Below are 57,671 nucleotides of genomic sequence, written 5' to 3'. Positions count from 1 at the left end.
TACTGGAAAACATCAAAGAAGCGATGGATGCCAACCATATCGACTTGCCCTATCCGCAGATGGATATCCGTGTTCAGAACGTCCCATCACAATCACAGCCGCACCTGCAGATTGTCGATTAAAATACGCTTACAGAGGGAATTTTATTCCCTCTGTTGGGCAGCATTAGCGTTGATTAATAGCTTAAACACCCGCCCTTAAATAAAACTGAAAAGTTAAATGCTAAAAAAGCAACCGCAAATATCATCATCGTTACATGTTTCCATGTCCCACATTGCAGACTAAGAAAAACAACCGCCCCCCGCCCAAACATATCTGTACAATACTCTCTATCGTTTTCTATGCTGTATTCATGATGAAGGAATCCATAAAAATGGAACAACCGGTCAAGTGTGACCCACATATCCTGTCTTTACTGAAAAATACCTCCCTCAATCACATTGACTATCTGGTCGACGTTCTGACAGACAACGGCAAGGGCCGGGTAGCATTATCATCGTCCGTTAAGGACTTACTACTCGAAGAGAAGGCTGAACGGGACTACAGCGAGCGTGGGTTACGGCATCTGCTTCATGAATTGCAGGAATATGGCGGACACTCGCTCGTCAATATTTTCCGCAGCGAGCCGCTGCCTTATTCTGAGTTATTAACCGATGTTCATAAAAAGCTCAATGGTAAAGACAGCAAGAAAAAAAATAAAGCCACAAAAGAGCGGGAAATCGTCCTGAGTTTGTTTGGTGATGACTGGCAGTCATTAGCCGATCATGAACGCTGGGAGCGCTGCACGGAAACGAAAGTTGTCTCCGGTTTTTTCAAGATGCAGGATAATCTGCGCATGAACGATAAAGGGGTTGTTATCGGCCTGTCAGCTGCGGCAAGCGTAGCGGCATTTGCCGCACTCCGGTTACATCCCGTCACCGCTATCGTCAGTACGATCGGCCTTGCTAACCAAACATTAGGGGAGGCATACCGGGTGACAATTCCGTTCATTGCCCATATCTCGATGCTAAACATGCTTTACTCGCCAAAAATAGCGCAGTAAAAATACCGTAACTAACCCAGCAGAATTCACCCTATGTCAACTTTAGCGAACAACAATCAGATACCTGAGCAAGAAGCTGCCTTCGAGGTGGACATCGTCGACGCGCAAAACAATGCCCTGGTGAAAATACACAGCCAGCCTGGATACTGGCAAGATATCGCGCAACAGGACTCGCAGATGGAACTTGAGCCCAGCAGCATTTCACTCTTTAACCACTGGCTCAGTAGCGTACCCACCGTCGCCACTGCCGTTGCGGGTAACTCTGCACAATTAATGACCTGCTCTTTTGAATACAGCCAACTGGTGCAAGCCAAAGATGGCAGCGGAGCAATCGGCGCGGTACTTAAGCCTGACAGCCATAAAATTGGCGCACAAGCCCGATTTCACGAAGCTGAAAACCTGAAGTCGCTGGTCAATGCCAGCCTGGTTTTTAATATCGCGTCACAACTTCTGGCCCAAAAACATCTTGCCGATATTAATGAGAGACTGCGGATCATCGAACAAAAGATCGATTCGATTAAAGGCCATCTTGAACAATCGCGCCTCGCGAAGATCCAGGCTTTCCATGAACATCTCAATATTATCGGTTTATTACTGAGTCGGGATGAAATTATCACCAAAGAGTCACTACTCAACTTGGCCAAAAGCGCGCAGGAAGTGCGCTCGCAGGTTAAGCATCTTGAAAAGGATATCACTCAGGCATATCGAGAAATTGAACAATTTGAGCCAACCAGTTGGTTTGGATCTGACGATCTCCGGGAAGCGCTCAAACTGAAAATCAGCAATGTTGAACGGTTGCAGCGTGAGTATCTGACGGGTATGCAATGTTTGCTGGTTGCTAATCTTATCCTGTTCATCAAGCATGATGGCAACCAGGAATTTGTCCTGACAAGCGAAGTATATTTAAAAGAACTTAATGCCAGCAACGGCATATTTCAGCAATGGGAAAAAATAAAACGTAAAGTCGCCCATCATCTCAGCAAGATGAAGCCAATATTTGAACGAACAAGCAGCACGCAGGCAAATGCCTTACAGGTTGAACGTAAACTAAATCAAACGGATAATCTGCTGAGCACTGATAACGTTTTACTTGCACAACTCGGTGAACGCATTCAGGCCGCCCAATCACCACAGGTATTGTTAGAGATTGTCGATAATAAGGTGCTGAGAGGACGCTTTCTGCGTTAGCACACCACCGTTAAATAACTGTCTAAAATTGGTTGCATAGATATAAAACCACCTGCATCGCAGGTGGAATACATATTTAGAAAGCTATCAGGCCATTATCAGACGCCTTACGATACCACTTCAGCGCTTCTTGTTTATCAAGAGGAAAATTTTTACCGTAATTGTAATGATAGCCAATGACGAAATAGGAAAAATTAGTTCCTTGCTTACCGGCTTTTTCCAGCCATTTTATTGCTAGTTTATAATCAGGCATGGCAACATATTCACCATCCGCATACATATCACCCAGACTAAACTGAGACAGCTCATCCCCTTGCTTCGCTTTGCGCCCGGTCTCCTGGACGTACTGGCATTCCTCAGAGTTGGGAGGATATCGTTCCTGGCAGACTGCGGCATAACCCTTACTGGGGGGAAATAGATTAAATACGCCGATCAGCATTGCCATCTTGAAACTTAATGAAATTTACAATAACAATTCTTGTTATTATAAATAATCTTATCCCTTGTTTTTTAAAGAGTTATATCATATTGCCGTTCAGATAAAGATTTTATTATACGTAAAAGACACCCTTCACTACTGTTAGTGATTTACACTTTGTCCGTAAAAAAACCCGCGATTGCGCGGGTTTAAGTCTTATCTATTTTTCAGCCATGCCTAACATAATCAGGTGGTGTATCATTCCCACTCAATCGTCGCTGGCGGCTTACCGCTGATGTCATACACCACGCGGGAAATACCGTTCACTTCGTTGATGATGCGATTGGATACGCGGCCCAGGAAGTCATACGGCAGGTGCGCCCAGTGAGCGGTCATGAAGTCGATAGTCTCAACAGCACGCAGGGAAACTACCCAGTCGTATTTACGGCCATCACCCATCACGCCAACGGAACGAACCGGCAAGAACACGGTGAACGCCTGGCTCACTTTATTGTACAGGTCAGCTTTGTGCAGCTCTTCAATGAAGATAGCGTCCGCACGACGCAGCAGGTCGCAGTACTCTTTCTTCACTTCGCCCAGCACGCGCACGCCTAAGCCTGGACCCGGGAACGGGTGACGGTACAGCATGTCATACGGCAGGCCCAGCTCCAGACCAATTTTACGCACTTCATCTTTGAACAGCTCACGCAGCGGCTCAACGAGACCCATCTTCATCTCTTTCGGCAGACCGCCGACATTGTGGTGAGATTTGATGACGTGTGCTTTACCGGTTGCAGACGCGGCAGATTCAATCACGTCTGGGTAGATGGTGCCTTGCGCCAGCCACTTCACGTCCTGCAGTTTCAACGCTTCTTCGTCAAACACTTCAACGAACACGCGACCGATAATTTTACGTTTCGCTTCTGGGTCGTTCTCGCCTTTCAGCGCGTCGAGGAAACGCTGTTCGCCTTTAACGTGAATGATGTTCAGACCGAAGTGGTCGCCGAACATATCCATAACCTGCTCTGCTTCGTTCAGGCGCAGTAGCCCGTTATCAACAAAGACGCAGGTCAGATTTTTACCGATAGCACGGTGCAGCAACATGGCAGTTACGGAAGAGTCAACGCCGCCGGACAGGCCGAGGATCACTTTATCGTCACCAACCTGCTCGCGAATACGGGCAACGGCGTCATCGATGATTTTTGCCGGTGTCCACAGCGCTTCACACTGGCAGATGTCACGCACAAAGCGCTCCAGCATACGCAGGCCCTGACGGGTGTGGGTTACTTCCGGGTGGAACTGCACGCCGTAGAAACGTTTTTCTTCGTGCGCCATAATGGCAAACGGGCAGCTTTCGGTGCTGGCAACGGTGACAAAGCCTTCCGGGATAGCGGTAACTTTGTCGCCATGGCTCATCCACACATCCAGCAACGGTTTGCCATCTGCGGTCAGTGAATCTTCGATGCCACGGATCAGTGCGCTGTCGGTCTGAACTTCAACCTGTGCGTAGCCGAATTCACGCTCGTGAGACCCTTCAACATGGCCACCCAACTGCATCGCCATGGTCTGCATACCATAGCAGACGCCGAATACTGGTACGCCTGCATTGAAGACGTACTCTGGTGCACGCGGGCTGTTCGCTTCGGTGGTGCTTTCCGGGCCACCGGAAAGAATAATACCGCTTGGGTTGAATTCGCGAATTTGTGCTTCCGTAACATCCCATGCCCACAGCTCACAGTAGACGCCCAGCTCACGTACGCGACGTGCCACCAGTTGCGTGTACTGCGATCCGAAATCGAGGATGAGAATGCGATGTTTATGAATATTGTCTGTCATTGACGCTAATTCCGAGGCAAGTGAAACAAATTCGCCCGGCATAGAAGCCGGGCGCGGAAACTGATCAGGAGCCCATACGGTAGTTAGGGGACTCTTTGGTAATGGTCACGTCGTGAACGTGACTTTCCTGAATACCCGCACCGCTGATGCGTACAAACTCTGCTTTCGTTCGCAGCGCGTCGATAGTACCACAGCCGGTCAGACCCATACAGGAGCGCAGGCCGCCCATCTGCTGGTGAATGATCTCTTTCAGGCGACCCTTATAGGCCACGCGGCCTTCGATACCTTCCGGTACCAATTTGTCAGCGGCGTTATCGCTCTGGAAGTAACGGTCAGAAGAGCCTTTGGACATCGCGCCCAGAGAACCCATACCACGGTAGGATTTATAAGAACGCCCCTGGTACAGTTCAATTTCACCCGGAGATTCTTCGGTACCGGCCAGCATAGAGCCCACCATTACCGCTGCCGCACCTGCCGCGATCGCTTTCGCGATGTCGCCAGAGAAACGAATACCGCCGTCAGCGATAACCGGAATACCCGTACCTTCCAGCGCTTCAACCGCGTCAGAAACGGCAGTGATCTGTGGAACACCCACACCGGTAACGATACGGGTCGTACAGATGGAACCAGGGCCGATACCCACTTTCACCGCACTGCAACCGGCTTCAGCCAGCGCACGAGCACCAGCGCCCGTTGCAACGTTACCACCGATGATTTGCAGATCCGGGTATTTCGCACGGGTATCACGGATACGCTGCAATACGCCTTCAGAATGGCCGTGAGAGGAGTCAATCAGCAGCACGTCAACACCGGCAGCAACCAGCGCGTCAACGCGCTCTTCATTACCCGCACCCGCACCGACTGCAGCGCCAACGCGCAGACGACCATGCTCGTCTTTACAAGCGTTAGGTTTACGCTCAGCTTTCTGGAAGTCTTTTACGGTGATCATGCCGCGCAGATGGAAGCCGTCATCAACGACCAGCGCTTTCTCAACGCGTTTTTCGTGCATTTTTGCCAGCACAACTTCACGCGCTTCGCCTTCACGTACGGTCACCAGACGCTCTTTCGGCGTCATGTATACGCTAACCGGCTGGCTGAGGTCGGTCACAAAACGCACGTCACGACCGGTGATGATACCCACCAGCTCGTTATCTTCTGTCACTACCGGGTAGCCCGCAAAACCGTTACGCTCGGTCAGTTCTTTTACTTCACGAAGGGTGGTAGTCGGCAGCACGGTCTGTGGGTCAGTAACCACGCCAGATTCGTGTTTCTTCACGCGGCGAACTTCTTCCGCCTGACGTTCAATAGACATGTTTTTGTGGATAAAACCGATGCCACCTTCCTGTGCCAGAGCAATGGCAAGGCGCGCTTCAGTCACAGTATCCATGGCTGCGGAGAGCATAGGAATGTTCAGACGAATCGTTTTCGTCAACTGCGTGCTGAGGTCAGCAGTATTCGGCAGAACGGTAGAATGAGCGGGAACGAGGAGGACGTCGTCAAACGTCAGGGCTTCTTTGGCAATACGTAGCATGGGCAATATCTCGACCAGATTGGTTAATAAATATTGCCGTGGCATTATACAGAGCGTAACCGATTGCATCCACACTTTTTTGCAAAAAAACCTTGCGATCCCCGGTAGGCGGGTTACTATCGATTGAATAACCTGCTGATTTAGAATTTGATCCCGCTCACATGTTATCCTCTCAAACCTCTTCAATTTTTACCGTAAGTCGCCTTAACCAGACGGTGCGCCTGCTGCTCGAGCAAGAGATGGGGCAAGTGTGGATCAGCGGCGAGATTTCTAACTTTACCCAGCCCTCTTCCGGTCATTGGTACTTCACCTTAAAAGACGATACCGCCCAGGTACGCTGCGCGATGTTTCGCAACAGCAACCGCCGCGTCACGTTCCGTCCGCAGCACGGACAACAAGTGCTGGTACGTGCCAATATTACGCTGTACGAACCGCGCGGTGATTATCAAATCATCGTCGAAAGCATGCAGCCAGCGGGTGAAGGTTTATTGCAGCAGAAGTATGAACAGCTCAAAGCCAAACTGCAGGCCGAGGGATTGTTCGATCAGCAGTGTAAACAATCGCTCCCAACGCCGGCTCATTGTGTCGGGGTGATCACCTCAAAAACCGGGGCGGCGCTGCACGATATTCTCCACGTACTCAAACGTCGCGACCCTTCCCTGCCGGTGATTATCTACCCGACAGCGGTACAGGGTGACGATGCACCGGGGCAAATCGTTCGCGCCATCGAACTGGCGAACGCCCGCAACGAGTGCGATGTGTTAATCGTTGGTCGTGGCGGCGGTTCGCTGGAAGATCTGTGGAGCTTTAACGACGAACGCGTGGCACGCGCCATTTTTGCCAGCCGCATTCCGGTTGTCAGCGCCGTCGGCCATGAAACCGATGTCACCATCGCCGATTTTGTCGGCGACCTGCGGGCCCCTACGCCGTCTGCGGCAGCAGAGATTGTTAGCCGCAATCAGCAGGAATTATTACGCCAGATTCAGTCCGTTCAGCAACGTCTGGGCATGGCAATGGACTACTACCTCGCCAACCGCAGTCGTCGCTTCACGCAGACCTTCCACCGTCTGCAACAGCAACACCCTCAGCTACGTCTGGCGCGTCAGCAAACTACGCTGGAACGACTGCGTCAGCGGATGAGCTTTGCGCTGGAAAACCAAATCAAACAGGCCAACCAGCACCAGCAGCGCATACTGCATCGTCTGAACCAGCAAAACCCGCAGCCACGTATTCATCGTGCACAAACGCGCATTCAGCAACTGGAATATCGGCTGGCGGAAAATATTCGTACACGGCTTAGCGAGCAACGAGAACGTTTCGGGAATACCGTTACCCATCTGGAAGCCGTCAGCCCGCTGGCAACATTGGCACGCGGATATAGCGTTTCTACCGCCACCGGCGGCGGCGTGTTGAAAAAGGTCAAGCAGGTGAAAGCCGGCGATCTCATCACCACGCGGCTGGAAGACGGCTGGGTGGAGAGCGAGGTCACCACCGTGACCCCGCAGAAAAAAACGCCTTCGCGTAAAGCGCAGTAGCGGAGAGCTACTGCGCGCAGGTCGCGAACCCTGCCGTTTTACCCGCATCGATAGTGCAGTTTTCACTGCCGCTTGACTGGTTTACCGCACAGTAGTTCTTCGTCCCTTTCGTTTGCGAAAGATAGCTGTAGCTCGATGTTGTCGGCCACCCGATAGTGCTGAATACCGAATGCAGCGCCAGTAAATCATCCGCCGTGGACGCTTTCTGCAAGCTGCCACACTGGGCTGCCAGATCCCAGGTGCTGGAATCAATGGTATGTGCCATCGCCCAATCCTCTTTATTCATGGTGATATGAAGCGGCGGCGTGACACCGGAAGGCAATTCAGCAAGCAACAATGGGCGTTGTAACGTTTTACCGTTCGTGCTGACGGTATCAGGCATATTCCCCCAGAATTTCGCTTTATCTGTATCCGGGCTAGTCAGCACATTAAAGATGCCATCCAGTGACGCATGGATATTCGTGTCATTGACCAGAGCTGCTGTCAGCGACGTTTTCAACCCCAGGCTCTTATCCTGACTCAGAGTAAAGGTCGCTATACCATCAGCCCCCGTGGTTCCGGTAAAGATGCTGGCGGTATTGCTCATGTCTATGGTCGAGCTGGATGGCGTGACCTCACGAAGAACTAAATCATCCGCCCCCATCTCCGCCTCAACGTCACCATCGGTTATTACCACGCCCGCCCGGTTTGTCGAATCGCCTCGTGAGAGAGTAAAGCTGGCATTAGCGACTGGATTACCGCTGGTATCTTTTACCGTGACGGTCAGCGGGATAGTCTTGCCTTTCTCCGCTACCGCCGACGCCTTCGCCGTATCCATCGCTGTCGAGGTCAGCGTAATAGCTGCCGCAGTAATTCGAGGTTCAACCAGACAAACCTGCGCACCTTTGGTACTTGATGAACTGGTAGATCCACCACCGCCAGTGCTCAGCATAATATATTGGTAGTTTCCGGTATTTGCCTGTTTATCTCCGGCCCACCAGGGTTCATTGGAGCCACTAGGCCAGCCGTAAACGGTACCGACACCACCTGAAACGCTAAGGTTATCGATAAATAACGTTTCCATGTCACTCTTCAGCGGTTGATACGCCTTATCGCAGCCTGTCGCACCTGCGATATCCGTATTTCCGGCGGTGACCAGAGGCCAGACTTCGTTGTTATAAGTATACGTGCTGCTGTACGATGCCATTTCAGCGGCGAGCAGCGGGCGTCGGAAGGCAACACCTGCACTGTTGGTCGCGGTTTCTGGCATATGGCCCCAGTACGCGGCTTTATCGGTATCCGGGCTGGTCACGACAGTAAATATCGCATCCAGCGCGGAGGTTGGCGTTGGATAAGTCCCTAATTTCGCCGTAATCGTGGTCTTAAGCCCCATAGCATCATCCTGGCTCAAACTAAATGTGGCGGTGCCGTCGGCCCCCGTCACGCCGCTATAGGTGCTGGCCTTAGTGCCCAGCACCGTGGTCGCAGGTGTTGGCGTCAGTTCCTCTAGCGCAAGATCGTCCGTCGCCCCTTTGTTATCGGTGGTCTTCACCAGGCCACTGCGCGATATGCCGTCGCTACGCGAAATGGTAAAGGCGGCATTCGCGGCTGGGCTGCCATTCACATCTTTCACCGTGACGGTCAGCGGGATGATTTCGCCTTTTTTCACCTTAACGTACTGACCCGCTTCATCGAAAACACTGGATGTCAGTTCAATCGTTGCCGGTTGCGGCGCATGAGGCGTCGTTCGGCAGGCTTGCATCTGCATCGTGGTCGACGACGTCGTGGCATTACTCGTACCCGTGCTTAAATTAAGGCTTTGATATTGGCCTGTACTGGATAAGTCTACTGCCCACCAGTTTCTGCCCGACGACAGTGGCCAGCCATAGGTAGTTTCCAGTTCAGCGTTCGGGTATTTATTATACAGCGCCTGCAAATCGCTCAGCAGCGGTTGGTAGGTAGGATCACAGCCCGTTGCCCCTGCCGTTTGAGCTTGAACAGCCGTTGGATGCGCCCAATATTCATTGTTTTTATTATAGAAGCCTACGCCTGATGGAACTTCTGACTGTAATTTTGGACGCGTATAGGTGACGCCGTCCGGCCCTTCAACCGTCTCCGGCATATGGCCCCAGCGGAAAGCCGTATCGACGTCCGGGCTGGTCAAGACGGTAAAGATACCGCCAACACCCTCGGTCGAGACATTGTTGTCCACAATCACTGCATAGAATTCGGTTTTCAACCCCGTCGTACTATCCTGGCTCACATTGAGCTGAACTTTACCGTTACTGTCAGTCGTGCCATACCAGTATGTCGGTGACAAATTGTATTTTTGCGTCACAGCATCCGACGCTGGCGAAACCGGTTCTAAAAGTGTGTAGGATTCCGCAAGCGTATCGTTTGTGGAGGAACCTGGTGCATTTCGAAAATTTGAAAGCCCACGGTAAAATTTAATACTCACACCCACCTGAGGCTGCCCAGCATTATCGGTGATGCTAATTGTCAGTGGGATTTTCTCACCTTTTTTCGCCAGGTATCCCGCTTTGTTCGCATCCCATGGCAAACTGGAGGTTAGCGTAATATTCAGCGTTCTTGGCTCCACACGGCACAGTTGCAAGGTCGCCTGAGAACTCGCTTGTGTATTTTCACCCGAGAACAAATTAACGCTTTGCGAGATTACGCCGGTATGGGCAGCATTAACGATCAAATTGCCAGCCATCCACGGCAGCGAAGTGCTGCTTACCGGTAAACCAAACTGTGTCATTAAACCACCGTTCGGGTGGTCGCTTTGCAGCGTCGCCAGATCGCTCGCTGAGGCGGTGCTCATCTGATCGCACTGTACTAAATACGCCATGTTCGTTGTTGAGTACCAGACTTCTCCGTCCCCGGTCAGCGAGTATGCTGTCGTGTTGCTTGTCGACGAGAGCTCTGCTCGCAGCAGCGGACGTTTAAATTCAACGTTTTTACTGTTGGTAAACGTCTCGGGCATATGACCCCAATATTTCGCGATGCTGGTATCCGGGCTAGTAATTACCGTGAAAATGGCATTTTTACTGTCCGTTACCTTACTGTCATCCGCCAGCGTCGCACTAATGGTTGTTTGCAGACCAGTAGTGCTATCCTGCGTAATGTTAAACGTCATGAGTCCTTGGGCATCTGTCTGTACGTAAAGGTATTTTTCTTTAGTATCCAGCAGAGTGCTGACCTGGCCTGAAGAAATATCACTCAGTGTGATATCGTCTGCGTTGTTAGTGGTATAAATCACGTTCGCACGGGTTTTGGCATCACTACGGGTAATCTTCACCAACGCATTGCTCACCGGTAGTCCGGTTGTATCGGTAACCATAACAGTCGCGGCAATCTTCTCGCCTTTTTTCGCTTTCGCGATGCCTGTCGTTTCATCTTCATTGGCAAGCGTCAGCGTTAGCTTGCTGGCAAGCTGGCGCGGTGAGGCAAGACAGGTTTGCATGTAATAGGTTGATGTACTGGTTGTGGATTTAATATCCGCAGCACTCAATAGATTGACTGCCGCATACTGTAACTGGCTAGCGTCCTCAGACAACACAGAATCACCAGACCACCAGTACTGACTATCGCTGACGGCGCCGTTATTGCTCATCGGCCAACCGTTGATAGTACGCATTGCTCCGTCAGGATAGCGGGTGTACAGCGTCTGCAAATTCGCCGTTATTGGCAAATTGCTACGTCCGCAACCGTTAGTACCTTTCCAAGCCTCAGTGGCGGTGAGCATTCCCCACGTTTCGCCTTTATCATAACTGCCATTGACGATAGTCACCGTTTTACCCGGTGTAGCGCTAAACTCGCTCGACAACAGTGGGCGTTTATACACCACCCCTGCACTGTCAGTCACCGTTTCGGCCATATGCCCCCAATAGTTGGCTTTTGCCGTATCCGGGCTGGTCACTACGGTAAAAATCGCTGATAAAGACTGACTGGTGTTGGTGATATTCTCAATCGATGCCTGTAATGGCGTACTGAATCCCGCGCCATCGTCTTGGTTAATACTCAGCGTCACCGTCCCATCGTCACCGGTGGCCGTGTAGTACTCAACGCCGCTATCAATGCCAGTGCCCTGGTTAATCTGAATAGCTGCGGCTTCAGTCGCGTTAACGTCCTGATTACTGCGCCCCACGCTGTCACCGCGTGTAAAGATAACCGGCGTATTGCCCACCGGATTACCGCTGTCGTCGAGGGTGCTAATAACAATCGGGATGGTTTCACCTACTTTCACTTTGGCGAAGCCGTCGCTCTCTTTATAGAGCGTTGAGGTCAACGTCAGATGCGTTGCCGTAGAATGCGCACTCTGCAAACAGGAGAAATAGAGCTTTTCGCTCCACAATTGCGACGTGATGCCGTTATCGCGCAGGTTGAGCGATTTAACATAGCGATTATCCGTTACGCGGCTGAGATCGGCGGTGCTGTTTTGGTAGTTTTTTCCATCCAGCGGCCAGCCCTGCTGTGTATTCATCGCTCCGCTCGGCCACCCCGAATACAGCGACTGCAGGTCTGCCAGTGTCGGAACATAAGCCGCACCACAAGCAGTAGAAATCGAGTGGAAATCTACGGTTCCCCAGGCTTCATTATTTTCAGTTACGCTACCTGCGGTAACGCCGCTGGCAATTTCAGCCAACAACAGTGGACGCTTAAATACTGCACCGTTCGCCGCCGTGACGGTTTCCGGCATATGCCCCCACATAGCGGCTTTATCGCTATCCGGGCTGGATACCACGGTGAAGATGGTGTCCAGACTGTCGCTCACACTGGCGTTGTCATACAACGTGGCGGTTATCGCGACTTTGGTGCCATGGGTATCCGGACGGGTAACGCTAACCGTTTTGCTACCATCATCGCCAGTAATGCCGCCAATTTTTGTCACCGTATCATTCAGTGATTCACCATCAATCACCACGGGTGACACAATACCATCACCGCTACCGGCAATATGTTTGCTACCCTGGCGCGTATATCCATCGCCGCGACTCAACACAAACGGCACGCCAGGCAACGGATTACCGCTGGCATCTTTTACCGTCACCTTAAGCGCCAGCGTATCGCCCTTTTTCACCTTAGCCGCCTGCACAACATCGCTCCACTGCGCAGGGGTTACCGCCTCAATGGTAATAGTGGAGGCAACGGGGTTATCACTGGCAAGACAGCTGGTATAGACAGAGGCGTTACCGCCGGTACTTTCTGCGCCACTGGCTAGCGACATCATTTTCCACGTGGTCTCACTGGCAAACGTCGCCGACCAGTATGATTGAGCCACCGGCCAGCCTTGGACATTGTGCATAGATCCACTGCTGTTGGCATTATACAGCGCACTGAGTTGATCGGCACGAGGCAAGCGGTTTGCCGCACATCCACCAGCCCCGGTACTGCCCGCCGCATCGGTATGCGTGATGCGCGCCCACGTTTCGTTATCTTCCTCCTGAGTTCGCGTTGCAGTGACCTCTGTTGCCAGCTTAGGCCGCTCAAATGTCAGGCCATCTGCGGTCACCGTATCCGCCATGTGGCCCCACATTTCCGCATTTGCCGTGTCCGGACTGGTCGGTACCGTAAACTTCACACTACGCGCTATCGGCGTTGTGATAAGCGAATTGACGGGGACAATGCTCAGTTGAGTCAGTAACCCAACTCCCTGCGGTTGCTCGATGATAAGCGTCGCGTTACCGCTGTCATCAGTCATTCCCTGATACGTCATAGAGGCCTGAGATGAGCCAAAAGACTCGCCGCCCATCACCAACGTACCATCAGTTGCATCGATATAACCTGCAGTCAGTCCGCTACGGTTTTTACCGTGTGCCATCGTGACGGTAAACGCCGCATTAGGGACAACCAGCCCGTTCAGCGCATTGACCGAGTTCACCGTCATGGTTATCTGCTCACCCACCTTCGCCACCGCCTGACGTAGATTGGCATCACCATTCATTGACACGTCTAGCTGTGTAACCAGTTCGTTGCCAGAGCAGCTGAGATAGTTGGGTTCTGTACCGCTAAACATCGCATCGGTGCCGTTCGCAAGATTGACGTGCGCAGTCTGAGTACCGTCGGTATCAGCGGAAATATAGCTATGGCTGGCAGTTGGCCAACCATAATTGGTCAGCATGGTGTTGCCAGAGTGGGCCGAATAGAGCGCATCCAGAATCACCTGCCCCGGCACTTGCCCTACACCACACTGCGCGGTCGCCGCAGTGACGGAATTAAAAGTCGCCCAGTCCTCATGATTCTCAACGGTTGAACTGGTATTTGCCGTTGCCTCACCCGCTAGCAGTGGTCGTTTGTAGATATTACCCGCCTCAACAACGCCCTGCATATGACCCCACATGCGTGCCTGCGTAACATCCGGACTCGTTACTACAGTAAAGATGACGTTAGCCGTGGATTCGGTGCCATCCGCCAGTACCACACGCAGCGGTGTCAGAACGCCTGCACCGTTGTTCTGCGTTAACTCCAACGACAACTGGCCGTTGGCGTCGGTAATACCATGGTAATGATTCGGCGTACCGGAACCTTCAATGCCCACCAGCACCGGATTGTCATCCCAACCGTATTTAGCCCCTTCAGCCTGAGCCTCGGTATTGGTTTGCCCCTTACGGTTCTGCTCATCACCGACAAACAGATCAAAATAGCGATAAGGCAGTGCTGAACCGGTCTCTTTATCGGTAATGGTGATCCTCATACTGATAGAGTCCCCCACCGGCACCTTTGCAGCATTCAGACTGCTATCCATATTATCCAGCGTCAACGTCAACGCAGGCGTCACGTCCGGCGAGGCTTTATCGACACAGCTCACCACCGATGTTGTCGTATCGGGTTCTTCAACAACACGACGGCTGAACATATTGACACCTAAGTGATTCGTCGCCAGCGTCCCTGCCGACGATGACCAATACTCATTGGTACCCGCCACCGGCCAACCCAACTGGTTCGCCAGATCGCCGCGAGCAATTTTCAACCCCATTAACTGACGCGCATCGGGTAAAATGTCACAGTGTTCATCGGCACCACTCCAGTTAAATAGCGCCCAAGTTTCGTTATTTGCACTCACGGTCCCGCTTGTACCTTCTGCTTCTGCCGCGAGCTTCGGTCGAGTGAAGGTATAGGTTTCACCTTCCACATCCGCGCTGGAGGTTTCCGCCATATGCCCCCACATATTGGCATTGGTGCTATCCGGGCTGGTTAGTGTGGTGAAAATCACATCAACGCTAGCTTTCAACGTGGTGGCATTGGTCGGAGAAACCGTCAGCGGAGTTTTGACACCAGGGCCATTCGCCTGCGTGATTACAACGCTGGCGTTACCATTAGCATCAGTGGTGCCGTGATATTCCGTTGTCGTGGTGGTCAGTTCGGTGTCGCCAACATGCACGGGTGCAGTATTATTCACGGTATTCTGGCGGTTCAGTGCATCGCCACGGGTGATTACAAATGCCGTATTACCTACAGCATTACCCTGACAGTCATGCGTGGTGACCGCCAGCGTAATGCTCCCGCCCACATTCACCTTTGCAGCTTTCAGCGTTTCGTTGTAATTATCCGCCGTTACCTTCACTGGATCGCCAGCCGCGGCGGTAATCGTTACCGGAATCTTCTGCTCTAGCAGGGTGGTGGCATTGCTGAAGGGGGTACCCGTGATCGTTTGCAGATATAAAACAGCCGGCGTGGATGAATCATCGTTCTCAATTTTCGGCCAGATTACATAGTTTTTCCCGGCCATATTCTGCGCACAGAATGTTTGATTGGCGACAGGCTGCGGATTGAGTGGCTCATCCGGAGTCGCAGCATCGGCCCAGGTTAGGGCAACGTTCGGCGTTTTCTCTTCCCAACGAACGGGCGGTACCGCAAAAATATCGCCTTCGGTATCCAGAGGATTAACGAGCTGCAGCGCGCTAGCCGTATCGTCGGTGTTGAAGTCACGCGGCATAGCACTAAAATTAATGGTGTTGGTTTCATCTGACTTGAGCTGAATACTGCCCTGATAGACAGGGATCGTGACACCGTCGGCCAGCGGCACAGTACCGTTGATTGCATCGGTTGAGGTGTTCACTTCCTGCCAGGTACCGCTTTTCAACGCACCGGACACTGGCGCAGAAAAACTGCTGAACATTAACAGCATGATCAATAAAAAGTGGGAAATCCCTTCCCTGCGCAGACTGCCATCCATAAGCTATATCCACCTGTATTTGCTCTGTATTCAACATCTTTTGCTTAACCGTTAGCTAAGCAAAAGACGCGGAAAAGACCATCCCTTTGCAGGGATGGTCGGGTAAGTATTATTTGCGTTGATAATCGATGGACAGTCCGTAACCCTGCACGCCATCGTTGCCAAGGGTAACACCACCGCTTTCGCCGTTGTCGAAGGCACTCTTCGCTTCGGCATTGGTAACCGGAACCACCAGATCGGTGTTGTTATAGGTACTGCTGACAAGACCGCCCGCCGCGCCCAGTTGCTTACTGTTGCCGGTAAATTTCCAGCGGTAGTTGTAATCGCTGGTAACGTCTTCACCGGTATCGTAGGTGCCGTTACTGTTTTTATCTTTCCACAGCAGAACTTTATAGGTGGTATTGGTTTTAAGCGTAGTCGCCGTACCCAACAGGTTAGTCGTCGAACCTGCCTCGTAAACCACCACTTTCACGTTTTCATCAACCACTGGACCTTCCGGAATATCATCATCGTCCGCACCGCCACCCGCATTGGTAGAAAGGTCACCGAGCAGCAGTACGGTGGCAGCGTTGGGATCCCCGGTGGTGGTGGTTGGTGTCATTTTGATACCGAGATAATAGTCGGCATCATCAGCCTGAATGGTATAGCTATCCTGCCCGGTTGTTCCGCTAATCTCTGCCGCATCCGAACCATCCTGGTTCTTAGAACGCACCCAAACCATTGTCGCTTTGGTGGCGGTATTGTTGGCGTCAAGGTCACCTTCCGTATCGCCAATCGCCCAGTTGAGCGTCACCTTATCGCCCACGTGGAACTGCTTGTCACCTTCGCTGATGACCGTACGACTAGCGCGTTCGACAGTGACCGTCACATGATCTTTGTCGGTATCTGTAGTTTTATCTGCCGCGCGAGTGATCCACGGTACAGTCCCCTGAATCGTCCCCGTGCTGTCGGAAACAATCTGCCATTGTCCACTCTTAAGATTGCCATTTGCCGCCATAGCCGGAACGGAACAATATCCTGCGACTACCAGTGCCAGAGCGACCTTAGTTAGTCGACGTTTTACGATTTGCTGCATTAAGACTCTCCTTTTCTTTATGTTTCAGCGATTGGCCGCTCAGCCACTACGCTGTGCTATTTCTGGCTATACGAAACCCGTATGCCGTATCCCTGAACGCCATCCTGGACATTCGCGCCAAATTTCTGCGCGGCCTCTTTGTTGGTTGCAGGAAGAACTAGATCTTCATTGGTGGTATTTGACTCGGCGCCGGTATGCCCATGCGTGCTCTGCCCAGTGAACTCCCACTGGTAGTCATACTGCGCCATTTCTTCTTCCGTCAGCTGCTCTGACATCTGGAATACGCTATCGCTGTTGGCATCACGCCAAAGCGCGAAGCGGTAGGTATTATTGAGCGTGGGGTGTTGTTGTTCTTTGCCCATCAAATTGACCGGCTGTGCGGCTTTTACTTGATAGATGATACCGCTGACACCACCGGAGTCACTTCCCAGAAAGGTAACGTCAACATAGTTACTGTCGCCATAAACATCCGTATTTGCTTTCCAGCGGTAGGTTCCCGGCAACGTACTCGACAACGTAACCGTACCCGCCGTTTTGTCTCGATTAGCGATAAATACACAGGGGTTTTCTACAGTACACGCCGTCGTCGACAGCGCGACTTTTTTATCATTGCTGTCGTACAGCTCAGGGGTCATTACGTCATCAACCAGCTCGTTGCCATTACGGTCGGTGGTATCACCATTCGAATCGGTTAACAGCACGTCCAGCACCACGCCATCAGCACCATCAGCCTGTGCACTGGCAGCGTGGCTGTGATCGGTACGATCGGCATCAGCGATATTATCGACAACCAGCTCAATCCGGCGGTCCTGCTGCACGGTAATTTCCGCAATGCCCGAGTTCTGTTTGTTCCCCTTATCATCTTCCAGGGTGATGCGGACTTTCCAGGTATTCAACGTCGTACGTTCTTCTTCTGTGCTGGCATTGATCCACGCTGGTAGCACCAAATTCCAGCGGTTATTGTTACCTTCTGTGAGCATGTTCGCTTTTACCACCGGCATCACCAGCGTGCGGTTGGCGTTGTTTTTCGCCTGCCATGAGGCTGTAATAATTTTATAGCGATGGTTAATGAGCGCGTTGATCGTCCATTTACATTTCTCCAGGCCAATACCGGCTTCCGGTTTGTCCTGAATGACACATTCTGGGTTTTCGTTGGTTTCATCGGCTTTCAGCCACAGAGTGACATCCAGCGGATCCTTTTCGCGGTATTCCAGAACGATAAAGTTATTACGATCGACAAAATCGGTGCGGCTTCCAGCCAACGAGTGTTGGGTTTTCACATTTTCGGGATCAAGCTGTGCTGCCAGCGGGGTACCAAACTGGTAGGTCATTGATGCCGTTACGCTTAAGTCAGTATTGTCTCCCGTACCAGCCTTATAATCTGCCGCCAGCGTAAGTAAAGGAACCGGTGTGTAACTCATTCCAACGGTCACAGCGTGCGGATTTTTTTGCAGGTTATCTGTCCCGAACAGCGCGACCTCATCACCATAATACTGCTCATAAATCAGTTTGCCGCCAAGCTGCGGATAGAATGGTAGCCACGCCTCTGTCCGCACGTCCCAGCCTTGAGCCGGACGTTCTTCGTAAAACTCAAAATCTTCGGAATCTTTCCAGTCCGACAGAGGATGGTAATAGTTTCCGGAAAAACGCAGAAAATCGGTCCACGCCTCGCCACCTAAACCCAGACGGCGGTGACCACGCGTAAAATCGTAGTCATAAAACACGTTGCTCCCCAGCAACCACGCCCCTACATTCTGACGCACGCCGAACCCCACGTTACCAATGGTACGATCTTCTTTTCGCTGGGCTGAAAACTGACTAAAAAACAATGTGCTTTGGGTATCGTACCAGGGAACAAAATAATCCAGCGAACTACCTTCCAGATCCCCCCCTTCACCAATTGCCAGGTTGGTACGCACTTTGCCATAGGGCGACATTAATGATTCAATTCCAGATTGTGCAGACGAAGTCATTTGCCCCTGAAAATAGCTACGGGCCTGAGATTCAAGCGCTTCTGGTGTTAGATTATCAAACCCTTGCGTGGCAGAATTAATAAAATAGTCAGCGCTTTTTTCTGTATATGATTTTCCGAGATTCTCTTGTTCTTTTTTTTGCGCTGAGTCACTGGCTAAATCAGGTAATGAGGTTTCACTCACTTTTTCAGCTACTGGAGATACACTGGTGCCTGAGGCTGAAACAACGCCACCATAAAGTAACACGAGTATGAGAATGCGCATCCATTGCGCCATACGACAACCATCCTTGAGTTTATCGCAATAACTAAAATATAATATTGTTTTATATCGAGAAATTCACTCCGGCTTACAATGTAAATATCAATTCATTACGCGAATGAATATATAAACATTCTAAATATTGCCTACTATCGATAATATCAGACATAAAAATAAGTAGGCAAATTAGAAACTCTAAATTTACTTTTAATTATTATTAATGAAAAATTCGACGCGTTTCTTCGAAATAAGTCCATGCCCATGCGGACAAAAGTAGTCCACAGCACCGCAGGCTTTTAATATCTGGAGTTGCTGATGACACTCCGGACAACGCGCTTCAAGCTGAATATCTTTATGACAGTTTTCGCAGTGCGCCGCTCCGTTTTGTGGCTCTACTGGTGTATGACAATCCGGGCAAGTAACCGACATGATAACTCCTTGAGATAATTTTCACTGTCTGGATTTTAACACGATTCACCGAATGAATGAGACCGACGCCGATGCGGACACCTCAAATGGTGCAAAGATGCGGTAGTGATAAACAGGGGATGGTGTGGTATGGGCTGGATTGCCGGGGCATAACGCCACCCCGGCGAAATGGAGAGATTACTTCGCGTTAGCTGCCGGTTTAGTCTGGGTATTTTCCAGCATACGGCGGATCGGAACAATGAGGACGATCAGGACCGCGGCGCAGATAAGCAGCGCAATGGAGCAACGCGCAAACAGGTCTGGCAGCATATCCAACTGGTCAGCCTTCACGTGACCACCAATCAGGCCTGCGGCCAGGTTACCCAGCGCGCTTGCACAGAACCACAGCCCCATCATCTGACCACGCATTCTTTCTGGCGCCAGCAGCGTCATGGTCGCCAGACCAATTGGGCTCAGGCACAGTTCGCCGAGCGTCAGCATCAGGATACTGCCCACCAGCCAGAATGGAGAAACGCCCGCGCCGCCATTTGTCAGCACATCCTGCGCCGCCAGCATCATTATGCCAAAGCCTGCCGCCGCACAGAGAATGCCGATAACAAACTTGGTGATACTGCTTGGGCGAATGTTCATGCTCGCAAGTTTAGGCCACGCCCAACTGAATACCGGCGCAAGCAGGATGATAAACAGGGCGTTAATCGACTGGAACCACACGGCCGGGATTTCAAAGTCCCCGATCATACGGTTAGTGTAGTCGTTGGCAAACAGGTTAAACGAAGTCGGTTTCTGCTCAAACGCAGACCAGAAAAACGCCGCAGAAACCAGCAATATAAAGCAGACCAGCAGTCTGGCGCGTTCTTTACGGTTCAGGCCCGCAAAGACAAACAAGTAGATGAAATAACAGGCGACGGATGCCGCAATCACGTACACCAGCATGCTGGCTACCGCAACCGGGTTAATCACAATCACACCCTGCGCAATCAGCGTAACAACGACGGCCACACCCGCAGCCAGCGCGAGTAACCACGCCCCGACACCGTTTTTCTTCGCTACCGGGTTGTTCCAGGTGGAGTCCAGCCCCACTTCGCTATCGTAACGTTTCATCGCCGGTACGGCAAAGATACGGAAGATAATCAAAGCTACCAGCATCCCGATACCGCCAATACCAAAACCCCAGTGCCAGCCATGCGTTTTAATCAGCCAGCCTGAGATCAACGGTGCTATGAATGAACCGATGTTGATACCCATATAGAACAGCGAGAAACCGCCATCACGGCGCGCATCGCCTTTTTTATACAGCGTACCGACCATGACCGAAATACAGGTCTTAAACAGACCAGAACCCAGCACGATGAACATTAGGCCGATAAAGAACAGGTTGTTACCCATAATGGCAGAGAGCGCAATCGACAGGTGGCCGAGCGCAATCAGAATAGAGCCATACCACACCGCTTTCTGCTGGCCGAGCCAGTTATCCGCCAGCCAGCCCCCCGGCAGTGCAGCGAGATACATGGTACCGGCAAAGATACCGACAATCGCAGAGGCATTTTCACGCGCCAGCCCCATTCCACCGTCATAAACGGTGGCTGCCATAAATAAGATCAGTAACGGACGGATGCCGTAAAACGAAAAACGCTCCCACATCTCCGTGAAAAATAGCGAGCCTAGCGGATAGGGATGGCCGAAGAACGTTCGGCTTTCTTGTGGTTGAGTAGACGGTTGCATAATTCTCCTGAAAAGATATGTGTTGTGCGAGTAAACACCACGCTGTACGCCGGCCAGTTATGTATCTGGTCGATTTTTTTACAGGTAGCGAAAAGTTAATTAGCCATTTGAGGGTCTGGAGCCAGTTTTGTCTAGTACCAACCCCTGCACTTTAAGATGAAAATTCGACAATTGTCTACTTTCTTAGATTTAAACTTGGTCAAAAAAGAATAGTCATTGACATTATACAGACACACAGGACTATAAACAGACGAAAAAAACCCGCGACAAGCGCGGGTTTTCATAATCAGCAAGGGTTACTTACTTTTTTTAATATGTTGAATCAAACGCTTACGCTTGCGCATTTGTGTTGGCGTCAACGTATTACGCTTATTCGCATACGGGTTTTCCCCTTCTTTGAACTGAATACGGATCGGTGTACCCATCACTTCCAGCGACTTACGGAAGTAGTTCATAAGATAACGTTTGTAGGAATCAGGCAGGTCTTTAACCTGGTTGCCGTGAATCACCACAATTGGTGGGTTATAGCCACCAGCATGCGCATATTTCAACTTCACACGACGACCGCGCACCAGCGGCGGCTGGTGATCTTCTGTCGCCATGGTCATGATGCGGGTCAGCATCGCGGTACTGACGCGGCGGGTTGAGCTGTCATACGCTTCACGCACTGACTCAAACAGATTACCCACACCACTGCCGTGCAGCGCAGAGATAAAGTGCACGCGGGCAAAATCGATAAAGCCCAGACGGAAGTCCAGCGTCTCTTTAACCTGCTCTTTCACTTCCTGGGTCAGGCCGTCCCACTTGTTGACGACGATGACAAGTGAGCGCCCACTATTGAGAATAAAGCCCAGTAGCGACAGATCCTGATCGGAAATACCTTCGCGGGCATCAATCACCAGCATCACCACGTTGGCGTCTTCAATCGCCTGCAGCGTCTTGATAACGGAGAATTTTTCTACCGCTTCGGTAATTTTTCCGCGCTTACGCACGCCTGCAGTGTCGATCAGCACATATTCGCGACCGTCACGTTCCATCGGGATATAAATACTGTCACGCGTGGTTCCCGGCATATCGTAAACCACCACGCGGTCTTCGCCGAGAATACGGTTAGTGAGTGTGGACTTACCGACGTTCGGACGCCCGACAATCGCCAGTTTGATTGGCAGATCCTGCGGATTGAAGTCGTCTTCAGGCTCTTCTTCACCGTTTTCTTCGGCTTCCAGCTTCGCCCAGTATTCCGCGTCTTCATCCACTTCTTCCTGCGGCGCTACGTCATCCATCCACGGCAGCAGAACGTGCTCCAGCAGGCTGAGAACACCACGACCGTGAGAAGCTGCGATCGGGTGAATTTCACCTAACCCCAGCGAATAAAAATCAACCACCGCCTGATCCGGATCGAGTCCGTCAGTTTTGTTGGCGACCAGGAAAGTCGGTTTTTGGCGCGAACGCAGATGTTTGGCGATGGCTTCATCTGCCGGCATCAGGCCAGCACGCGCATCAACCATGAACAGCACAACATCCGCTTCTTCGATGGCTAGCAGCGACTGTGCAGCCATGCGGGTTTCGACCCCGTCTTCGGTGCCATCAATACCGCCGGTATCAACACAGATAAACTCGCGTCCTTCAATCTCAGCACGACCGTACTTACGGTCACGAGTCAGACCCGGGAAATCCGCAACCAGCGCATCTCGGGTGCGAGTTAGACGGTTAAATAACGTGGATTTGCCAACGTTAGGGCGCCCGACAAGCGCGACCACAGGTACCATGTTTAAAGCCTCATTTAAAAAATCATCAGACAACGGACGTATTTTTACGCCATTGTTAAAAACAGGAAAACGGCCCCTGCACCAGGAGCCGTTTTTCAAAGCGAGCGGCAGGACGATTAACGCGTAATGGAATACAGCGTACCGTCTTTCGCCTGGATCAGCAGTTTACCATCAGCCGATACTGGCTCGGTCAGGAAACCGGAGCTGTCAACTTTCTGCTGGGCCACAAAGCGGCCATCATCAATGTTAATCCAGTGCAGATAGCCTTCGCTATCGCCGACAACCAGATTGCCATTATACAGCGCCGGAGACGTCAGCAGACGGTGAAGCAGATCGCTCTGCGTCCACAGCGTTACGCCGCCGTCAGTGGTTAACGCCAGCACGCGGTCATTCTGATCTACCAGATAGATACGATTGCCATCGACGATGAAATCATTCACCGAGCCGAGTTCACGTTTCCACATAACCTGGCCGCTGCGCAGATCCAGCGCCGTCAGGTTACCATTATAAGCCAGGGCGTACACAACGCCATTAACGATAACCGGCGTGGTGTCAACATCACTCAGACGATCGATTTCTGTTGGACCGGTCGCCTGAGAAATACGTTGCTGCCAAATCATCTGGCCCTGTTGCATCAGCACAGCGCTCACGCGACCGTTATCACCGCCGACAATCGCCGCACCAAAAGCGCTAGCCGGGGCTGATTCGCCGCGTAACGAAAGCGATGGCATATCCAGGTTGACGGTCCATTTGACGGCACCGTCAGCTTCGTTTAACGCCTGCAGTTGACCGTTGCTGGTGTGAATCAATACCACACCATCACTCACCACCGGGCGAGACAGCGCTTCACCGGCAACACGAGTCTGCCAGGCAATAGTACCGTCGCTGGTATTAAGCGCATAAACCTGGGCTTTTTCGCTGCCGATATAGACGTGACCACCGGAAACCGTCACACCACCAGAAAGCTGTGCAGAGACTCTAGAGAACCAGCCGTCTTTTTCCGCCAGATTGACGGACCAGACTTCTTTGCCATCATCCGCGTTCAGAGCTTTAACGACGCCTGTACGATCCGCCGCATAGACAACGTTATCTGCCAGCGCAGGATGAAGATTGGAATAGAAATCACCAATACCGTTACCTACAGACGTGCTCCAGGCTGTAGACGGAGTAAACTGGTTTTCAACCACCGGTAATGGGGACATCTTAACGACATCTTCTTCGCCACCAAACAGTGAACAGCCGCTTAATAGGGTAACGGAAAGCAGCCCTGGCAGAAGTAATTTACGCAATTGCATCGGGTCCCTCTCAGATGGACAAATTATTGATTTTCATCTGCATCATTTCGCTCAGAGCAGGAGAGGCTTCGCTTTTTACACCCGCTTCCCATGCGCTACGCGCGCCTTGTTTATCGCCTTTGCTCAGCAACGCTTCGCCACGCAGATCGGCGACAATGGCCGCCCACCCTTCACCTTTAATGGTGTCGAGCGTTTTCAGCGCGGTATCCGCTTGTTTAAGCTGAACTTGCACACGCGCAAGACGCAGATTAATCACCGCTTTGAGATTCTCATCGCTGGTCGCCGCCAGTCCTTGTTGCAACTGGGTAGCGGCTTTCTCAAGTTCGTTTTGATCAACAAACTGCTGCGCCAGTTCCATCGACGCTAACGCGCCGTAGGTATTTTTGTTCTCTGCGGCAAATTTCTCTGCGGCAGGAATGCTGTCCTGCTTACCCGCACTGACCGCAGTCACTGTATTTTGATACGCCAGAGAAGCAGAGCGTGTGGACTCCGTCTGATGGCTGGTCCAGTAACGCCAGCCAACCAGTGCGCCAACCCCTAAAATAACCCCAACCACCAGCGCTTTGCCATTTTCGGCAAAGAAGCGTTTTACCGCATCAACCTGGTCGTTTTCGTTCTCGTAAATTTCCACGCTGTCCTTCTCCTTAGCAAGTCAAAGTGCGCAAATGCGCGGCAACGCTATCCTGCGCTACTGCCGTTTGCTCACCAGTGCGCAAATCCTTCACTACAACAGTACCGTCAGCCACTTCGGACTCACCCAGTACCAGTGCAACGCGAGCGCCCCACTTATCGGCGCGAGCAAACTGTTTCTTAAAGTTGCCGCCACCGTGGTTTGTCATTAGTTTTACGCCCGGAACTTCATCGCGCAGACGTTCAGCCAGCGCCATTGCCGCCGACTGCGTATCTGTACCTGAAGCGATCAGGTATATATCGACAACAGGAGAAGCAATAAATTCCGGATTAACTGCCTGAACTAACAAAACAAGTCGTTCCAGACCCATCGCGAAGCCAACCGCTGGCGTAGCACGACCGCCAAGTTGCTCGACCAGACCGTCATAACGACCGCCCGCACACACGGTACCCTGCGAGCCCAGGCTGCTGGTGACCCACTCAAATACGGTACGGTTGTAGTAGTCGAGACCACGAACCAGTCGTTGGTTAACGGTGTAAGCAATACCTGCTGACTCCAGCAGCGTACACAGACCGGCGAAATGCGCGCGTGAATCCTCATCCAGGTAGTCGCCCAGCGCCGGAGCGTCGTTGAGCAGCGCCTGCACTTCCGGATTTTTGGAATCGAGTACACGCAGCGGGTTGGTATACATGCGACGCTTGCAATCTTCGTCCAGTTTGTCTTTATGCTGTTCCAGGTACGCCACCAATGCATCTCGGTAGTTAGCACGGGCTTCCAGAGAACCGATGGAGTTCAGTTCAAGGCTAACATGCTGAGAAATACCCAGTGCACGCCACCAGCGAGCGGTCAGCATAATCAGCTCAGCATCAATGTCCGGGCCTTGCAGGCCAAACACTTCGACACCCAGCTGATGGAATTGGCGATAGCGACCTTTTTGCGGGCGCTCGTGGCGGAACATCGGTCCGATATACCACAGACGCTGTTCCTGATTGTACAGGAGACCATGTTCGATGCCGGCACGTACGCAGCCAGCCGTTCCTTCAGGACGCAAAGTCAGGCTATCGCCATTACGGTCCTCAAAGGTGTACATCTCTTTTTCAACCACGTCGGTCACTTCACCGATCGCGCGTTTGAATAACGGGGTCTGCTCTACAATCGGCAAGCGGATTTCACTGTAACCGTAGCTGCCGAGCACGTTTTTAAGAGTGCCTTCAATGCGCTGCCAGATGGCGGTTTCGCCAGGCAGATAATCGTTCATGCCGCGAATGGCTTGAATGTTTTTTGCCACGTTTATTCTCTTTATGGATATAAAAATGAACCCTCAGCGCTAACCCGAACAATGCGGGCGCCATGCGGGTTCAATCATACACGGGAAGCACGCCGCTTCCCATCACGTTGTTATTTTTCAACCTGCTGCACGTCAATTCGACGCGCTTCGTCCAGGATGCTGGCTTTGGCACGAATACGGGCTTCTAGCTGGGTAATCATATCGTCGTTATCGATACGATCCTTACGTACACCGTCTTCATACAGGCCGCTTTTCTTGTTGCCACCCGTCACGCCGAGCGTGGAAACCAACGCTTCACCAGGACCGTTTACCACACAGCCGATGATCGAAACGTCCATTGGCGTGATGATGTCTTCCAGACGTTGCTCCAGCGCGTTAACCGTGCCGATGACGTCAAACTCCTGACGAGAACAGGTTGGGCAGGCGATAAAGTTGATCCCGCGCGCGCGAATGCGCAGCGATTTCAGAATATCGAAGCCTACTTTGATCTCTTCTACCGGATCGGCCGCCAGAGAAACGCGCAGCGTATCGCCGATCCCTTCTGACAACAGCAAACCCAGGCCAATCGCGGACTTCACCGATCCGCTGCGTGCGCCACCGGCTTCGGTGATCCCCAGATGCAGCGGCTGATCGATCTGTTTGGCTAACAGACGATAAGATTCAACGGCAAGGAACACATCAGAGGCTTTAACGCTCACTTTGAACTGGTCGAAGTTCAGACGATCGAGATGATCCACATGACGCATAGCTGATTCCAGCAGCGCCTGCGGCGTGGGTTCGCCGTATTTTTCCTGCAGATCTTTTTCCAACGATCCGGCGTTAACGCCGATGCGGATAGGAATGTTGTTATCGCGAGCGCAGTCCACCACCATGCGAATACGCTCTTCATTACCGATATTGCCTGGGTTGATACGCAGACAGTCGACGCCGTATTCCGCTACTTTCAGCGCGATACGGTAGTCAAAGTGAATATCGGCAACCAGCGGGACTGTGACTTGCTGTTTGATAAGCTTGAACGCTTCTGCAGCATCCATTGTCGGTACAGAGACTCGGACAATGTCAGCCCCAACGCGTTCCAGCGCTTTGATTTGATTGACCGTCGCCGCCACATCCGTGGTCCGCGTATTGGTCATAGACTGTACGGCGATGGGCGCGCCATCACCAATCGGCACATTCCCAACGTAAATGCGTGTCGATTTTCTACGTTGAATTGGAGCCTGATTATGCATTAAAAAATCTCCCGCATTGCCGTCTGTTACTGAGCCGCTGGTTGTTCGGCATTTACGGTCAGACGCGCAACCTGGTTAGTTCTGATAAAACGACTCAGGTCGACAGGTTTACCCTGGAACTGAATCTGCACTGCTGCCGGTGCACCAATTTTCAGTTTGTACGGTGCCTGGCCGACAAGATTTAACGTGCCATCTTTACGCTGCATACCGCTAAACAGTTTTTTACCGGTCGCATCACTGACTTCCAGCCAGCAGTCGGCGGTAAAATTCATCACCAGCGCGTTAGGATCGGCGGCAGGTGTTGTCACACCCGCTTGATCGGTCGGCAAAGGTGCCGCCGTAGCCGGTGAGGTTGGCGCCGTTGTCGCTGTGTCTACGTTGGCCTGAGACGGTGCCACTACCGCATTCTGTTGCGCATCTGCAGCAGCTGCTGGCACTGTGGCAGCGTCAGGTGCTGACGCTGCGTCTGCCGCCGCGCCATCATCCGGCGCGGGGGGAGTCATATCCTGACTTGCCGCAGCGCTGGTATCTAACGGCACGCTCTGGGCACTGTCTTTACCCGCATTTAGCTCAGCGGAGGATTGATCGGCCATCGTGGTGATCTCTTCCTGCTGCGCTTTATGATTCTGCCACCACCAGGCGCCAGTAAGTCCAACCACGACAAACAGTACCAGCCAGGTAAAGGTCATTAACCAGCCATCACGCTTTTTGCGGCGCTTACCGAGCGAGAAACTCTGCATCGGCGCCACTTTGGCTGGGCGAATCGGAGCCTGTTTTTCCAGCCCTGGCAACAGTTCTTCTTCAGGAATATGCACCAAACGCGCATAGGAACGGATATACCCGCGCAGAAACGTTGAAGCGAGATCGGCTGGCGCCTTATCTTCTTCAATATCGCGTACCGTGGAGACCTTCAGGCACAGTCGTTCCGCGACGGCCTGTTGGCTGAATCCGAGTTGTTCACGGGCATTGCGCAGGCGAACGCCGGTGGAGAGTGCTTCATTTTTGTCGTGCGTGGCTTCAGTATTCATTCGCTACAGCTGCGTAAATATGGGCTCTGGCGCCGGTGAGCCACAATGCTCACCCACACCGCGAAACATCTGGTCAGTTAACCTTGGTCAGACAGTATAAAACGGTCAGACTATCAATGACAAAACAGCGTAAACCTGAGGGCTAAACTCTTGTTGGGCCGCTACATACTGCCTTAAAGTCGACGAAAACGCACCGTTAATATTGACCTGACGAGTATAACAAATGACCGTATGTCACTTACATTGCACTACGGTACATTAATTATACCGTAGTGCACCAACATCAAACGGTCTTGATGTCGATAGCATCACCCTGCATGCGCTTGCGCAGAGTACGCTTGGTACGGTCAATGACGTCACCCGCCAGCTGACCGCAGGCTGCATCAATATCGTCGCCGCGTGTTTTACGCACGATGGTCGTGAAACCATAGCCCATCAACACTTTGGAGAAACGATCGATACGGCTGTTAGAACTCCGTCCGTACGGCGCGCCCGGGAACGGGTTCCATGGGATCAGGTTAATCTTACACGGCGTATCTTTCAGCAGCTCCGCCAGCTGATGCGCGTGCTCGGTACCGTCGTTAATGTGATCTAACATCACATATTCGATGGTGACGCGGCCCTGGTTGGCGTTCGACTTCGAAATGTAGCCACGTACCGACTCAAGGAACGTAGCAATATTGTACTTTTTGTTGATCGGCACGATTTCGTCACGGATTTCATCGTTCGGCGCATGCAGGGAAATCGCCAACGCAACGTCAATCATGTCGCCCAGCTTATCCAGTGCAGGGACCACGCCGGAAGTAGACAGCGTAACACGACGTTTTGACAGCCCAAAACCGAAGTCATCAAGCATGATTTCCATCGCCGGAACCACGTTGGTCAGGTTCAACAACGGTTCGCCCATGCCCATCATGACCACGTTGGTGATAGGACGCACGCCCGTTGCCTTCACCGCACCGACGATTTTCGCCGCGCGCCAGACCTGGCCGATGATTTCCGACACCCGCAGGTTACGGTTAAAGCCCTGTTGCGCCGTAGAGCAGAATTTACACTCTAATGCACAGCCGACCTGTGAAGACACACACAGGGTGGCGCGATCGTCTTCCGGGATATACACAGTTTCTACGCGCTGGTCGCCAACGGCAATGGCCCATTTGATGGTGCCGTCAGACGAACGCTGCTCTTCCACCACTTCCGGGGCGCGAATTTCAGCGACTTCTTTCAGTTTGTTGCGCAGCACTTTGTTGATGTCAGTCATGTCATCAAAGTTGTCGCTGCAATAGTGGTACATCCATTTCATGACCTGATCGGCACGAAACGGCTTTTCGCCCATCTCTTTGAAGAATTCGCGCATCTGCTGACGGTTCAGATCCAGCAGGTTAATTTTTCCATTTTTATTTGGAACCGCAGCAATGACGACTTCAGAGGTGTTAACTAATTCAGACATAATTTTTTCCGGCCTCGTTGTTACACGTTATGGCCCGTGGAGGGTTGATAAAAAGAAACGCCCCGGCAAGCGGTCTGCTCTTCCGGGGCGTTGCATTGTACAAAGTCTGGCGCAGGGATGCCACGTTTGCACGAAGCATTAGCGAAAATAATATGTAAATGCTAATTCATCTCCAAAGGATTTCGCGTCGCAGGAAGACGGCAAGTTCGAGCATCCCCGGGAGCATAGAAAACTATGTGACCGGGGTAAACGAACGCAGCCAACGCATCGGCGACGTGAAAGACGCAGGAGATCAGCGAGTACGCGGGCAAACCTCGCCTTCGCCAAAGAAATAGGCGATTTCACGCGCCGCAGATTCGACGGAGTCGGAACCGTGGGTGCCGTTCTCGGTGAAGCTGTCAGCGTAATCTGCACGCAGCGTACCTGCCAGCGCATTCGCCGGGTTGGTTGCACCCAGCAGATCGCGGTGACGCTGAACGGCGTTTTCGCTTTCCAGAACGGAAACAACGATCGGACCAGAGGTCATGAATTCAACCAAGCCATCAAAGAACGGTTTGCCGTCGTGCTCGGCATAGAAGCCACGCGCCTGTTCAACGGTCAGGTGCAGCATTTTAGTCCCCACAATTTTGAACCCTGCTGATTCAAAGCGTGCGAAGATGCTTCCAATAACGTTTTTTGCCACCGCATTTGGTTTGATGATGGAAAAAGTACGTTCAATAGCCATGATTACCTCTGAAAAAATTGTTTTGTTGTGGTTTACCTGGCGCGGATTATAAAGAGCATCCCGGCAATTGACTATTGATGAAGGTAACATTTCTTTAAAATAAGATGAATTTCAGCAACAAATAACATCAGACTGGTCTACTGCAAAGCAAATCTCACCGTGGCAACCTGCCCGCCGTCATCCATAACCAACAGCTGGTACTCTCCTGCGACCGTTAAGCGCAGGGTCAGACTCCGCCCACGTTCTTCCAGCCGCTCACCGTTAAGAAACCACCAGCGTTCACCTGTCCCACCGCTGGTTTGTAGCGGCACGGAGACCGCTGGTGAACCGGGTAAGCGTTTCACAATCGCGCCATCGCGAACGCCTGTCAACTGCAGCGGTAAAGAAGCGTCCTGCCCCAACGGCGGGCAGGTTGCGGAAACTGGCGGTAGCCGAGCGGCTCGCCGCTCGGATGGCGGCAGCCAGGGCTCCAGCGGCAACGGCCAGACAATTAACGTCTGTTCCCGCGCTTGCGGGCAGTCTGGCGCCACGCGTTTTTCTGACGCATCTAACCAGACGGGAAAACGAATACCGTTAACCCCTTCCTGCTCGGGTAATAACAGCGTAGGCGGCTGGCTACCGTCCAATAGCCAGGTGGCTAAACGACGACGACAGTTACCGTCCCCGTTGGGCAAAAATTGCCCACCCGGCCAGCACACCACGCCCCGGCTGACCGACTCTGGTCGCGGGTCTTCAGGCTGGTTTGTTCCACGCGCCAGCAGCAGGTTGTTAACCTGATTCAGCAAAGGCACAGCGCTGGCAAAACCAAATTGCCCCACCACCGGCGTGCCGTCGGGTCTGCCGGTCCAGATGCCAATCACGTAACGTGAGTTAACGCCAATCGCCCACGCATCGCGATAGCCGTAGCTGGTGCCCGTTTTCCACGCCAGCGGTACCACACGACTCAGGGCGTTATCCGGCAGGGGTTGCGCGTCGTCCGCCATAATCCGCCGGATAATCCACGCCGCACCAGCGGACATCAGCGGGCGTTCCAGCAGCGGGTCTTCCGGCTGCAGACGGAGCTTTCCTGCTTTTCCCTGACGGGCAAAGGCGCTGTACGCCGCGACCATATCCTCAAGCCTGGCTCCCGCGCCCCCGAGGATCAGTGACAGATTTGGCGCAGCCCCTGCCGGTAAATACAACGGTAACCCCACGTTACGCAGCCTGGCGGCAAAACGTTTCGGGCCGTAGGCTTCCAGTACCTGGACTGCCGGCAGATTCAGCGAGCGCACCAGCGCCTCGCTCATGCTTACCGGGCCATGAAAACCGCTGTCAAAATTCCCCGGACGATAATCCCCGGTACGCCGCGGTACATCCTGCAATAATGAGGCCGGGTGAACCAGTCCATCCTCCAACGCGAGTCCATAGACAAAGGGCTTCAGCACCGATCCCGGCGAGCGGATCGCGCTCACCATATCCACATGCCCAAAGCGGGTGTCGTCATTCATATCCACCGAGCCCACCCAGCCACGTACGCGCATATCGGTATGGTCGACCACAATCATCGCCAGCGAACTGCGCGCCGGAAGCCGCCCCTTCCAGTTTTGCGCCATCTCCTCCAGTTGACGTTGCAGCCCGGCGTCCAGCGTGGTGACAATTTTGTTGCTGCTGCTTTTGTTCAGCATCATGCGTGAGAATAACGGCGCCAATTGCGGCATCTGCCTCGGTGCCAGCCAGACCGGTTCTTCGCGTGATTCCTGCGCCTGTTTTGCCGACCAGACGCCCTGCGTCGCCATGCGATCGAGCACTTTATTGCGCGCGGCTTGCGCCCGATCCGGCCAACGGTCCGGACGCAGACGGCTCGGCGCCTGCGGCAGTACAGCCAGCAACGCGGCATCGGAGTAGCTGAGTTGTGCCGGTGATTTACCCAGATACGCCCAGCTTGCGGCACCAACGCCTTGCAGCGTCCCACCAAACGGCGCGCGGTTAAGATACAGCGTCAGGATATCGCGTTTGGAGAGATGCCATTCCAATTGTAATGCACGCCAGAGCTGGCGAAACTTACCGCCAAAAGTGCGCGGATGTGGGTCGAGCAGCCTCGCCACCTGCATGGTGAGCGTACTGCCTCCGGAGACCACGCGCCCGGAGGTGAGATCCTGCCAGGCGGCGCGAAGCACAGAAAACGGATTGACGCCGGGATGTTTCCAGAACCAGCGATCTTCGTAGTTAATGAGCGCCTCAAGATAACGGGGCGAGACCTCTTCAAGCGTGACCGGATAACGCCAGATACCGTCCGCGTCGGCAAAGCGCCACAGCGGCGTCCCGTCCTGAGCCACCACTACTCGCGCAGGATTAACCTCATGCAGCGGCAACGGCCAGATTCTATCTGCCGTCCACACTGCTGCCCCTGTCAGCAACGCAGCGGCTACCAGCCAGCCGCTGCGTTTAACCCACCGATGCATCATTTACGGTCTGACAATCAGCGGACCCTCAGCCGTGCCGGTGGCACGCCACTGCGGAACATACATCGATTCCACCTGGGGTACAGGTACCTGATACGTCCCCGGTGTGACCGCGCGCGCCAGATACACCAGCGTGACCGGTTGCCCTTCGTTGACTGCCACCGCCGCGACAAAGCGATCGTCGCGGAATTCAACGTGCTGGATATCCGCTTGCTGCATTTGATTAAGCAAATTCGCCACTTCGCTGCCGCTATCCTGCAGGCTGGCGCTACCGTTGGCCAGATTCTGGTTTTCCAGTTCCAGACCAGCAGGCAGAAGATCGACCACCAGCGCATCCGGAACATTCTGGCTGGCCCTAACCGTCAACCAGACCAGCACCAGCTCGCCGCTGTGCAGAGACGAGAGCGATTTACTCTGCCCATCGGTGCCCAGCACCTGACGTTCAATGAGCAGTACATTGCTAGCAGGCTGCGGTGAGCTTTGCGGATAGCCGCTGACGTCCAGACGCAGCCACAGCGGCAGATTACCCGTGTTGGTCACCGCCAGCGTCGCTAATTGTTCCGCATCCAGATTTCGGGTTTGCGATTTATCACCCGCCAGCGGTTGTTCAGAGAGAGAGGTCTGCGCCTGCCACGTGCCCGGCAGATCCTGCAGCGTACGGGCAGCAAGGAACAGCGCATTATTCTCCTGCGTGGAGAGCCAGCGCTGACCGAAAGCCTGCTCCGACAGCGTATTCAGCAATGTATTTTGCACGTCGGGTTTCAGTTTATTCTCTTCCAGCAAGGCCAGCATCAGCGCGTTGTCGCGTAGCTGACTGCCGTAATCCGCCATCCACTGCTGCGTATCTCGGCGCGGCGTATTGAGTGCCAACGTCAGCGCCTGTTCACTGCGATTCGCATCGCCCATGTTTTTCAGCGCAATGCCCAATTGCAGCAGCGGCAGGCCAGAGGCGGCCTGAGCTCGACGTTCCCAGATCTCACGCAATGCGCCCAGCGGCGCTTTCTGCTGACGGGCCAGTACCAGCGCGGCATAGGCCTGTACGGCAAACCGGCTGGCTGCGGTGTCGTCGGTGTAGCGAATCGACATCATGCCCGGATCCTGTAAATAACGCAGCAGACGCGCATTGCCCCGGTTGATCACCTCGCTCGGGACGCTGTAGCCCTGTTCATTTGCCCGGACGAGGAAGTCCATGACATAGGCACTCAGCCAGTACTCTTCCGGCCCGTTCTTATCCCACAGCGCAAATCCCCCATCGTCACGCTGCATTTGCAGTAACCGGGAAATACCTATTTCAACCGCCATGCGGCGTTTTTCATCGCTATCACCCGCTATACCCAACGCCTTCAACTGTGCGGCGTTGGTATACAACGACGGGAATAATCCGCTGGCAGTCTGCTCCAGGCAGCCGTAAGGATAGGCTTTCAATTCGCGAACATAGCGTGCCAGATTCAGCGGCGGCTTGCCGCTGAACAGCAGTTGCCCCTGCACCGTTGCCGGGGAGAAGTTGGTCAGTTCCCCGTCCGGTAACTGCCAGGTTTCACCGGCTTGCAGCGCCACGCCGCTATTGAGAGTTTGCGCCGGGAACGCCGGACGCACGCCAATCTTCCACTGTTTATGTTGAACGGGGAGCGTTTCACCTGGCAGCGTCAAACCACTAATAACGGCCTGAATCTCACCATCGCCGAATCCCTCCAGTGCCCGTACTGGAATAAACAACGTGGTACGCACGCCAGGTGCCAGATCCACCGGGGCAGGGTTTTGGCCCATCAGTGACACTAAGCCGCTGGCGGTAAGCTGAATATTCAGCGTCTGCGGCCTATCTGTCAGATTGGTGACGTCCAGCGTCAGGCGCGAGGTATCACCGCCGGCCATAAAGCGTGGCATATTCAGTTCCGCGATCACCGGTGCAGCGACGATCACTTTACTCTCGCTACTGCCAAAGTCATCTGCGGTCCAGGCCTGCGCCATCACCCGCAGTTCACCGTTAAAATCGCCAATCGGCAACGTTACCGTGCCCTCACCTTTCTCGTTGAGCGTGACCGGCAGCGCCTGTTGCGCCACGATATTGACGTGATTAACCGGCGGTTTGCCGCCGCGTTTTAGCTCATCACCATCGCCACCGAAACGCAGTGCCGCCAAACGCCCTTGCCCTTCGATTACCTGGCCGTAAATATCATAAATATCCGCGCCATAGCGTTTCTGGCCAAAAAATGCCTGCCACGGATCCGGGGTAGCGTAATCGGTGATATTCAACACCCCGCTGTCTACAGCGGAGACCAGGACGTTAACCTGTTTAGGCACGTCACCATTTTTGACACTGGCTTTCATGTTAACGGTCAACGGTTGATTCGGGCGCATTTTAGCCGGATTTTCCAGCGTCAAATCCAGGCGACGATTTTCATCGCCAAGCGGCAAATGCAGTAACCCGACCGCGCGTTTTGGCGTAGCCGAACGGGATTTGTCGCCAGGGCGGATCACCAACGCGCTAAGATAGAGGTCATGGCGGTTCCAGGTTTTGTCGACCGGAATAGAGAGATCCAGACCATTTGCAGGGACATCGATCTCTTGCCACCACAGCGGGCCTTCGCTGGATTCCACCATTGCATAGCCTTTACCGGCAGCAGGCGCGGCAATGTGCAACTTCATGGTGTCGCCAAGACGATAATTGGGTTTATCCAGCTTCAGAGTGACACGATCCGGGCGCACCGCCCCGCTGCCGTCGCTGTTATCCTGCCAGCTGTATCCGGCCCAGAAGCGCACGCTGCTCACCGTATCGTTGGGTGCTTTCACTTCCAGACGGTAAGCGCCCCACTCCACCGGGAAGCTGATCTTACCGGTTTCATCAGCGGTAAGATCCAGTGTTTGCTCGCCTTCGACCAGATCCTTTTGATCGAACTGCGACTGCCAGCCCTCTCCTTCAGACCAGTTCCAATAGTAATCCCGACGTTCGCGGATCAACCGCACCTGCAAGCCGGAAACCGCTTTTTTCTCGCCTTTTGCATCGGCATAAACAATATCAAACGCGGCGTTGCTGTCTTCATCAACGATCGGCTGATTCACCGTGGTATCGGTGCGGTAATCATAAACGGCTTTGGCTGCGAATTGCGGGCGAATACCCGGCAGGGTATCTGCAGGCCAGATAGCCTGTTCTACCCGACGGGTCACCGGACGGCCACCCGACTCCAGCAGGCTGGCCTGCAAAATGACCTGTAACGGCGAGTGAGCTTCCTGCCACTGACTGCTGGTTGTGACTTCGCCACGACCGTTTTCATCCAGCGTCAGCTGAACTTCATCCAGACTGCGGGAGAGATTCTCTTCAGCAATATTGCCAAACTGGAATCCCGGCAATGCAGACACCGCTTCACGCTGTGGTCGCAGGAATAGCTGACCTTGCAGAGCATTACCATTCGCAGGCGCACCGTACAGGTAGTAACCCACCACCGAAAACTTCACATCGTCAGCCGGTGTAATCGGCATTTTATTGGCAGTGAGGTTGAGCGCCATCCGCTCGGGCATAAAATCTTCGACGTGGAAATCCCACATCCGTGAGCGGTTATCGCCGGTGTTGGCGCGAATATGCCACATACCGGTTGGCGCACTGCTGTCCAGCGGCCAGGTCAGACGGTACAGACCGTTTTCGGGCTGGCTGACCACCGTGCGTAATACCTGCCCATCGGGCTTAACGACTTCCAGCTTCACCGGCTGATCGGGCAACGTTTTGCCATCGCTGTCGCGCAGTAATCCGTTGAGGATCACCGTTTCACCGGGACGATAGAGATCGCGCGGACCGAACATAAAGAACTGTTTGCTGTATCCCGGTGCCCCCGCGATATCAAATTCAGCCAGATCCAGCGCCGGTAATTTCAGGTCCAGCAGCGTGGTTTGCCCGTCTTTACGCGCCAGCAATATGGCGGCGTCTTTATCCGTCTCGAGCTTCACGTGTCCCTGCGCATCGCTGGTCGCCTGCGCCAGCGTCTGCCCTTTCTCATTGAGCAAGGTAACATCTATACCCTGCTGCGCAGCGCCGTTTTCCAGGCTCTGGGTAAAGACATCCAGCTGATTGTGGTAACGGTGTGCGGATACGCCAATATCGCTGAGCGTAAATAGCGTGGCAGCATTGCTGTAATTGTATTGCCCGGCCTGGTTCATCACCGCAACGTACACCCCCGCCTGCTGCAACGGCTTGATTTCGCCCAGCGGCAGCAGCAGTTTCTCACGGGTATTGCGTGCCGGATTAAGGTCAAAGCGCCCGGTATAAACCAGCTCTGCCATTTTCAGCAGGTTGTCGGATTCCCAGTTAGACAATGAGTTGCGGTATTCCCACTGGCTGATAAACGCGCCAAGCGACTCCGGCTTCACGCGAAAGAAATTCACATCCACGCTGTTGACGTTCAGCGCCATCACCGGCAGGCCTTCGATCACTTTGCCTGGCAACAGCGAGCCACGACTGGCAAATCCGACGCTCGGCTGGACATCGCGAGTGGTGATGTTTTTTTCATATTCAGTGCCAAACGTCGCCTTATTCAGCGCCAGTAAATCGCGCTCAATAGTCACCACCAGTTCGCGGTTGGGCTCCAGATGACGTAAGCGTAGCTCTTTCAGGTTGGGCGCCAATTCCCAGGCCCCGTCCACTTTGCCGCTTTTTTTATCGACAACGTGCAGTACGCGAGAAAAATCTTGGTCAGGATCGAGGGGGATGGAGAACGTCAGCACCAGCGTCGCCGCGCCGTCTAACTGGACTTCGGAGGCATCCAGTAGCGTCAACGGTTTACCCTGACTTTGCTGTGTCAGCTTGTGTAATTGCGCCGGATCTTTTACCGACGAGGTCTGTGAGGCAGGCGTATCATTTTTCGCGTCCGTCGACGGCTTATCATTATTATCGCACCCCGCCAGCGCAAGCATCAGCATACAAGCCGCTACGCGTAAATATTTCATTTTTCATCCCTGGCCTGAGCGGCCCGTTAGCTACGTAGAACCCCTATTATGCGTGAGATTTCAGGATGTGGAAGTCTGTAACCAATCAACGTTATCTGAATTTTCGTGAATAATGTCGATCAACCCTGACAAATCAGCCTCTTTTACTTGTCCCTTGACGGTAAACAGCCGACAATTTGCCGAAACCTGGTAAAAATGGAGATGCCTATGACCACCGCCTTCTTTGTCGCTGCCGACTGGCTTGTCGAACACATTGACGATCCGGAAATACAGATTCTTGATGCCCGGATGGCGCCTCCAGGGCAGGAAGATCGTGATGTTGGCGAGGAGTATCGCGCTGGCCATATCCCTGGCGCGGTCTTTTTTGATATCGAAGCGCTCTCCGACCATACCTCAGCATTACCGCATATGATGCCACGCCCGGAGGCGTTCGCCGTAGCCATGCGCGAACTGGGCGTACATCAGGATAAACACCTGGTCATTTACGATGACGGCAATTTGTTTTCTGCCCCGCGCGCCTGGTGGATGTTGCGCACGTTTGGTGTGGAAAATGTCTCCATTCTGGCGGGCGGTTTCGCAAGCTGGCAGCGTGATGAATTCCCGCTGCAGGCAGGGAACGTTGATTTGTCAGAAGGCGAGTTTGACGCGACGTTTACGCCGGAAGCCGTGGTGAGAGTGACCGATGTCCTGCTGGCCAGCCATGAAAAAACCGCACAGATTGTTGATGCGCGTCCGGCTGCGCGTTTCAATGCGGAAGTTGATGAGCCACGTCCTGGCCTGAGGCGCGGTCATGTTCCCGGTGCGCTAAACGTACCGTGGACCGAACTGGTTCGCGACGGCGAGTTAAAAACCACCGAGGAACTGGACGCCATCTTCTTTAGCCACGGCGTGAGCTTTGACAGACCGATTATCGCCAGCTGCGGCTCCGGCGTAACCGCCGCCGTGGTGGTACTGGCGCTTACCACGCTGGGTGTCCCTAACGTGGCCCTGTATGACGGGGCATGGAGCGAATGGGGTGCACGCAATGATTTACCGGTAGAACCGATATTATAAAGCTGGAAATGCCGGATGGCGCGTCGCGCATCCGGCCTACAAAATAGTGTAAATCGTAGGCTGGATAAGACGTATGCGTGGCCATTCGGCAAGGTCTTTTAGATGATCCGGTTCTGTTTAAAATCGCGCAGGAAACCGCCCCAGCGGCGCTCGTAGAACGGCGCGATGTGTTCGGTAATAAAGTGGCTGACCCCTTTCTCACCTTTCACCACCTGGCAGATATCAATCGGTTCATCACCCGGTAACGTATCGGTCGCTACGCTGCCCGTGGCATGAATAATCTCTTCAATATCGCCCTCGGCTTCAATGCCAATCAGCAGATTAGGCTGGGCATCCGGGCTATCTTTAATCGAGCAGATAAACGCCCGTTTTACCGGTTTAATGGTTTTAAACAGCGTCGTGAGCGAGTCGATCATCTGCGCCGGAGGTTCCGCGACCTCGGAGAGGATCAGCGACTCGCCGCCTTCCAGCACTTCCTGGGTACTCAACGGATTGCCTTCTTCACCAAGCAGCAGGCTGATTTCACGCGGCATAAATTCTTTGCCGGTCGGCAGTTTGGCGTTGAGAAACAGCGTCGCACCCAGCGTCATTTCAAACAGTGTGCGTACTGGCATCACAACAAACGCCTGTTCGTCTTCAACGGCCTGCTGCAGGGCTTCCAGGGAGGTGAAAAACGGGATCACGGTGGTGCCGTCTTCTTTTTCCCAGTGCTGCAGATCCAGTGCGCTGTCTTCAACTACCGCCTCGCCTTCTGCGGCCGTACCCGGAACCCAGACGGTGGATTCCAGCAACGTGCGGAAAAAGGCCGGACGATGCGCAGGCTCCGTCGCTGCTTTTTCCAGCAACGTTTCTAATTCATTTTTTATTTCGGACATAAGATCACAAATTTTGTACATATGGGTTGTAGGCCTGATAAGACGCACCGCGTCGCATCAGGCAAAATGCCGGGTGGCGCTTCGCTTACCCGGCCTACAAAAACACCTTTCAGGCAGTCAGCAGATTCGCGATGGTGCGCACACCCAGACCGGTCGCGCCCGCGGACCACTGCTCAACCGGTGCCTTGCGATAGGTTGCAGAGCAGTCGATATGCAGCCAGCCTTGCTGATAGTTTTCCACGAAATGCGACAGGAAGCCCGCCGCGGTGCTTGCGCCCGCAGGATAGGCCGCGCTGCCGGTGTTGTTCAGCTCGGCAAAGTTGGACGGCAACTGGTTACGGTGGAATTCCGCCAACGGCAGGCGCCAGAACGGTTCATTCTCCTGCGCCGCGCTTGCCATCAGACGAGCTGCCAGCTGGTCATCAAAACTAAACAGCGCATGGTAATCGTTACCCAGAGCTGTTTTCGCCGCACCGGTCAACGTCGCGGCATCGATGATCAATTCCGGTTTCTGCGCACTGGCGTCAATCAGGCCATCTGCCAGCACCAAACGACCTTCAGCGTCGGTGTTCATCACTTCAACATTTTTGCCGTTGCGATAGCGAATGATATCGCCGAGCTTGAAGGCATTGCCGCTGATCAGGTTATCCGCACAGCACAGATACAGCTTCACACGTTTGTTCAGACCGCGAGTGATGGCAAACGCCAGTGCGCCCGTTACCGTGGCCGCGCCGCCCATATCGGACTTCATTGAGTCCATAAACGCGCTTTGCTTGATGCTGTAACCGCCGGAGTCAAAGGTGATCCCTTTGCCGACCAGGCAGGCGTAAACCGGAGCGGTTTTATCACCGGTTGGGTTATAGTCCAGCGCCAGCAGTACCGGTGGACGTTCAGATCCACGACCTACCGTGTGCAGACCCATGTAATTCTGCTCGCGCAGATCTTCGCCTTTGGTGATGCGGTAAGAGACGTTATCGCACGCCACGCTGCACAGCAGATCAACCGCGCGCTGCGCCAGCTGTTCCGGGCCGAGTTCTTCCGCCGGGGCATTGATGGTGTCACGTACCCAGTCAATGATTTTCAGGCGGCTATCCAGTTCCTTCTGCTGCGCGTCGTCGAGCGGGGCCCACTCAACTTTACGGCTGCCTTTAGGTCCTTTGTAGCCCTGCCAGAATGCCCAGCTGCGCTCGGTGTCCCAGCCTTCGCCTTCCAGCTGAATATGTTTGATACCCAGACCGTCGATTTTCCGCGCGGCGCGCTGGATAAGGCCCAGATCGTCTTTTCCATTAAGGTGTAGGGTAATGCCGTCACTGTTAATGCTGTAAGTCGCTTTTTCACCCCAGCGCGTGTCAGCAGGCTGCGTGGAAAGCGTAATTTTCATGGCTTCTGTCATTTTATTTATCCTTATTTTCGCGCATACAGGAAAACGGGCCACCCGTGGGCAGCCCGTTGACTTATTCAGCTTCGTCCAGCCAGACCAGCAAAATGGCCTCAAGGATTTTTTCGTTCGATGCTTGCGGATCATCATCGAACTCTTCCAGGTCACAGATCCATTGATGCAGATCGGTGAAACGAACGGTCTTGGGATCGAGATCGGGGAACGCGTCGTACAGCGCCTCGCCGATTTCACGGCTGTCGGTCCACTTCAGTCCCATACTACCCTCTGTTAATGCTCACGCGCATGATTGATTGTGTAACGTGGGATTTCGACCACTAAATCGTCTTCGGTGACGCGAGCCTGGCAGCTTAAACGGCTCTCCGGCTCTAGTCCCCAGGCTTTGTCCAGCATGTCATCTTCTTCTTCCGTGCTTTCCGGCAGGGAATCGAAGCCTTCACGCACGATGCAGTGACAGGTGGTGCAGGCACAGGATTTTTCACAGGCGTGTTCAATCTCGATGCCGTTACGCAGGGCAACGTCGAGAATGGTCTCACCGGTCTCAGCTTCCAGAACTGCGCCATCGGGACAGAGATCCTGATGAGGCAAAATAACAATCTTTGGCATATTAAACCTCGTCCACGGAATGGCCTTTCAGCGCGCTACGGACGGACTTGTCCATGCGGCGAGCGGCGAATTCCTGGGTTTGTTTGTCTACGTTTTTAATGGCTTGTTCGATAGCGTCAACATCGTCACCCTGTGCAACCTCGCTCAAATGCGCGGCGGCGGCGTCGATGGCCTGACGTTCTGCGGCGCTTAACAGCGCGGCATCAGCGTTCAACGCACCGGATAAACTCTCCAGTACGCGTGCAGCTTCAACTTTCTGCTCTGCCAGCATGCGGGCTTTTACATCCTGCTCGGCAAAGCTCATCGAATCCTGGATCATGGAAGCGATTTCGTTGTCCGTCAGACCGTAGGACGGTTTGACCTGGATAGAGGATTCCACGCCGGTGGATTTCTCCATGGCCGTGACGCTCAGCAGTCCATCGGCATCAACCTGGAAGGTCACGCGAATATGCGCCCCACCCGCCGGCAGCGCCGGAATGCCACGCAGTGCAAAACGCGCCAGAGAACGGCAATCCTGCACCAGTTCACGCTCGCCCTGCATCACATGAATCGACATCGCCGTTTGGCCATCTTTGAAGGTGGTGAAGTCCTGCGCGCGGGCCACCGGAATGGTGGTGTTACGCGGGATCACTTTCTCCACCAGACCGCCCATGGTTTCCAGCCCCAGGGACAGCGGGATGACGTCCAGCAGCAGCATTTCACTGTCAGGCTTGTTGCCGACAAGAATATCCGCCTGGATAGCCGCACCGATAGCCACCACTTTGTCCGGGTCGATAGAGGTCAGCGGCGTGCGACCAAAAAACTCACCCACGCGTTCACGCACCAGCGGTACGCGTGTTGAACCACCGACCATCACGACTTCCAGAACGTCCTGCGCCTCAACGCCGGCATCTTTCAGTGCACGACGGCAGGCCAGCAGCGTGCGCTTAACCAGGGCGGAAATCAGTTCGTTAAAGGTTTCGCGGGTAACTTCACCCTGCCACCCGGCCACGTTAACCGTGACGGATTCAGCATCGCTGAGTGCAATTTTGGCGGCGATCGCGGCATCGAGCAGCTCGCGCTGTACGCGGTTATCGCTGCGATCGGCCACACCCGCCTGCTCGCGAATATAATCTGCCAGCAGATGGTCGAAATCATCACCACCGAGCGCGGAATCGCCGCCCGTCGCCAGCACTTCAAACACACCACGGCTCAGGCGCAGAATAGAAATATCAAACGTGCCGCCGCCGAGGTCATAGACCGCAATCACGCCTTCCTGACCCGAATCCAGGCCATAGGCAATCGCGGCAGCGGTCGGTTCGTTCAGCAGACGCAGCACGTGCAGGCCCGCCAGACGCGCGGCGTCTTTGGTACCCTGACGCTGCGCGTCATCAAAATAGGCGGGAACAGTGATCACCACACCGTCCAGTTCACCGGACAGCGCTTCGGTCGCCCGTGCGGCCAGTGCTTTGAGAATATCGGCGGACACGCGTACCGGATTGAGCAAACCCGCTGCGGTTTCGATCATCGGCAGGCCGTTTTCGCTTGCCTGGAACGTATACGGCAGATGCGGATAACGCGCCTGGATATCCGCGAGCGAGCGCCCCATCATACGTTTTACCGAACTGACGGTGTTTGCAGTATCCAGCGCCGCGTTGGCACGGGCATCGTAGCCGACAGCGTAGCCCTGCTGCTGATAGTGAACCACTGACGGCAACAGGTGGCGACCTTCGTGGTCAGCCAGCGTTTCGGCCTGGCCGCTGCGTACGGTCGCGACCAGAGAGTTGGTGGTGCCTAAGTCAATGCCTACCGCCAGACGACGCTGGTGCGGTGCGGCACTCAGACCAGGCTCACTAATTTGTAATAAGGCCATTTTCGCTTCCGAAATTAAAAATCGAGCAGTTTTTCTTCGAGTTGTTCTGCACTGCTTCGCAGTTTATCGAGAAAACGCAGTTTACGCACGGTCTCAGCCGCCACGTCCCACGCTTCGCTGTCCAGCTGTTCGACCATCAACTGATGGCGAACCTGGTACATCTCGTTGATGCGTTTCATCAACGCATCCAGACGTTCACTGTCTTTAGCCTGTTCAATCTCGTCCAGCTCTTCGCGCAGCTCGAGTTGCTCCATCAAGAACGCGGTATCGCGCACCGTGTGCTGCTCGTTTCTGATATCAAAGCCGTGTAAAGACAGTAAGTATTCAGCGCGCATCAAGGGATGACGCAGCGTTTGCCAGGCCTGGTTGATCGTAGCGGACTGCGAAACTGCAGCAAGTTGTTCCGCCTGGGAACCGCTGGCAAATTTATCAGGATGATACTGACGTTGTAGATCCTGAAAACGGAGGCTCAGCGCCTGAGTATCGAGCTGATAGCGGGCCAGTAAGCCAAAGAGGGTGAAGTAGTCCATAACATTCTCAGGGGTAGCCTGTTAGAACAAACCCCACACGTAGCAGCAAGGCCACGGTGGGGTTATACCTTCTTACTTCGCGCAGCAGATGCGTTGTCTACACTCGTTCACCCCAGTCACTTACTCAAGTAAGCTCCTGGGGATTCACTCGCTTGCCGCCTTTCTGCATCACGAATTAATCGGTATAACAGAGGAACGCGTTACACGTGGAAGCTTTCGCCGCATCCACACTCGTCTTTCACGTTAGGGTTAGTGAACTTAAACCCTTCGTTCAGACCTTCTTTGACGAAGTCTAACTGCGTACCGTCCAGAAATTGCAGGCTTTTACCGTCGATCACGACTTTAACGCCTTTGTCTTCAAACACGGTATCTTCAGCCGCCGGCTCGTCAACAAATTCCAGTACATAGGCCATACCTGAGCAGCCGGAGGTTCTCACACCCAGGCGCAGGCCAAACCCTTTACCACGGTTTGCCAGGAAGGTATTTACTCGCGCTGCTGCACTGTCGCTTAAGGTAATCGACATAATAAAACCTCAACTCTTAATTATTTTGCTTCACGTTTGCTTTTGTAATCCGCAATCGCGGCTTTAATCGCGTCTTCAGCCAGAATAGAACAGTGAATTTTCACCGGTGGCAGTTCAAGCTCGTCTGCGATATCGGTGTTTTTAATCGCCTGTGCTTCGTCCAGCGATTTCCCTTTCACCCATTCGGTAACCAGGGAGCTGGAGGCTATGGCGGAACCGCAGCCATAAGTCTTAAAACGCGCGTCTTCAATGATACCTTCATTGTTGACTTTGATCTGCAACTTCATCACGTCGCCACAGGCCGGTGCACCCACCATACCGCTGCCCACGTTCTCGTCGCTGTTGTCAAAAGAACCCACGTTACGTGGATTCTCATAATGATCGATTACTTTTTCGCTGTAAGCCATGATGAATTCTCCTTATGTGTACCCTAAATAATTCGAGTTGCAGGAAGGCGGCAAGGGAGCAAATCCCCAGGAGCGTACATAAGTACGTGACTGGGGTGAGCGAGCGCGGCCAACGCATCTGCAACTTGAAGTATGACGGGTATACCGATTAATGATGTGACCATTCAATACTGTTGATGTCTACGCCCTGTTTGAACATGTCCCACAGCGGGGAAAGTTCACGCAGACGGCCGATAGACTTGCGAACCAGATCGATGGTGTAGTCAATCTCTTCTTCGGTAGTGAAACGACCTAAAGAGAAACGGATTGAGCTGTGTGCCAGCTCGTCAGTCATACCCAACGCGCGCAGCACGTAGGAAGGTTCCAGGCTTGCAGACGTACAGGCAGAACCGGAAGAAACGGCCAGATCTTTCAGCGCCATGATCAGCGACTCGCCTTCAACGTAGTTAAAGCTGACGTTAAGGATGTTCGGTGCGCCATGCTCAAGATCACCATTCAGGTAGACCTCTTCCATGTCTTTCACGCCGTTCCACAGACGGTTACGCAGACTGCGCAGGCGCGCCATCTCGGTTTCCATCTCTTCTTTCGCGATACGGTAAGCTTCACCCATACCCACGATCTGGTGGACAGGCAGCGTACCAGAACGCATGCCGCGCTCGTGACCACCGCCGTGCATCTGTGCTTCGATGCGGATACGCGGTTTACGACGAACATACAGTGCGCCGATACCTTTCGGACCGTAGATTTTGTGACCGGAGAAGGACATCAGGTCAACTTTCAGCTGGCTCAGGTCGATAGGCAGTTTGCCCACGCTCTGGGTCGCATCAACGTGATAGATGATGCCACGCGCACGGCACATTTCGCCGATAGCCGCGATATCCTGCACCACGCCAATTTCGTTGTTCACGTGCATAATAGAAACGAGGATGGTGTCATCACGCATCGCCGCTTCGAGTTCTTTCAGGTCAATAATGCCGTTACGCTGCGGGGCGAGGTAGGTGACTTCAAACCCTTCGCGCTCCAGCTGACGACAGGTGTCCAGCACGGCTTTGTGTTCCGTTTTGCTGGTGATGATGTGCTTACCTTTTTTCTGATAAAAGTTGGCCGCACCTTTAATCGCCAGGTTGTCGGATTCGGTCGCGCCGGAAGTAAAGACGATTTCACGCGGATCGGCACCCACCAGGTCAGCAATCTGATTACGGGCGATATCTACCGCCTCTTCAGCATGCCAGCCAAAACGGTGAGAACGGGACGCTGGATTACCAAAGTTTCCGTCCAGGGTCAGACACTGCATCATTTTCTCGGCAACACGCGGGTCCACCGGCGTGGTTGCGGAGTAGTCGAGATAGATCGGTAATTTCATTGCTCTATAAACTCCGTACATCGCTTCAATGCAAGGAACCAGGCAACCGGCTGGATGTACGGCCGAGTTAACGGGGTGTCCAACACCCCGGCCTGATTCTAAAATACTTTTATTATGCGCGTAACTTAACGTCGATCGCGTCTTGCGTGCGGGTGCTGCGTGGAGCGTCATGCGTGTGCTGGCGTCCAGACACATCCAGGACTTCCTGGTTATTCACCAGTTCACCCAACGTAATGTTGTTGAGAAAACCCGTCAGACGGTCGCTCAGATCGCGCCACAGCGCGTGGGTCAGGCACTTATCGCCGCCCTGACAACCACCTTTGCCCTGACAACGGGTGGCATCTACCGACTCGTCAACAGCGCTAATGACTTCACCTACTGCGATGCTGCCTGCATCTTTACCCAGCAGATACCCGCCGCCTGGTCCACGTACGCTTGAAACCAGACCGTTTTTACGCAAACGGGAGAACAGCTGCTCCAGGTACGACAGGGAAATGCCCTGACGTTCAGAAATATCAGCCAACGGTACCGGGCCCGTTTCGGAGTTGAGCGCAACGTCCAACATTGCGGTCACGGCATAACGCCCTTTTGATGTCAGTCTCATGTCTTACTTAGCCTCAAACTCGCCCCTGCCCGGGGTTTTTTATTGTAAAATGGGGGTATTGCATAGCAGGGGCAAGTCTGACATTCCCGACTAAATCAGTCAACTATTTACTTGACTAAATTAGTCAGGTATTTAACCTTCAGTGCCGTTTTCATTTGCCGGATAGCACTTCGCTTATCCGGCCTACTTTCCTTTATTCTGCTGCTCTATAGAAGCAAGCATTCCGCGCAGAATATTCAGTTCCTGGCTCTCAGGACGCGCACGCGTGAACAGACGACGCAGTTTGTTCATCACCTGCCCCGGATGGTTCTCGCGGATAAAGCCCGTCGACAGTAGCGTCTGTTCCAGATGACCGTAAAAACGCTCTAAATCATCGACCAGCGGATACTCGGTTTCTTCGTATTCTGCCGTCTTACCGCTTTCCTGCGTTGCCAGCCAGGCCATTCGCACTTCATAAGAAATGACCTGAACTGCCATCGCCAGGTTCAGCGAACTGTATTCCGGGTTCGCGGCAATCGCGACGTGATAATGGCATTTTTGCAGTTCGTCGTTGGTCAGACCTACACGTTCACGACCAAATACCAGCGCAACCGGGGTGTTCGCCGCTTCGGCGACGCTTTTTAAACCGCATTCGCGCGGGTCGAGCATCGGCCACGGCAAGGTACGGGAGCGCGCGCTGGTTCCGACCACCAGACTACAGCCAGCCAGCGCTTCATCGAGGGTATCGACGATTTGCGCATTACCGATCACGTCGCTGGCACCGGCCGCCAGGGCGATGGCCTGGGAGTCAGGTTTGACCAGCGGATTCACCAGCCACAGATTGGTTAAACCCATGGTTTTCATTGCGCGGGCAACGGAGCCCATATTGCCGGTGTGAGAGGTCTCCACCAGCACAATTCGAATATTTTGCAGCATTGTCTTTCTTCGGCTAAAGATTATTCGGCCATATTATCATAAAACGAAGACATATACCGAACTCGCTGCTATACTCTGCGCCGTTTTCCCGTTCTTTAACATCCAGTGAGAGAGACCGATGCATCCGATGCTGACCATCGCCGTGCGCGCAGCGCGCAAGGCGGGTAATGTAATTGCCAAACACTACGAAACACCAGACTCTGTAGAAACCAGCCAGAAAGGCAGCAATGATTTCGTGACTAACGTCGATAAAGCCGCAGAAGCGATTATTATCGAAACAATCCGCAAATCTTACCCTCAGCACACCATCATCACCGAAGAAAGCGGTGAACATATTGGTGAAGATCTGGATGTTCAATGGGTTATCGATCCACTGGATGGCACCACCAACTTCGTAAAACGTCTGCCGCACTTCGCGGTATCCATCGCAGTACGCATTAAAGGCCGTACTGAAGTCGCCGTTGTTTACGATCCAATGCGTAACGAACTGTTCACCGCAACGCGCGGTCAGGGCGCACAGCTGAACGGCTACCGTCTGCGTGGCAGCACCGCTCGCGATCTGGATGGCACCATCATCGCCACCGGGTTCCCGTTCAAAGCCAAACAGCACGCCCCTTCTTATATGAAGATCCTCGGCAAAATGTACACCGAATGCGCTGACTTCCGCCGCACCGGTTCTGCTGCGCTGGATCTGGCCTATGTTGCCGCCGCACGCGTTGATGGTTACTTCGAAATCGGCCTGAAGCCGTGGGATTTTGCCGCAGGTGAACTGATTGCACGTGAAGCAGGCGCACTGGTATGCGACTTCACCGGCGGTCATAACTACATGTCAACCGGCAACATCGTTGCAGGTAACCCGCGCGTAGTGAAAGCCATGCTGGCGAACATGCGTGACGAACTGAGCGACGCGCTGAAGCGTTAATCAGTTGTGGTGCCGGATGCGACGCTGACGCGTCTTATCCGGCCTACATTTCATACTCATACCGCTTACTAACCTAAAACGGTCGTAATCCCCTTCCCACCGGCACCGCACTCACCCACATCACCACCGCAGCAACCACTAAAATCGCACCACCGGCCAGTGCCAGCGTGGTCCAGGCCATCTGTCGCCACAATACCGGCGCTTTATTGCCGCTGAGTTTCAGCGCCATCGTCCGAAAACTGTGTACCAGTAATGCCAGAGAAGTAATGGTCAGAGAGGTTCCCGCTGCCATCGCCAGCGCCGACGCCATGCCCCAGCCAAAGACGCCCACCACTTTACTAAACAGCAGCACCATTATGGCGCCGGAACAAGGGCGCATTCCCATCGAGAGAATGATCATCAGCCGGGCGCGCCAGTCATCGCCGCTTTGCAGCTGTTCCGGGTTGGGCACATGCTGATGCCCGCAACCACAGCGTTCATCATGCACATGATGCGGTGTGAACGCGGTAAATGTCGGGCGACGCAGCAGCGTGCGTAATTTTTTTAACGCCCGCCAACACAGTAAAACCCCCAACACGCCGACCAGCGCATAGCTGGCTTTCTCCAGCCAGAAACTGCTCATATGCAGTTGCCGGGCGGGCAGTTGCAGTACCGTGAGCACCACAACGACCAGACCGATCGCCACCAGCCCCTGTAATAAGGACGAGGCCAGCGTCAGCCCGATGCTCGACCTCAGCTTCGAGGGATGCGTCGCCAGCCAGGTGGTGATGACGATTTTTCCGTGCCCCGGACCCAGCGCGTGCAATACCCCATAAATAAAGCTAAACAGCAGCAGCGATCCGCCCGTACGGGTGGGATTGGCGGCCACCGCTTTCAGCAAGCCGCTCATCTGCTGGTTAACGTCCCGTTGCCAGAGAATACTTTGCACCATCACCTGCGGCCAGGCCTGCCAGATCCACAGCACGCCACCGATCGCCAGCAGTAAAAAGAGCGCCAGTGGCCATAGCATTAGCCAGCGGCGTCTGGCTACGCGTTGTTGATAAACTACTGACATTGTAGCGTTACCGTCTGCGCAAATTGTTTACCCAACTCCATATCCTCCGGCGGCGCGTCTTCTTTATCCAGTGACTGCGCAAAGCTCAGCGTTTGTTCATTAGGCGTCGGGGTATGCACGCTAATCCGGCATTGCTTGCTGAAGCCCGGCGCCAGCGTGGCATCGCGGTCCTGGTCGTAACTCATATCCACGTAGTAGGTGGGATCAAACGTGGAAATACTATAAGTCTGTCCGGCAAGCGGCTGTGGTTGGGCCAACGGCAGTACAAACGTCAGCACCGCCTGATGTTCCTCGCGCTCCATGCCATATTCCGTCGGGCGATTTTTAAATTTTACCTTTTGCCCGTTGTGCCACACTTCGGTGAAATAGTGCTGTCCGAGGACATTGGCCATCACTTCCGCAGCCAGTTTTTTCCAGATCTCATCCCCCGGTTTGGCATTGCCCGCATCGTACAGCAGGTCAGCGGAGGTGATTTCATCCATCGTCCAGCGCATTTTCAACGCCACAAACTGGTTATTTTCACTCACCAGTTCGGTTTTCAGATGAATAAAACTGTGAGGATGCGCGCCCGCGCCAAAAGACAGGACGACCAGAAACAACGTGACAATGATGCGTTTAACACGCGGCATGATTTCTCCACAATAAATCCAGCCCGCCATCAAAAGGACGTCGTTGGCGAGAATACGCTGAGGATAGCATTGAACGATAAAATATTGAGCCCCTTTTCCGGTATCGATTCAGTTCTCAATTTCGAAAATTTGTTCATCGTTGGCAACGGAAAAAAAGAGGATTTACCGCATCCCCTTAATGCAAATGATAACAAAATGTTAATATTTAGTTTCATTTTAATTGTTTGATAACAATAAATTTGACTTCACACACGCGAAAGCCTTCATATTTAACTAAAAATTAACTCAAATAGATCCTGTAATTTACAAAAATGGGCATAGATCACATTCATAGGATTTATGATTCATTCCCTCTTCCCTTCGTTGTTAACCTCACGCCGTGACATGCCCTGCCCCCTACTAAAGGTACAACTATGAAATTCAAACTCGCATTACTCAGTGCAACCCTGGTTTCTGCATGCATGTTGTCCGGCACGTCCTTTGCGGCGGAAAAATATGAAATTGCTGTGGTTGCCAAAGTCACTGGTATTCCCTGGTTTAACCGTATGGAGACCGGCGTTAACGAAGCAGCAAAAAAACTGGATGTGAACGCTTACCAGACCGGTCCGTCTACGCCAGACCCGGCTCAGCAGGTGAAAGTGATTGAAGATCTGATCGCCAAAAACGTGAATGCGATAATCGTAGTGCCAAACGATGCCAAGGTCCTTGAGCCGGTACTGAAAAAAGCACGCGAGAAAGGCATTGTGGTCCTGACGCACGAATCCCCGGACGAGCAAATCGGCCAGTGGGATATCGAAACCATCGACAGTGAAAAATATGCGCAGGCCAACGTTGATGAGCTGGCGAAAAGTATGGGCGGCAAAGGGGGTTATGCCATCTATGTCGGTTCGCTGACCGTGCCGTTGCATAACGCATGGGCCGACTATGCGATTAAGTATCAGAAAGAAAAATACCCGGAGATGTTCGAAGTGACCTCGCGTCTGCCGGTAGCGGAAAGTATTGATAAGTCCTATTCCACGACGCTGGATCTGATGAAAACCTATCCGCAAATGAAAGGGATTATCGGCTTCGGTTCACTGGGTCCAATTGGGGCAGGCCAGGCCGTACAGAAAAAACGCGCCAAGGATAAAATTGCCGTCGTCGGTATCGCCATGCCAGCCCAGGCCGCACCTTACCTGATGCGTGGAGATATCAAAAAAGCACTGTTGTGGGACCCGAAAGATGCGGGCTACGCACTGGTGACGGTTGCTGACCAACTGCTGCAAGGCAAAGAGGTCAATACCGATCTGAGTATCGATGGTTTAGGGAAAGCCGATATCGACATGGAGAAGAAAGTGATCCGTTTTAACAAGATCCTCGAAGTCACCAAAGACAACGCGCAATCACTCGGTTTCTAAGGCTTTAGCCAACACCAGGGAACCTTAACGCCGACCGCCTGGTCGGCGCTATCCACCACACTCACACTCAGCGTCCGTCAGGACGCTCGCAGGGGTATTGTCCATGGCAGACACCACCGCATTTATCACTCTTGAGAATATCAGCAAACAATTCCCGGGCGTGCTGGCGCTGGATAACGTGAATCTGACGCTGAAAAAAGGCGAAGTTCACTGTCTGGCGGGCCAAAACGGCTGTGGCAAGAGCACCATCATTAAAGTGATCTCCGGGGTCTATCACCCTGAAAAAGGCGCGCAGATTTTACTTGATGGCAAGCTGTTCCATCACCTGACGCCACAGCTTTCTTCTCACTATGGCATCCAGGTCATCTATCAGGATCTGTCGCTATTCCCCAATTTTAGCGTCGCGGAAAATATTGCGGTTAACCGCTACCTGCCCGGCGGTGATATCTGGGTACGTCGCGGCGCCATGAAACAACAAGCGCTGGCAGCCATGAAGCGCATTGGCGTAACCCTCGATCCGGACAAAAAGGTCGAGAAACTCTCCATCGCCGACCGCCAACTGGTGGCGATTTGCCGGGCGATTGCCGCCGACGCACGGCTGGTCATCATGGATGAACCCACCGCCTCGTTAACCCGTCAGGAAGTCAACGGCCTGCTGCGGGTGGTTAACGAACTGAAAGCCGCCGGCATTTGCGTGGTATTTGTCAGCCATCGTCTTGATGAAGTGATGGAGGTGGCTGACCGGATCAGCGTGATGCGCGACGGGAAACTGGTCGGCACGTATCCTGCCAGCGAACTGGACAGCCACGAACTGGCCTTCCTGATGACCGGGCAACGCTTCCATTACAGCCCGCTGCCGGAGAAGTCATTCGACTCCCACGAACCGTTGCTGGAACTGCGCAACCTGAGCCGTCGCGGAAAATACCAGAATATTAATTTGTCGCTGCACGGTGGTGAAATTGTCTCGATTGTCGGCCTGCTGGGCGCCGGGCGCACCGAGCTGTGTCTGAGCCTGTTTGGCATGACCCACCCAGAGAGCGGTGAAATGCGCATTAACGGTCAGCCGGTCCGGTTGCGTAATAACCACGATGCCATTCAGCACGGGATCGGCTACGTCTCAGAAGATCGCCTGACGCAGGGACTGATCATGGAGCAGTCGATCTACGACAACACTATCGTCACGGTCTTCGATCAACTGCACACCCGCAGCGGCCTGCTCGACCATGCTAAAGCACAGAAGCTGGTCGCTGATCTTATCCGCGAGCTGAACATCAAAGTGTCCGATCCGCACCTGCCGGTCAAAACGCTATCCGGCGGCAACGCCCAGCGTATCGCCATTGCCAAATGGGTGGCGACCCATCCGCGCATCCTGATCCTCGACTCCCCCACCGTTGGCGTCGACATTGCCAACAAAGAGGGCATTTACCAGATTGCCCGCGATCTGGCCGAGCAGGGAATGGCGGTGCTGATGATCTGCGATGAGATCCCGGAAGCCTATTACAACAGCCACCGCGTGCTGGTGATGCGTCGCGGCAAACTGGTGGCGGAATTTAATCCTCATCAGTGTCGTGAAGAGGAGATTGCTGAAGTGGTCGAGGTCATCAATGAATAGTCTGCATTTCTCCCGTTTGCTCGGGCAACATGAATTCTGGCTGGGCCTGCTGGTGGTGGCACTCGCCGTAGGACTAAGCGTTAGTACCGATGAGTTCCTGTCGCTGGGGAACCTTACGGACGTCGCCACCAGCTACGCCATTCTCGGCATTCTGGCCTGCGGCCTGTTTGTGGTGCTGATTTCCGGTGGGATCGATATTTCATTCCCGGCGATGACCGCCATTGCCCAGTACGCGATGGCCAGTTGGGTGATCGGCCACGGCGGCAACTTTGCGCTGGCGCTGGTTATTGCCATTGCCGTCGGACTGCTGCTCGGGCTTATTAACGGCTTTCTGGTCTACTGGCTGCGCGTACCGGCGATCATCATTACCATCGCCACGCTGAACGTCTACTACGGTCTGCTGGTGTACGCCACTAAAGGTACCTGGCTGTATGGCTTCCCGGACTGGTTCATGAACGGCATCAACTGGTTCTCGTTCACCGCAGCGGACGGCTACGACTACGGACTGACCCTGCCCCTGCTGTGTCTGGCGGCGGTGATTATTGTGACTGCCGTACTGATGAACTATACCCGCCTCGGCCGCCAGGTTTACGCCATGGGCGGCAACCGCGACGCGGCGTCGCGCCTGGGTCTGAATTTGCTGAAGCTGCATTTCTACGTGTACGGCTACATGGGGATTCTGGCAGGCGTTGCCGCCGTGGTGCAGGCGCAAATCACCCAATCCGTCGCGCCCAACTCCCTGCTCGGTTTTGAGTTGACGGTACTGGCGGCGGTCGTGCTCGGGGGAACCAGCATGAGCGGTGGACGCGGTACCCTGACCGGAACGTTGCTCGGCGTTGTCCTGCTGGCCTTCTTACAAAACGGCCTGACGCTGCTGAGCGTCTCCTCTTACTGGCACACCGTGTTCAGCGGCGCCATTATCCTGGTCAGCATTAGCGCCACGGCCTGGAACGAAAAACGTAAACTGGCAAGGGAGCTTTGAGATGAAAACAATCGCCAGATTTTTACCCGGTGATGCCATCATTCGTCTGCAATGCATCATTATTGTGGTCGTCGCGCTGGTCTTCTCGGCCCTGCTTGGCAGCCGTTTTTTCAGCGTGGCTAACTTCCAGTCCATCAGCTCACAGCTACCGATCCTCGGCATGCTGGCGCTGGGAATGGGCATGACCATGCTGACCGGCGGCATTAACCTGTCCATTATTGCCGGAGCTAACGCCTGCTCGCTGGTAATGGCGGCAATCATTGTCGCCCATCCGGATAACCCTCTGTTCCTGGTCATCGCCCTGCTGGCGGGAGCTGCCGTGGCGGTAGCCATTGGTACGCTGAACGGCGCGCTGATCGCCTGGGTCGGCGTGTCGCCGATCCTCGCCACGCTCGGCACCATGACACTTATCTCCGGGCTGAATATTCTGCTCTCTAACGGCACGGTCATTTCCGGCTTCCCGACCGCTATTCAATACCTGGGTAACGGCACGATTGCCGGTATCCCGGTGGCGCTACTGCTCTTTTTCCTCGTGGCCATCCTGCTGTGGGTGTTGCTGGAACACACCACACTTGGGCGCAGCCTGTATCTCGTCGGGTCCAACGAACAGGCAACCCGCTACAGCGGCGTGAATACGGTACGGGTACAGATCTCCGTGTACGTCATTTCGGCCCTGCTCGGCTGGGTAGCCGCCATCCTGATGATGGCGAAATTTAACTCGGCAAAAGCCGGATACGGCGAATCCTATCTGCTGGTCACCATCCTCGCCTCGGTGCTGGGTGGCATCAACCCGGATGGCGGCTTCGGGCGTATTATCGGCCTGGTGCTGGCGCTCATTGTGCTGCAAATGCTGGAAAGCGGCCTTAACTTGCTGGGGGTCAGTAGCTATCTGACGATGGCGCTGTGGGGCGCGGTGCTGATCCTCTTTATCGCATTACAGAATCGTAAAGCCTGATTCCAGGAGAAAAAATTATGGCAAGTTACTTTATTGGTGTAGATGTCGGAACCGGTAGCGCCCGTGCAGGCGTGTTTGATCTCAACGGCAGAATGGTCGGTCAGGCTAGCCGGGCGATTGAGATTTACCGTCCGCAGGCCGATTTCGTTGAGCAATCCTCAGATAACATCTGGCAGGCAGTGTGTAACGCGGTTCGTGATGCGATTAACCAGTCAGATATCAACCCGATTCAGGTGAAAGGTCTGGGCTTCGACGCCACCTGCTCGCTGGTGGTGCTCGATAAAGAAGGTAAACCGCTGACCATCAGCCCTTCCGGGCGCAGCGAACAAAACATTATTGTGTGGATGGATCACCGCGCCATTACTCAAGCCGAGCGCATTAACGCCCTGCATCATCGAGTGCTGGACTACGTCGGCGGGATTATCTCGCCGGAAATGCAAACGCCAAAACTGCTGTGGCTGAAGCAGCATATGCCCAACACCTGGGCCAATGCAGGCTACTACTTTGACCTGCCGGATTTCCTCACCTGGCGCGCGACAGGCGACGACACGCGCTCGCTGTGCTCGACGGTGTGTAAATGGACCTATATGGGTCATGAGGACAAATGGGATGCCAGCTATTTCCGCCAGATTGGGCTGGAAGACTTGTTGGAGCACGATGCCGCTAAAATTGGCCGCGACGTGAAAACGATGGGGGAACCGCTCGGTCATGGCCTTTCTGCACGGGCCGCCAGCGAAATGGGTCTGATCCCAGGGACCGCGGTCAGCGTGTCGATTATTGATGCCCACGCCGGAACGCTGGGCACCCTCGGCGCCAGCGGTGTGACCGGCGAAGTGGCTGATTTTGACCGCCGCGTCGCGCTGATTGGCGGCACGTCCACCGGTCATATGGCAATTTCTAAAGAGCCGCGCTTTATCAGCGGCGTCTGGGGTCCTTACTACTCCGCCGTCCTGCCGCAATACTGGCTCAACGAAGGCGGACAGTCGGCCACCGGCGCGTTAATCGACCACGTTATTCAGTCACACCCGTGCTACGACACGTTGCTGGCGCAGGCAAAATCACAGGGGCAGACCATTTACGAAGTGCTGAATGCGCTGCTGCGTAAAATGGCCGGCGAACCGGAAGATATCGCCTTTCTGACCCGCGATATGCACATTCTGCCCTATTTCCACGGTAACCGTTCCCCGCGCGCCAACCCTACGCTCACCGGTGCAATTACCGGCTTGAAGCTGTCCCGGACGCCGGAAGATATGGCGCTGCAGTATCTGGCGACCATTCAGGCCATTGCGCTGGGGACGCGGCATATTATCGAAACGATGAACCAAAGCGGGTATACCATCGATACCATTATGGCCAGCGGCGGCGGCACGAAAAACCCAATTTTCGTGCAGGAACATGCCAACGCCACCGGCTGTGCGATGCTGCTACCGGAAGAAAGTGAAGCCATGCTGCTGGGCAGCGCCATGATGGGAACCCTCGCCGCAGGTGTGTTCGATACCTTCCCGGAAGCGATGTCAGCGATGAGCCGCATTGGTAAAACGGTCACCCCGCAAACCAACCGTATTAAGCAGTACTACGATCGCAAATACCGGGTTTTTCACGAGATGTACCAGGACCATATGAAATACCGCCAGTTAATGCAGGAGGACGCATGAGTGATTCATGGTCCCAGGCGACCGGCGTATGGCAACTCTACAGCGAGGCTCTGGCGGGATTGGGCCAGCATCTGTCAGAGCAGACCTGGCAGTCTTTAATGAGCGAATTGCGCGACTGCACAGGAAAAATCGTCGTCACCGGCGTCGGCACGTCCGGCATTGCCGCGCGTAAAGTGGCGCATATGCTGGCCTGCGTCGAACGCCCGGCAATTTACCTCAATGCCACCGACGCCGCTCATGGTGACCTGGGTTTTTTACGCGCAGACGATCGGGTGATTATGCTGTCGCGCGGAGGGAATTCAGATGAGCTTACCCGACTGCTGCCGGGACTGGCTGCGAGGAACGTGCCGATCATTAGCGTGACGGAAAACCCAAACTCCGC

General features: G+C 53.7%; 42 protein-coding genes and 1 pseudogene (2 of these 43 cut by a window edge). 12 read left to right on the top strand and 31 right to left on the bottom strand.

What is annotated here, in order from left to right; all coding sequences use genetic code 11:
* From mscS to FDX22_RS13035, 3 genes are all read left to right on the top strand, one after another.
* Positions 1 to 122, top strand: the final stretch of a protein-coding gene (mscS, locus tag FDX22_RS13045; RefSeq protein ID WP_137399757.1) for a small-conductance mechanosensitive channel MscS. 757 nt of this gene lie to the left of the window's left edge; only the last 122 of its 879 coding nucleotides appear in the window; its start codon lies off the left edge, out of view; it ends in the stop codon at positions 120 to 122.
* Between the two features lie 251 nt (positions 123 to 373).
* Positions 374 to 1,042: a hypothetical protein gene (locus tag FDX22_RS13040; RefSeq protein ID WP_146717295.1), complete on the top strand. Its 669-nt coding sequence runs from the start codon at positions 374 to 376 to the stop codon at positions 1,040 to 1,042.
* A gap of 33 nt (positions 1,043 to 1,075) precedes the next feature.
* Positions 1,076 to 2,230, top strand: a complete 1,155-nt coding sequence (locus FDX22_RS13035; RefSeq protein WP_135911611.1) for a hypothetical protein — start codon at positions 1,076 to 1,078, stop codon at positions 2,228 to 2,230.
* A gap of 91 nt (positions 2,231 to 2,321) precedes the next feature.
* Here FDX22_RS13035 and FDX22_RS13030 read toward each other — a convergent pair.
* The 3 genes and pseudogenes from FDX22_RS13030 to guaB form a co-directional block, all read right to left on the bottom strand.
* Positions 2,322 to 2,675 (bottom strand): annotated as a pseudogene (locus FDX22_RS13030) (tetratricopeptide repeat protein); the annotation flags it as partial.
* Positions 2,676 to 2,906: 231 nt separating this feature from the next.
* A complete protein-coding gene (guaA, locus tag FDX22_RS13025; protein WP_096759358.1) occupies positions 2,907 to 4,484 on the bottom strand; it encodes a glutamine-hydrolyzing GMP synthase in 1,578 nt (525 codons plus the stop codon).
* Between the two features lie 64 nt (positions 4,485 to 4,548).
* Positions 4,549 to 6,015 (bottom strand): IMP dehydrogenase, encoded by a 1,467-nt coding sequence (gene guaB / locus FDX22_RS13020; protein WP_115257794.1) that lies wholly within the window; start codon positions 6,013 to 6,015, stop codon positions 4,549 to 4,551.
* Positions 6,016 to 6,176: 161 nt separating this feature from the next.
* Here guaB and xseA point away from each other — a divergent pair, with 161 nt between their 5' ends.
* Entirely contained in the window at positions 6,177 to 7,550 is a 1,374-nt protein-coding gene (gene xseA / locus FDX22_RS13015) for an exodeoxyribonuclease VII large subunit (RefSeq protein ID WP_146717293.1), read from the top strand.
* 7 nt (positions 7,551 to 7,557) lie between these two features.
* On the opposite strand, the gene FDX22_RS13010 is transcribed toward xseA, so the two are convergent.
* From FDX22_RS13010 to FDX22_RS12940, 15 genes are all read right to left on the bottom strand, one after another.
* On the bottom strand, positions 7,558 to 15,708 hold the full coding sequence (locus tag FDX22_RS13010) for an adhesion domain-containing protein (RefSeq protein WP_146717292.1): 8,151 nt from the start codon (positions 15,706 to 15,708) through the stop codon (positions 7,558 to 7,560).
* 109 nt (positions 15,709 to 15,817) lie between these two features.
* Positions 15,818 to 16,783 (bottom strand): SinI family autotransporter-associated protein, encoded by a 966-nt coding sequence (locus FDX22_RS13005; protein ID WP_146717291.1) that lies wholly within the window; start codon positions 16,781 to 16,783, stop codon positions 15,818 to 15,820.
* Positions 16,784 to 16,839: 56 nt separating this feature from the next.
* Positions 16,840 to 19,032 carry an intimin-like inverse autotransporter SinH gene (gene sinH / locus FDX22_RS13000; protein ID WP_117343510.1) on the bottom strand — a complete coding sequence of 731 codons (2,193 nt, stop codon included), beginning with the start codon at positions 19,030 to 19,032 and terminating at the stop codon, positions 16,840 to 16,842.
* A 192-nt stretch (positions 19,033 to 19,224) separates the two neighbouring features.
* Entirely contained in the window at positions 19,225 to 19,446 is a 222-nt protein-coding gene (locus FDX22_RS12995; protein WP_115257789.1) for a zinc ribbon domain-containing protein, read from the bottom strand.
* Between the two features lie 177 nt (positions 19,447 to 19,623).
* Positions 19,624 to 21,168 carry a peptide MFS transporter gene (locus FDX22_RS12990; RefSeq protein WP_115257788.1) on the bottom strand — a complete coding sequence of 515 codons (1,545 nt, stop codon included), beginning with the start codon at positions 21,166 to 21,168 and terminating at the stop codon, positions 19,624 to 19,626.
* Between the two features lie 296 nt (positions 21,169 to 21,464).
* Positions 21,465 to 22,937, bottom strand: a complete 1,473-nt coding sequence (gene der, locus FDX22_RS12985; RefSeq protein ID WP_115257787.1) for a ribosome biogenesis GTPase Der — start codon at positions 22,935 to 22,937, stop codon at positions 21,465 to 21,467.
* 116 nt (positions 22,938 to 23,053) lie between these two features.
* Positions 23,054 to 24,232, bottom strand: a complete 1,179-nt coding sequence (gene bamB, locus FDX22_RS12980) for an outer membrane protein assembly factor BamB (RefSeq protein WP_096756176.1) — start codon at positions 24,230 to 24,232, stop codon at positions 23,054 to 23,056.
* Positions 24,233 to 24,242: 10 nt separating this feature from the next.
* A complete protein-coding gene (locus FDX22_RS12975) occupies positions 24,243 to 24,863 on the bottom strand; it encodes a YfgM family protein (RefSeq protein WP_096756175.1) in 621 nt (206 codons plus the stop codon).
* A gap of 13 nt (positions 24,864 to 24,876) precedes the next feature.
* Positions 24,877 to 26,151, bottom strand: coding sequence for a histidine--tRNA ligase (gene hisS, locus FDX22_RS12970; RefSeq protein ID WP_096756174.1), 1,275 nt, complete (start codon positions 26,149 to 26,151; stop codon positions 24,877 to 24,879).
* A gap of 110 nt (positions 26,152 to 26,261) precedes the next feature.
* Positions 26,262 to 27,380 (bottom strand): flavodoxin-dependent (E)-4-hydroxy-3-methylbut-2-enyl-diphosphate synthase, encoded by a 1,119-nt coding sequence (gene ispG / locus FDX22_RS12965; protein ID WP_096756173.1) that lies wholly within the window; start codon positions 27,378 to 27,380, stop codon positions 26,262 to 26,264.
* A gap of 26 nt (positions 27,381 to 27,406) precedes the next feature.
* A complete protein-coding gene (rodZ, locus tag FDX22_RS12960; RefSeq protein WP_146717290.1) occupies positions 27,407 to 28,408 on the bottom strand; it encodes a cytoskeleton protein RodZ in 1,002 nt (333 codons plus the stop codon).
* Between the two features lie 283 nt (positions 28,409 to 28,691).
* Entirely contained in the window at positions 28,692 to 29,858 is a 1,167-nt protein-coding gene (locus FDX22_RS12955; RefSeq protein ID WP_115257784.1) for a bifunctional tRNA (adenosine(37)-C2)-methyltransferase TrmG/ribosomal RNA large subunit methyltransferase RlmN, read from the bottom strand.
* 292 nt (positions 29,859 to 30,150) lie between these two features.
* Entirely contained in the window at positions 30,151 to 30,582 is a 432-nt protein-coding gene (gene ndk / locus FDX22_RS12950) for a nucleoside-diphosphate kinase (RefSeq protein ID WP_044714626.1), read from the bottom strand.
* 137 nt (positions 30,583 to 30,719) lie between these two features.
* Positions 30,720 to 33,026 (bottom strand): peptidoglycan glycosyltransferase PbpC, encoded by a 2,307-nt coding sequence (pbpC, locus tag FDX22_RS12945; protein ID WP_370317203.1) that lies wholly within the window; start codon positions 33,024 to 33,026, stop codon positions 30,720 to 30,722.
* Entirely contained in the window at positions 33,027 to 37,958 is a 4,932-nt protein-coding gene (locus FDX22_RS12940) for an alpha-2-macroglobulin (RefSeq protein WP_146717289.1), read from the bottom strand.
* A gap of 207 nt (positions 37,959 to 38,165) precedes the next feature.
* Between FDX22_RS12940 and sseA the strand changes: the two genes are divergently transcribed.
* Complete coding sequence (gene sseA, locus FDX22_RS12935; RefSeq protein ID WP_096756169.1) at positions 38,166 to 39,011, top strand: 3-mercaptopyruvate sulfurtransferase; 846 nt, start codon at positions 38,166 to 38,168, stop codon at positions 39,009 to 39,011.
* A 98-nt stretch (positions 39,012 to 39,109) separates the two neighbouring features.
* On the opposite strand, the gene sseB is transcribed toward sseA, so the two are convergent.
* The 11 genes from sseB to trmJ all read right to left on the bottom strand — a co-directional run bounded on the left by sseB (position 39,110) and on the right by trmJ (position 48,083).
* A complete protein-coding gene (gene sseB / locus FDX22_RS12930) occupies positions 39,110 to 39,886 on the bottom strand; it encodes an enhanced serine sensitivity protein SseB (RefSeq protein WP_137399750.1) in 777 nt (258 codons plus the stop codon).
* 109 nt (positions 39,887 to 39,995) lie between these two features.
* Positions 39,996 to 41,279, bottom strand: a complete 1,284-nt coding sequence (gene pepB / locus FDX22_RS12925) for an aminopeptidase PepB (protein WP_146717288.1) — start codon at positions 41,277 to 41,279, stop codon at positions 39,996 to 39,998.
* Positions 41,280 to 41,340: 61 nt separating this feature from the next.
* Positions 41,341 to 41,541 (bottom strand): Fe-S cluster assembly protein IscX, encoded by a 201-nt coding sequence (iscX, locus tag FDX22_RS12920; RefSeq protein ID WP_003037694.1) that lies wholly within the window; start codon positions 41,539 to 41,541, stop codon positions 41,341 to 41,343.
* An 11-nt stretch (positions 41,542 to 41,552) separates the two neighbouring features.
* Positions 41,553 to 41,888 carry an ISC system 2Fe-2S type ferredoxin gene (gene fdx / locus FDX22_RS12915; protein ID WP_003037690.1) on the bottom strand — a complete coding sequence of 112 codons (336 nt, stop codon included), beginning with the start codon at positions 41,886 to 41,888 and terminating at the stop codon, positions 41,553 to 41,555.
* A 1-nt stretch (position 41,889) separates the two neighbouring features.
* A complete protein-coding gene (gene hscA, locus FDX22_RS12910; RefSeq protein ID WP_096756167.1) occupies positions 41,890 to 43,740 on the bottom strand; it encodes a Fe-S protein assembly chaperone HscA in 1,851 nt (616 codons plus the stop codon).
* Positions 43,741 to 43,754: 14 nt separating this feature from the next.
* On the bottom strand, positions 43,755 to 44,270 hold the full coding sequence (gene hscB / locus FDX22_RS12905) for a co-chaperone HscB (protein WP_117343506.1): 516 nt from the start codon (positions 44,268 to 44,270) through the stop codon (positions 43,755 to 43,757).
* 200 nt (positions 44,271 to 44,470) lie between these two features.
* On the bottom strand, positions 44,471 to 44,794 hold the full coding sequence (gene iscA, locus FDX22_RS12900) for an iron-sulfur cluster assembly protein IscA (protein WP_003835203.1): 324 nt from the start codon (positions 44,792 to 44,794) through the stop codon (positions 44,471 to 44,473).
* Positions 44,795 to 44,814: 20 nt separating this feature from the next.
* Positions 44,815 to 45,201 (bottom strand): Fe-S cluster assembly scaffold IscU, encoded by a 387-nt coding sequence (gene iscU / locus FDX22_RS12895; protein WP_002913991.1) that lies wholly within the window; start codon positions 45,199 to 45,201, stop codon positions 44,815 to 44,817.
* A gap of 148 nt (positions 45,202 to 45,349) precedes the next feature.
* Positions 45,350 to 46,564 (bottom strand): cysteine desulfurase, encoded by a 1,215-nt coding sequence (gene iscS / locus FDX22_RS12890; RefSeq protein WP_096756165.1) that lies wholly within the window; start codon positions 46,562 to 46,564, stop codon positions 45,350 to 45,352.
* Positions 46,565 to 46,676: 112 nt separating this feature from the next.
* On the bottom strand, positions 46,677 to 47,168 hold the full coding sequence (gene iscR / locus FDX22_RS12885; RefSeq protein ID WP_005120405.1) for a Fe-S cluster assembly transcriptional regulator IscR: 492 nt from the start codon (positions 47,166 to 47,168) through the stop codon (positions 46,677 to 46,679).
* A gap of 183 nt (positions 47,169 to 47,351) precedes the next feature.
* Positions 47,352 to 48,083 carry a tRNA (cytosine(32)/uridine(32)-2'-O)-methyltransferase TrmJ gene (trmJ, locus tag FDX22_RS12880; protein WP_115257779.1) on the bottom strand — a complete coding sequence of 244 codons (732 nt, stop codon included), beginning with the start codon at positions 48,081 to 48,083 and terminating at the stop codon, positions 47,352 to 47,354.
* Between the two features lie 118 nt (positions 48,084 to 48,201).
* Here trmJ and suhB point away from each other — a divergent pair, with 118 nt between their 5' ends.
* Positions 48,202 to 49,005 carry an inositol-1-monophosphatase gene (gene suhB / locus FDX22_RS12875; RefSeq protein ID WP_096756163.1) on the top strand — a complete coding sequence of 268 codons (804 nt, stop codon included), beginning with the start codon at positions 48,202 to 48,204 and terminating at the stop codon, positions 49,003 to 49,005.
* A 73-nt stretch (positions 49,006 to 49,078) separates the two neighbouring features.
* Here suhB and FDX22_RS12870 read toward each other — a convergent pair whose 3' ends face one another.
* Positions 49,079 to 50,059: a nickel/cobalt transporter gene (locus FDX22_RS12870; protein WP_146717287.1), complete on the bottom strand. Its 981-nt coding sequence runs from the start codon at positions 50,057 to 50,059 to the stop codon at positions 49,079 to 49,081.
* Positions 50,050 to 50,688, bottom strand: coding sequence for a DUF1007 family protein (locus FDX22_RS12865; protein WP_137399747.1), 639 nt, complete (start codon positions 50,686 to 50,688; stop codon positions 50,050 to 50,052). Before FDX22_RS12865 ends, FDX22_RS12870 begins: the two co-directional genes overlap by 10 nt.
* Positions 50,689 to 51,101: 413 nt before the next feature.
* On the opposite strand from FDX22_RS12865, the gene FDX22_RS12860 reads away from it, so the two are divergent.
* The 6 genes from FDX22_RS12860 to FDX22_RS12835 all read left to right on the top strand — a co-directional run.
* Complete coding sequence (locus tag FDX22_RS12860; RefSeq protein WP_096756160.1) at positions 51,102 to 52,085, top strand: autoinducer 2 ABC transporter substrate-binding protein; 984 nt, start codon at positions 51,102 to 51,104, stop codon at positions 52,083 to 52,085.
* A 103-nt stretch (positions 52,086 to 52,188) separates the two neighbouring features.
* Positions 52,189 to 53,697, top strand: a complete 1,509-nt coding sequence (locus FDX22_RS12855; protein WP_096756159.1) for a sugar ABC transporter ATP-binding protein — start codon at positions 52,189 to 52,191, stop codon at positions 53,695 to 53,697.
* The gene (locus tag FDX22_RS12850; RefSeq protein ID WP_135911599.1) at positions 53,690 to 54,679 is read left to right on the top strand and encodes an ABC transporter permease; all 990 of its coding nucleotides are present in this window, start codon (positions 53,690 to 53,692) and stop codon (positions 54,677 to 54,679) included. Before FDX22_RS12855 ends, FDX22_RS12850 begins: the two co-directional genes overlap by 8 nt.
* A 1-nt stretch (position 54,680) precedes the next feature.
* Positions 54,681 to 55,634 (top strand): ABC transporter permease, encoded by a 954-nt coding sequence (locus FDX22_RS12845; protein WP_096756157.1) that lies wholly within the window; start codon positions 54,681 to 54,683, stop codon positions 55,632 to 55,634.
* Between the two features lie 17 nt (positions 55,635 to 55,651).
* Positions 55,652 to 57,289: an FGGY-family carbohydrate kinase gene (locus FDX22_RS12840; RefSeq protein ID WP_096756156.1), complete on the top strand. Its 1,638-nt coding sequence runs from the start codon at positions 55,652 to 55,654 to the stop codon at positions 57,287 to 57,289.
* Positions 57,286 to 57,671 carry the 5' portion of an SIS domain-containing protein gene (locus tag FDX22_RS12835; protein WP_146717286.1) on the top strand. It continues 214 nt past the right edge of the window, so only the first 386 of its 600 coding nucleotides appear in the window; it begins with the start codon at positions 57,286 to 57,288; the stop codon falls past the right edge of the window. The genes FDX22_RS12840 and FDX22_RS12835 overlap by 4 nt, the downstream gene beginning before the upstream one ends.

This window comes from Citrobacter sp. TBCS-14 (assembly GCF_005280805.1).
GTDB lineage: Bacteria > Pseudomonadota > Gammaproteobacteria > Enterobacterales > Enterobacteriaceae > Citrobacter > Citrobacter gillenii.
Note: the sequence above shows the minus strand (reverse complement) of the source record. Positions and strands in the feature narration are given on the sequence as shown.

Coding starts and splice junctions, on each gene's coding strand:
- FDX22_RS13040 (WP_146717295.1), top strand. CDS start 374: ATGGAACAACCGGTCAAGTGTGACCCACATATCCTGTCTTTACTGAAA.
- iscA (WP_003835203.1), bottom strand. CDS start 44,794: ATGTCGATTACCTTAAGCGACAGTGCAGCAGCGCGAGTAAATACCTTC.
- FDX22_RS12870 (WP_146717287.1), bottom strand. CDS start 50,059: ATGTCAGTAGTTTATCAACAACGCGTAGCCAGACGCCGCTGGCTAATG.
- trmJ (WP_115257779.1), bottom strand. CDS start 48,083: ATGCTGCAAAATATTCGAATTGTGCTGGTGGAGACCTCTCACACCGGC.
- FDX22_RS13005 (WP_146717291.1), bottom strand. CDS start 16,783: ATGCAGCAAATCGTAAAACGTCGACTAACTAAGGTCGCTCTGGCACTG.
- FDX22_RS12995 (WP_115257789.1), bottom strand. CDS start 19,446: ATGTCGGTTACTTGCCCGGATTGTCATACACCAGTAGAGCCACAAAAC.
- bamB (WP_096756176.1), bottom strand. CDS start 24,232: ATGCAATTGCGTAAATTACTTCTGCCAGGGCTGCTTTCCGTTACCCTA.
- ispG (WP_096756173.1), bottom strand. CDS start 27,380: ATGCATAATCAGGCTCCAATTCAACGTAGAAAATCGACACGCATTTAC.
- FDX22_RS12865 (WP_137399747.1), bottom strand. CDS start 50,688: ATGCCGCGTGTTAAACGCATCATTGTCACGTTGTTTCTGGTCGTCCTG.
- guaA (WP_096759358.1), bottom strand. CDS start 4,484: ATGACAGACAATATTCATAAACATCGCATTCTCATCCTCGATTTCGGA.
- ndk (WP_044714626.1), bottom strand. CDS start 30,582: ATGGCTATTGAACGTACTTTTTCCATCATCAAACCAAATGCGGTGGCA.
- FDX22_RS12855 (WP_096756159.1), top strand. CDS start 52,189: ATGGCAGACACCACCGCATTTATCACTCTTGAGAATATCAGCAAACAA.
- fdx (WP_003037690.1), bottom strand. CDS start 41,888: ATGCCAAAGATTGTTATTTTGCCTCATCAGGATCTCTGTCCCGATGGC.
- rodZ (WP_146717290.1), bottom strand. CDS start 28,408: ATGAATACTGAAGCCACGCACGACAAAAATGAAGCACTCTCCACCGGC.
- iscX (WP_003037694.1), bottom strand. CDS start 41,541: ATGGGACTGAAGTGGACCGACAGCCGTGAAATCGGCGAGGCGCTGTAC.
- der (WP_115257787.1), bottom strand. CDS start 22,937: ATGGTACCTGTGGTCGCGCTTGTCGGGCGCCCTAACGTTGGCAAATCC.
- sseA (WP_096756169.1), top strand. CDS start 38,166: ATGACCACCGCCTTCTTTGTCGCTGCCGACTGGCTTGTCGAACACATT.
- iscS (WP_096756165.1), bottom strand. CDS start 46,564: ATGAAATTACCGATCTATCTCGACTACTCCGCAACCACGCCGGTGGAC.
- sinH (WP_117343510.1), bottom strand. CDS start 19,032: ATGGCGCAATGGATGCGCATTCTCATACTCGTGTTACTTTATGGTGGC.
- sseB (WP_137399750.1), bottom strand. CDS start 39,886: ATGTCCGAAATAAAAAATGAATTAGAAACGTTGCTGGAAAAAGCAGCG.
- FDX22_RS13035 (WP_135911611.1), top strand. CDS start 1,076: ATGTCAACTTTAGCGAACAACAATCAGATACCTGAGCAAGAAGCTGCC.
- FDX22_RS12860 (WP_096756160.1), top strand. CDS start 51,102: ATGAAATTCAAACTCGCATTACTCAGTGCAACCCTGGTTTCTGCATGC.
- suhB (WP_096756163.1), top strand. CDS start 48,202: ATGCATCCGATGCTGACCATCGCCGTGCGCGCAGCGCGCAAGGCGGGT.
- iscR (WP_005120405.1), bottom strand. CDS start 47,168: ATGAGACTGACATCAAAAGGGCGTTATGCCGTGACCGCAATGTTGGAC.
- FDX22_RS12850 (WP_135911599.1), top strand. CDS start 53,690: ATGAATAGTCTGCATTTCTCCCGTTTGCTCGGGCAACATGAATTCTGG.
- guaB (WP_115257794.1), bottom strand. CDS start 6,015: ATGCTACGTATTGCCAAAGAAGCCCTGACGTTTGACGACGTCCTCCTC.
- pbpC (WP_370317203.1), bottom strand. CDS start 33,026: ATGATGCATCGGTGGGTTAAACGCAGCGGCTGGCTGGTAGCCGCTGCG.
- pepB (WP_146717288.1), bottom strand. CDS start 41,279: ATGACAGAAGCCATGAAAATTACGCTTTCCACGCAGCCTGCTGACACG.
- iscU (WP_002913991.1), bottom strand. CDS start 45,201: ATGGCTTACAGCGAAAAAGTAATCGATCATTATGAGAATCCACGTAAC.
- hscB (WP_117343506.1), bottom strand. CDS start 44,270: ATGGACTACTTCACCCTCTTTGGCTTACTGGCCCGCTATCAGCTCGAT.
- FDX22_RS12845 (WP_096756157.1), top strand. CDS start 54,681: ATGAAAACAATCGCCAGATTTTTACCCGGTGATGCCATCATTCGTCTG.
- FDX22_RS12840 (WP_096756156.1), top strand. CDS start 55,652: ATGGCAAGTTACTTTATTGGTGTAGATGTCGGAACCGGTAGCGCCCGT.
- FDX22_RS13010 (WP_146717292.1), bottom strand. CDS start 15,708: ATGGATGGCAGTCTGCGCAGGGAAGGGATTTCCCACTTTTTATTGATC.
- xseA (WP_146717293.1), top strand. CDS start 6,177: ATGTTATCCTCTCAAACCTCTTCAATTTTTACCGTAAGTCGCCTTAAC.
- hscA (WP_096756167.1), bottom strand. CDS start 43,740: ATGGCCTTATTACAAATTAGTGAGCCTGGTCTGAGTGCCGCACCGCAC.
- FDX22_RS12955 (WP_115257784.1), bottom strand. CDS start 29,858: ATGTCTGAATTAGTTAACACCTCTGAAGTCGTCATTGCTGCGGTTCCA.
- FDX22_RS12940 (WP_146717289.1), bottom strand. CDS start 37,958: ATGAAATATTTACGCGTAGCGGCTTGTATGCTGATGCTTGCGCTGGCG.
- FDX22_RS12990 (WP_115257788.1), bottom strand. CDS start 21,168: ATGCAACCGTCTACTCAACCACAAGAAAGCCGAACGTTCTTCGGCCAT.